The 55,886-nt window shown below is 64.5% G+C and carries 54 protein-coding genes (1 of these 54 running past the window's edge); 36 read left to right on the forward strand and 18 right to left on the reverse strand.

Going from position 1 to position 55,886, the window contains the following annotated elements:
* The first annotated feature begins 1,034 nt into the window (after positions 1-1,034).
* The 3 genes from ACYVRU_RS03560 (at position 1,035) to ACYVRU_RS03570 (ending at position 3,851) form a co-directional block, all read left to right on the forward strand.
* Positions 1,035-1,946, forward strand: coding sequence for a hypothetical protein (locus ACYVRU_RS03560; RefSeq protein ID WP_452039472.1), 912 nt, complete (start codon positions 1,035-1,037; stop codon positions 1,944-1,946).
* Positions 1,943-2,857 carry a GHKL domain-containing protein gene (locus ACYVRU_RS03565; protein WP_452039471.1) on the forward strand — a complete coding sequence of 305 codons (915 nt, stop codon included), beginning with the start codon at positions 1,943-1,945 and terminating at the stop codon, positions 2,855-2,857. The genes ACYVRU_RS03560 and ACYVRU_RS03565 overlap by 4 nt, the downstream gene beginning before the upstream one ends.
* Before the next feature lie 274 nt (positions 2,858-3,131).
* Complete coding sequence (locus ACYVRU_RS03570; protein ID WP_302808706.1) at positions 3,132-3,851, forward strand: LytR/AlgR family response regulator transcription factor; 720 nt, start codon at positions 3,132-3,134, stop codon at positions 3,849-3,851.
* A 6-nt stretch (positions 3,852-3,857) separates the two neighbouring features.
* Here the strand turns inward: ACYVRU_RS03570 and ACYVRU_RS03575 are convergent, their stop codons facing one another.
* From ACYVRU_RS03575 to thrH, 4 genes are all read right to left on the reverse strand, one after another.
* On the reverse strand, positions 3,858-4,211 hold the full coding sequence (locus ACYVRU_RS03575; protein WP_452039470.1) for a nitrous oxide-stimulated promoter family protein: 354 nt from the start codon (positions 4,209-4,211) through the stop codon (positions 3,858-3,860).
* A 26-nt stretch (positions 4,212-4,237) separates the two neighbouring features.
* On the reverse strand, positions 4,238-5,278 hold the full coding sequence (locus ACYVRU_RS03580; protein ID WP_452039469.1) for a class I SAM-dependent methyltransferase: 1,041 nt from the start codon (positions 5,276-5,278) through the stop codon (positions 4,238-4,240).
* On the reverse strand, positions 5,275-7,251 hold the full coding sequence (locus tag ACYVRU_RS03585) for an elongator complex protein 3 (RefSeq protein WP_452039468.1): 1,977 nt from the start codon (positions 7,249-7,251) through the stop codon (positions 5,275-5,277). The genes ACYVRU_RS03580 and ACYVRU_RS03585 overlap by 4 nt, the downstream gene beginning before the upstream one ends.
* Before the next feature lie 184 nt (positions 7,252-7,435).
* On the reverse strand, positions 7,436-8,035 hold the full coding sequence (thrH, locus tag ACYVRU_RS03590) for a bifunctional phosphoserine phosphatase/homoserine phosphotransferase ThrH (RefSeq protein ID WP_117285118.1): 600 nt from the start codon (positions 8,033-8,035) through the stop codon (positions 7,436-7,438).
* A gap of 224 nt (positions 8,036-8,259) precedes the next feature.
* On the opposite strand from thrH, the gene ACYVRU_RS03595 reads away from it, so the two are divergent.
* A complete protein-coding gene (locus tag ACYVRU_RS03595; RefSeq protein WP_302234352.1) occupies positions 8,260-8,946 on the forward strand; it encodes a beta/alpha barrel domain-containing protein in 687 nt (228 codons plus the stop codon).
* Positions 8,947-9,098: 152 nt separating this feature from the next.
* Here the strand turns inward: ACYVRU_RS03595 and ACYVRU_RS03600 are convergent, their stop codons facing one another.
* Both ACYVRU_RS03600 and ACYVRU_RS03605 read right to left on the reverse strand, forming a co-directional pair.
* Complete coding sequence (locus ACYVRU_RS03600) at positions 9,099-10,007, reverse strand: Ppx/GppA phosphatase family protein (protein WP_302223857.1); 909 nt, start codon at positions 10,005-10,007, stop codon at positions 9,099-9,101.
* 126 nt (positions 10,008-10,133) lie between these two features.
* The gene (locus ACYVRU_RS03605) at positions 10,134-10,922 is read right to left on the reverse strand and encodes a sortase domain-containing protein (protein WP_452039467.1); all 789 of its coding nucleotides are present in this window, start codon (positions 10,920-10,922) and stop codon (positions 10,134-10,136) included.
* A gap of 545 nt (positions 10,923-11,467) precedes the next feature.
* On the opposite strand from ACYVRU_RS03605, the gene ACYVRU_RS03610 reads away from it, so the two are divergent.
* Together ACYVRU_RS03610 and ACYVRU_RS03615 are read left to right on the forward strand one after the other, a co-directional pair.
* Positions 11,468-12,322, forward strand: a complete 855-nt coding sequence (locus tag ACYVRU_RS03610; RefSeq protein WP_157012606.1) for a hypothetical protein — start codon at positions 11,468-11,470, stop codon at positions 12,320-12,322.
* Between the two features lie 21 nt (positions 12,323-12,343).
* Positions 12,344-13,501: a CapA family protein gene (locus ACYVRU_RS03615; RefSeq protein WP_418133506.1), complete on the forward strand. Its 1,158-nt coding sequence runs from the start codon at positions 12,344-12,346 to the stop codon at positions 13,499-13,501.
* A 175-nt stretch (positions 13,502-13,676) separates the two neighbouring features.
* On the opposite strand, the gene ACYVRU_RS03620 is transcribed toward ACYVRU_RS03615, so the two are convergent.
* On the reverse strand, positions 13,677-14,840 hold the full coding sequence (locus tag ACYVRU_RS03620; RefSeq protein ID WP_452039466.1) for a beta-ketoacyl-ACP synthase 3: 1,164 nt from the start codon (positions 14,838-14,840) through the stop codon (positions 13,677-13,679).
* Positions 14,841-15,036: 196 nt separating this feature from the next.
* Between ACYVRU_RS03620 and ACYVRU_RS03625 the strand changes: the two genes are divergently transcribed.
* The 6 genes from ACYVRU_RS03625 to ACYVRU_RS03650 are packed head-to-tail and all read left to right on the forward strand — an operon-like array spanning position 15,037 to position 22,105.
* Complete coding sequence (locus ACYVRU_RS03625) at positions 15,037-16,002, forward strand: nitronate monooxygenase (protein ID WP_302012428.1); 966 nt, start codon at positions 15,037-15,039, stop codon at positions 16,000-16,002.
* 10 nt (positions 16,003-16,012) lie between these two features.
* Complete coding sequence (locus ACYVRU_RS03630; protein ID WP_302683160.1) at positions 16,013-16,975, forward strand: ACP S-malonyltransferase; 963 nt, start codon at positions 16,013-16,015, stop codon at positions 16,973-16,975.
* A complete protein-coding gene (fabG, locus tag ACYVRU_RS03635; RefSeq protein ID WP_417003593.1) occupies positions 16,972-17,736 on the forward strand; it encodes a 3-oxoacyl-[acyl-carrier-protein] reductase in 765 nt (254 codons plus the stop codon). Before ACYVRU_RS03630 ends, fabG begins: the two co-directional genes overlap by 4 nt.
* On the forward strand, positions 17,733-19,019 hold the full coding sequence (gene fabF / locus ACYVRU_RS03640; RefSeq protein WP_452039465.1) for a beta-ketoacyl-ACP synthase II: 1,287 nt from the start codon (positions 17,733-17,735) through the stop codon (positions 19,017-19,019). Before fabG ends, fabF begins: the two co-directional genes overlap by 4 nt.
* Before the next feature lie 9 nt (positions 19,020-19,028).
* Positions 19,029-19,490 carry a 3-hydroxyacyl-ACP dehydratase FabZ gene (gene fabZ / locus ACYVRU_RS03645; RefSeq protein WP_227070544.1) on the forward strand — a complete coding sequence of 154 codons (462 nt, stop codon included), beginning with the start codon at positions 19,029-19,031 and terminating at the stop codon, positions 19,488-19,490.
* 2 nt (positions 19,491-19,492) lie between these two features.
* Positions 19,493-22,105 carry an acetyl-CoA carboxylase carboxyltransferase subunit alpha gene (locus ACYVRU_RS03650; protein WP_302223850.1) on the forward strand — a complete coding sequence of 871 codons (2,613 nt, stop codon included), beginning with the start codon at positions 19,493-19,495 and terminating at the stop codon, positions 22,103-22,105.
* A gap of 337 nt (positions 22,106-22,442) precedes the next feature.
* Here the strand turns inward: ACYVRU_RS03650 and ACYVRU_RS03655 are convergent, their stop codons facing one another.
* The 3 genes from ACYVRU_RS03655 to ACYVRU_RS03665 form a co-directional block, all read right to left on the reverse strand.
* Entirely contained in the window at positions 22,443-23,432 is a 990-nt protein-coding gene (locus ACYVRU_RS03655) for a diaminopimelate dehydrogenase (protein WP_302223847.1), read from the reverse strand.
* Between the two features lie 70 nt (positions 23,433-23,502).
* A complete protein-coding gene (locus tag ACYVRU_RS03660; protein WP_452039464.1) occupies positions 23,503-25,698 on the reverse strand; it encodes a sensor histidine kinase in 2,196 nt (731 codons plus the stop codon).
* Positions 25,688-26,407: a response regulator transcription factor gene (locus tag ACYVRU_RS03665; RefSeq protein ID WP_041714355.1), complete on the reverse strand. Its 720-nt coding sequence runs from the start codon at positions 26,405-26,407 to the stop codon at positions 25,688-25,690. The genes ACYVRU_RS03660 and ACYVRU_RS03665 overlap by 11 nt, the downstream gene beginning before the upstream one ends.
* A gap of 163 nt (positions 26,408-26,570) precedes the next feature.
* Here ACYVRU_RS03665 and ACYVRU_RS03670 point away from each other — a divergent pair, with 163 nt between their 5' ends.
* From ACYVRU_RS03670 to ACYVRU_RS03690, 5 genes are all read left to right on the forward strand, one after another.
* Entirely contained in the window at positions 26,571-27,611 is a 1,041-nt protein-coding gene (locus ACYVRU_RS03670; protein WP_302223844.1) for a C39 family peptidase, read from the forward strand.
* Between the two features lie 394 nt (positions 27,612-28,005).
* A complete protein-coding gene (locus ACYVRU_RS03675; RefSeq protein WP_227070548.1) occupies positions 28,006-28,731 on the forward strand; it encodes an ABC transporter ATP-binding protein in 726 nt (241 codons plus the stop codon).
* Entirely contained in the window at positions 28,725-29,558 is an 834-nt protein-coding gene (locus ACYVRU_RS03680; RefSeq protein ID WP_452039463.1) for a hypothetical protein, read from the forward strand. The genes ACYVRU_RS03675 and ACYVRU_RS03680 overlap by 7 nt, the downstream gene beginning before the upstream one ends.
* A gap of 109 nt (positions 29,559-29,667) precedes the next feature.
* A complete protein-coding gene (locus ACYVRU_RS03685) occupies positions 29,668-30,387 on the forward strand; it encodes a DUF5067 domain-containing protein (RefSeq protein ID WP_302223840.1) in 720 nt (239 codons plus the stop codon).
* Positions 30,388-30,488: 101 nt separating this feature from the next.
* Positions 30,489-32,033 carry a serine/threonine protein kinase gene (locus ACYVRU_RS03690; RefSeq protein WP_461185732.1) on the forward strand — a complete coding sequence of 515 codons (1,545 nt, stop codon included), beginning with the start codon at positions 30,489-30,491 and terminating at the stop codon, positions 32,031-32,033.
* Positions 32,034-32,187: 154 nt separating this feature from the next.
* On the opposite strand, the gene ACYVRU_RS03695 is transcribed toward ACYVRU_RS03690, so the two are convergent.
* From ACYVRU_RS03695 to ACYVRU_RS03705, 3 genes are all read right to left on the reverse strand, one after another.
* Positions 32,188-33,075, reverse strand: a complete 888-nt coding sequence (locus tag ACYVRU_RS03695; RefSeq protein ID WP_227070551.1) for a TrmH family RNA methyltransferase — start codon at positions 33,073-33,075, stop codon at positions 32,188-32,190.
* 15 nt (positions 33,076-33,090) lie between these two features.
* Positions 33,091-34,173: an acyltransferase family protein gene (locus ACYVRU_RS03700; RefSeq protein ID WP_114539272.1), complete on the reverse strand. Its 1,083-nt coding sequence runs from the start codon at positions 34,171-34,173 to the stop codon at positions 33,091-33,093.
* A 283-nt stretch (positions 34,174-34,456) separates the two neighbouring features.
* Complete coding sequence (locus tag ACYVRU_RS03705; protein ID WP_114539271.1) at positions 34,457-35,278, reverse strand: helix-turn-helix transcriptional regulator; 822 nt, start codon at positions 35,276-35,278, stop codon at positions 34,457-34,459.
* 643 nt (positions 35,279-35,921) lie between these two features.
* Here ACYVRU_RS03705 and ACYVRU_RS03710 point away from each other — a divergent pair.
* The 12 genes from ACYVRU_RS03710 (at position 35,922) to nrfD (ACYVRU_RS03765) (ending at position 47,345) form a co-directional block, all read left to right on the forward strand.
* Positions 35,922-36,869 carry an undecaprenyl-diphosphate phosphatase gene (locus ACYVRU_RS03710; protein WP_288219813.1) on the forward strand — a complete coding sequence of 316 codons (948 nt, stop codon included), beginning with the start codon at positions 35,922-35,924 and terminating at the stop codon, positions 36,867-36,869.
* Between the two features lie 382 nt (positions 36,870-37,251).
* Positions 37,252-38,229, forward strand: coding sequence for an NrfD/PsrC family molybdoenzyme membrane anchor subunit (gene nrfD, locus ACYVRU_RS03715; protein WP_452039462.1), 978 nt, complete (start codon positions 37,252-37,254; stop codon positions 38,227-38,229).
* 21 nt (positions 38,230-38,250) lie between these two features.
* Complete coding sequence (locus ACYVRU_RS03720) at positions 38,251-38,712, forward strand: GntR family transcriptional regulator (protein ID WP_223900588.1); 462 nt, start codon at positions 38,251-38,253, stop codon at positions 38,710-38,712.
* Positions 38,713-38,795: 83 nt separating this feature from the next.
* The gene (locus ACYVRU_RS03725) at positions 38,796-39,728 is read left to right on the forward strand and encodes a slipin family protein (protein ID WP_452039461.1); all 933 of its coding nucleotides are present in this window, start codon (positions 38,796-38,798) and stop codon (positions 39,726-39,728) included.
* Positions 39,729-39,839: 111 nt separating this feature from the next.
* On the forward strand, positions 39,840-40,133 hold the full coding sequence (locus ACYVRU_RS03730; RefSeq protein ID WP_022739321.1) for a helix-turn-helix transcriptional regulator: 294 nt from the start codon (positions 39,840-39,842) through the stop codon (positions 40,131-40,133).
* The gene (locus ACYVRU_RS03735) at positions 40,130-41,419 is read left to right on the forward strand and encodes a HipA domain-containing protein (RefSeq protein WP_452039460.1); all 1,290 of its coding nucleotides are present in this window, start codon (positions 40,130-40,132) and stop codon (positions 41,417-41,419) included. Before ACYVRU_RS03730 ends, ACYVRU_RS03735 begins: the two co-directional genes overlap by 4 nt.
* A 63-nt stretch (positions 41,420-41,482) precedes the next feature.
* A complete protein-coding gene (locus tag ACYVRU_RS03740; RefSeq protein WP_452039459.1) occupies positions 41,483-41,926 on the forward strand; it encodes a DUF1810 domain-containing protein in 444 nt (147 codons plus the stop codon).
* A 69-nt stretch (positions 41,927-41,995) separates the two neighbouring features.
* On the forward strand, positions 41,996-42,316 hold the full coding sequence (locus tag ACYVRU_RS03745; RefSeq protein ID WP_452039458.1) for a nucleotidyltransferase family protein: 321 nt from the start codon (positions 41,996-41,998) through the stop codon (positions 42,314-42,316).
* Positions 42,303-42,794, forward strand: a complete 492-nt coding sequence (locus ACYVRU_RS03750; RefSeq protein ID WP_452039457.1) for a HepT-like ribonuclease domain-containing protein — start codon at positions 42,303-42,305, stop codon at positions 42,792-42,794. The genes ACYVRU_RS03745 and ACYVRU_RS03750 overlap by 14 nt, the downstream gene beginning before the upstream one ends.
* Positions 42,795-43,073: 279 nt before the next feature.
* Positions 43,074-45,503, forward strand: coding sequence for a molybdopterin-dependent oxidoreductase (locus tag ACYVRU_RS03755; RefSeq protein WP_461185733.1), 2,430 nt, complete (start codon positions 43,074-43,076; stop codon positions 45,501-45,503).
* A gap of 9 nt (positions 45,504-45,512) precedes the next feature.
* Positions 45,513-46,130, forward strand: a complete 618-nt coding sequence (locus tag ACYVRU_RS03760; protein WP_412669228.1) for a 4Fe-4S dicluster domain-containing protein — start codon at positions 45,513-45,515, stop codon at positions 46,128-46,130.
* A 12-nt stretch (positions 46,131-46,142) separates the two neighbouring features.
* Positions 46,143-47,345: an NrfD/PsrC family molybdoenzyme membrane anchor subunit gene (nrfD, locus tag ACYVRU_RS03765; RefSeq protein ID WP_461185734.1), complete on the forward strand. Its 1,203-nt coding sequence runs from the start codon at positions 46,143-46,145 to the stop codon at positions 47,343-47,345.
* A 222-nt stretch (positions 47,346-47,567) separates the two neighbouring features.
* Here nrfD (ACYVRU_RS03765) and ACYVRU_RS03770 read toward each other — a convergent pair whose 3' ends face one another.
* Both ACYVRU_RS03770 and ACYVRU_RS03775 read right to left on the reverse strand, forming a co-directional pair.
* Complete coding sequence (locus tag ACYVRU_RS03770) at positions 47,568-48,038, reverse strand: DUF2442 domain-containing protein (RefSeq protein ID WP_461185735.1); 471 nt, start codon at positions 48,036-48,038, stop codon at positions 47,568-47,570.
* 13 nt (positions 48,039-48,051) lie between these two features.
* Complete coding sequence (locus ACYVRU_RS03775) at positions 48,052-48,303, reverse strand: DUF4160 domain-containing protein (RefSeq protein WP_278982288.1); 252 nt, start codon at positions 48,301-48,303, stop codon at positions 48,052-48,054.
* A 480-nt stretch (positions 48,304-48,783) separates the two neighbouring features.
* On the opposite strand from ACYVRU_RS03775, the gene ACYVRU_RS03780 reads away from it, so the two are divergent.
* From ACYVRU_RS03780 to aroF, 3 genes are all read left to right on the forward strand, one after another.
* On the forward strand, positions 48,784-49,347 hold the full coding sequence (locus ACYVRU_RS03780; RefSeq protein WP_461185736.1) for an HdeD family acid-resistance protein: 564 nt from the start codon (positions 48,784-48,786) through the stop codon (positions 49,345-49,347).
* A gap of 278 nt (positions 49,348-49,625) precedes the next feature.
* Positions 49,626-49,907, forward strand: coding sequence for a chorismate mutase (locus ACYVRU_RS03785; RefSeq protein ID WP_022739332.1), 282 nt, complete (start codon positions 49,626-49,628; stop codon positions 49,905-49,907).
* Complete coding sequence (aroF, locus tag ACYVRU_RS03790) at positions 49,904-50,704, forward strand: 3-deoxy-7-phosphoheptulonate synthase (protein WP_302808746.1); 801 nt, start codon at positions 49,904-49,906, stop codon at positions 50,702-50,704. The genes ACYVRU_RS03785 and aroF overlap by 4 nt, the downstream gene beginning before the upstream one ends.
* 156 nt (positions 50,705-50,860) lie before the next feature.
* On the opposite strand, the gene ACYVRU_RS03795 is transcribed toward aroF, so the two are convergent.
* Positions 50,861-51,436: a DUF1269 domain-containing protein gene (locus ACYVRU_RS03795; protein ID WP_181869667.1), complete on the reverse strand. Its 576-nt coding sequence runs from the start codon at positions 51,434-51,436 to the stop codon at positions 50,861-50,863.
* A 699-nt stretch (positions 51,437-52,135) separates the two neighbouring features.
* Between ACYVRU_RS03795 and ACYVRU_RS03800 the strand changes: the two genes are divergently transcribed.
* The 4 genes from ACYVRU_RS03800 to ACYVRU_RS03815 are packed head-to-tail and all read left to right on the forward strand — an operon-like array spanning position 52,136 to position 55,346.
* Positions 52,136-52,744, forward strand: coding sequence for a hypothetical protein (locus ACYVRU_RS03800; protein WP_114539259.1), 609 nt, complete (start codon positions 52,136-52,138; stop codon positions 52,742-52,744).
* A gap of 33 nt (positions 52,745-52,777) precedes the next feature.
* Positions 52,778-53,617, forward strand: coding sequence for an energy-coupling factor ABC transporter ATP-binding protein (locus ACYVRU_RS03805; protein ID WP_461185737.1), 840 nt, complete (start codon positions 52,778-52,780; stop codon positions 53,615-53,617).
* Positions 53,614-54,579 carry an energy-coupling factor ABC transporter ATP-binding protein gene (locus tag ACYVRU_RS03810; RefSeq protein WP_461185738.1) on the forward strand — a complete coding sequence of 322 codons (966 nt, stop codon included), beginning with the start codon at positions 53,614-53,616 and terminating at the stop codon, positions 54,577-54,579. Before ACYVRU_RS03805 ends, ACYVRU_RS03810 begins: the two co-directional genes overlap by 4 nt.
* Positions 54,579-55,346 (forward strand): energy-coupling factor transporter transmembrane component T family protein, encoded by a 768-nt coding sequence (locus ACYVRU_RS03815; protein ID WP_461185739.1) that lies wholly within the window; start codon positions 54,579-54,581, stop codon positions 55,344-55,346. The genes ACYVRU_RS03810 and ACYVRU_RS03815 overlap by 1 nt, the downstream gene beginning before the upstream one ends.
* A 5-nt stretch (positions 55,347-55,351) precedes the next feature.
* Here the strand turns inward: ACYVRU_RS03815 and ACYVRU_RS03820 are convergent, their stop codons facing one another.
* Positions 55,352-55,675 (reverse strand): hypothetical protein, encoded by a 324-nt coding sequence (locus ACYVRU_RS03820; protein WP_114539255.1) that lies wholly within the window; start codon positions 55,673-55,675, stop codon positions 55,352-55,354.
* Positions 55,672-55,886, reverse strand: partial view of a phthiocerol/phthiodiolone dimycocerosyl transferase family protein gene (locus tag ACYVRU_RS03825; protein WP_461185740.1) — the 3' portion only. The gene runs 1,165 nt beyond the window's last position; 215 of the gene's 1,380 nt are visible here — the last part of the coding sequence; the start codon falls outside the window, past its right edge — the gene reads right to left on this strand; its stop codon occupies positions 55,672-55,674. The genes ACYVRU_RS03820 and ACYVRU_RS03825 overlap by 4 nt, the downstream gene beginning before the upstream one ends.

Raw genomic sequence — 55,886 nt, forward strand, 5'->3', positions numbered from 1 at the left:
ATCGCAACTAGAATCACTGGCGTATTGGCGAAATTAAATTGGCCGGGATTGGCGATTTATCTCCGACTTGGGTGTGGCTGATTTAACCTGACTCCAATACTATCCTGAGGCGCAGCTTGAGGCTCTCGATGGCCTCATCGCGTACATCGACAGCTACTATGGGTTTGAAAGCGAGATAATCGATCACAAGGCATGGCGTAGCGGCAATTCAGACACGTCGGAAGAGTTTTCTGCTTATCTTGAAAACTATCAAGAGCGCCGTAGGCACAACTGAAAGAAATGCTTTTTGGCATCGGCCTCTGTTATGGGACGGCTGCGGGAGCGAATCCGCCTCGATGGCCTTCGTATCTCTTGAATATGTCATTTACGTCATATATAGTGCATACGCATAACGTGCGAGGAGAAGGTTATGCTTGTATTTCAGCCCCATTGTTTTTTGAGCGATTCTTGCGAAGAACTCTGTGCTCTTTCCGCTTTGCGCCATAGAAGCATGGCGAAACGGACGATTGCAGCAGCGGAGACGGCTGCGAGGGGAAAGAGCTCGGACCGATATGCTTCGCATGTGATTCCCCTTGGGTTGGCTGCCGAGCAGGAGGCAAGGCTTGCTAAACGCCGAGAAATCATGGAGCGAGCGGATCGAAGGCGCGTGAGCCTCGCTGGAGGCATCCCATCTCCGCTTTCTATGCTATCGGAAGCGAGAGACGAGAGGGACGATGCCTTCGGTAGGGCCATTGAAGGACTTATAGAATCAGGCCTGCGATTGTAGTGGTTCCGATGCCGTCGCACCACGTGGGGTGGCAAGCCGCTCGCCGGCGGTCGATGTCATTGGTGACATCGAAACGACCGAAAATGACAAGCGCGCAAGAGTCCCGTTGAAGCGGCCGGGCTCTTGTGGAATTCTTCTCTGAGCGAAGCTGGGGCTGGAGTTCTTGCGCTCTCGCGTGCCCGAGCGTTGCCCGAGTTTTGCCTGAGCCTTACTGGGCATCAGCGGGCGCATCGCTGAACAAATCGAAGTGTTCGAAAGGGAGGGATTGGTGGATCCGATTGCGGTGTTGATCGACGTGATTGATCTGTGCATCGAGCCTTGGATCATAGCTTTGGCAGCAACGCAAATGCTGCCGATGCGAAGGCGTGGCCTTTTTCTGGCTCTCGAGCTTATCGGCACCCCTCTTTGGGCGTTTGTCTTCGGGACGGTGCTCTCATGGTTTTGGGTGGGCCTTTTGGTGTGCGGCATTCTTGAGTTTGTGCTGCCGCTCCTTTTTTGGAGGGGTTCCCCGTTTCGCAAGGTGAGCGCCCTGTTCGTGATTCAGCTGTGCTCGATAGTGGCGGGAGTCGTTGTCTGGACGTGCTGGGAGGCCATCTTCGGCATGCCGATCCCCGAGGACTCCGCAGTCGAGTTCGAGCTGTATCGAAGTGATCTGGGGAAATGGCTCATCTACGAGGTTCTCGACATAGGCCTCTCGGCAATACTGCTGATACCTGCGGTTGTCCTGTTTCGGCGTTGGGCATGGCGCACGGCCGACACGCGGGGTAGCGTCGTCTTCGCCGGATTGCTTGTGGCTCAGCTGCTTATGGCCAGCGTCCCCATGATCTGCATGGCCCGTTCGCTGGGGACGGGCGCCTATGCGGTCATTGCGTTGATTCTGCTGGTGTATCTGGTGGTCGGCATTGGGGCCATCGTCGCCTCGTGGCATTGGGAAGTTGCCGCCCGCGCCCAGCGCCGCAGCGAAGAGCTGGCTCGCCAGCGCGTTGCCTACCTCGAGGAGTACGAGAACGCTCAGGCCCAGGTGAGGGCTGTTGCCCATTTGCGGCACGATCTTCGAAACGAGATGGCGGCGGCCCGCGCGCTGCAGGAGAGGGGGCGCGCCGAAGAGGCTCGCCGGCTTCTTTGCGCTATGGCGGAACGAGTTTCGACGGAGGAGATGCCAGAGGGAGGTTCGTTGTGACGACGTCGATGGCTGAGGTTGTTCTGTGCTCCGCTCTGCTTTCGGCCATGGCCCTCTGGTACGGCGTGCGCATGGGTGCCGTACCGCTCTCGAGGCGCTTGGCTGCGATGGCGATTCCCCTGACCCAGGCATGCGCTCTTGTCGCGTTCGGCGCCTTTGCTATGCGCGATCCCTTTCTGGATCGATTTGTTCCCTACGTTGTTTTCGCCACGGTAGCGTGTCTGGTGGCCGATGGTCTCGCACTGCCGAGCCTTTCGCTGGGTGCGCGCAAGGAGTCGGCCCAGGATCAGGCCCGTGCGGCAGCTGAGCTGCTGGAAGCGACACGTCAGGGCGCGGCCGCTGCTCGGCGAGAGGTGCAAGAGGCAGACGACGTGCGTCGTGGCATGGTTCAGGTGCTGAATCGGGCGATCGAGCAGTGCGGTACGGACGAGGTCGTCGGTGCAGGAGAGCTTGCAGTCGGGTCGCCCTTTGCGCGCTATTGCCGCAACGACGTTGTCGATGCGCTTTTGGCTCTAAAGGCGCGTCGCGCAGGCGAGGAGGGAGTTGCCTTTGAGGTGCATGCCGACGTCCCCGCCAGAGTGTCCATCAGCGATGTAGACTTGTGCGCTTTGTTCTCGAATATGCTCGACAATGGCATCAACGGGGCCGTGAAGGCTGAGGGCAGGCGATTCGTGCGCCTGGACGCCTCGGTGCATGGCGCTATGCTTGTTGTACGGGTGGTCAACAGTTGCAGCCCCAAAAGCGGCGGCGCCCCTTCGGCGAAGCCGGGGCGACAGCGGCGGTGCGCCGTGGACTCCCATGGTTGGGGCCTCGATATCTTGGGGGCGCTGGCGGAGCGCTACGACGGGTCTTTCGAGAGTGCCGCCGAGGGAGACCAGTGGGTGGCGAGCTTGATAGTGCGCTGCCGGTAGATTAGCCGGCGGCTGGAAGGCGGGTAACCGGCGGCAGAAGGGCCGCTGAGTCTCGCGGCATAGGGCCGAACGGGCTTTGAATGACGCCAACCGCGAAGGTCAGGGCGTGTGCCGTTCCCCGAAGTGATTTGCATTTTGTGACAACATTCCGACTGAAAATGACATGGTGCGGAGGGAATGAATCCTCTTTTGAGATAATAACAGCTTGCGATGGCCGCCGCGCGCAGCGGGGCCGTTTGCGCATTCGGGAGCCGAAGACGAGAAAGGACGATGCGTGTACACTGTGGCCGTTGTCGATGACGACCTTCGCCAATGCAGGATCCTGGCGGACATGATCGCCGATGCGCCGTTCTCGTCCTTCGATATCCTCACCTTTCAGAGCGTGCCCGATCTCGAAAGCTTCCAGGCCCACCACGGGCCGGTGGACATCTGCCTCATGGATGTGCGCATGGACGACGACGCGGGACGATTCTCCGACGGCATCGAGGCGGTCTCGCGGCTGTTTCCCGAGGGCTGCGGTACCCAGGTAATTTACGTGACGGGCTACGTGGAATACGCCACGCCGGTCTACGAAACGCCGCACGTGTACTTCCTGCTGAAGCCCGTGCAGGCCGAGCAGCTTTACGCTGCGCTCGGCAAGGCGCTCGAGCGGCTCGCGTCGCAGACGGGCGCCTATTTGCCAGTGACCTGCGGCGGCGCGGTGAGGCGGCTTCCCGTGGGCAAGATCATCTACCTTGAGAGCAACCGTCGCAAGGTGATCGTGCATATGGTCGACGATACGGTGGAGACCTACGCAAAGCTGTCGGATTTCGAGGACCAGCTGCCGCCGAACTTCGTGCGCAGCCACATGAGCTTTCTCGTGAACATGAACTATCTCGAGTGGGTGGATGGCAAAACCGCCACGCTTTCCACGGGCATACAGCTGCCGGTGAGCCGCCAGCGCTCCGTGGCCACTCGCGAGGCCTTCCACCGCCATTTGCGCGGGTTTTTGTAGGGCCTTCTACTTCTTCAGCAGGTGACGGACGGCGGCCACGGGGTGATGGAGGATCATCCGCGGACCGGCGTAACGCATGATGGCGCGGATCTGCTCGCGCTGGGCGGGGGCGTAGCAGTGGTTGCCGCATTCCTCGCAGCTTGTTTTGTGGGCCATGGACCGACAGCGCTCGGTGCGCAGGACGCAGTAGTCGTCGATGGCCTTGCACGCGGGGCAGAGCGCCTCGCCGGCATGGCTGGTCTCGGTGCGTGCGGTCGCCTCGTGGTTGCCGGCGCAATAAATCGCCACCATGTTCGAGATGGTGCGCTTCTCGCGCTCGCGGCGGCGAGCGACTTTGGGGATGTCAGGTATTCTTGCCATGGTGCGCACTTTAGCAGAGGATGCGCCTAGCATTGGGAGCGCTGCAAAACTACATAGCGGTTGAGGTTGCCCTGCTTGCCGTCGGCGGAGAAGCGGGCGACCTCACGCAAGGGGAGGGAGGCGGTGGACGCGCAGCTGCTGGCAGAAGGTGCGCTGGGGTTGCGGATGGGGGCGAGGAGGGCATCGATTTCCTTCTCGGGCGTATGGTGGCAGAAGCGGTAGACGCCCTCTGCGTGCTGCCAACCGAGGAGAAAGTCGTTTTCTTGGAAGGTGGGCAAGCCGTGGGCGACGCGGCCCTCGGCAGTGGCCGCGGCGGCCTTGGCGGCCAAGCGCGCATCGTTCAGGAACTGCCAGAACGACACGATGGCGAAGCCGCCGGGCCTCAGGGAACTAAGGAGCCCTTCGAGAACCCGGGCCCGCAGGGCGCCTGTCGGCAGGTGGTGCATGAGTCCGAAGGCGACAGCGAGGTCGCAGGAGTTGCGCGGGAGACGATCGGCGAAGGTGCCGTCGAGGAGGGATTCCACGATGTCGAGGGCGCGGAGATCTACGGTGGTCTTTTCGGGGAGGTTCGTGCCCTGTCCTGAAGCATCCCCTCCTTTCGTTTTGGAAGCAGCAGAGGAGCTGCTAGGGCTGTGCGGAAAGGCGGCAGATAGGGCGCCGATTGCGGGAGATGCCAGATCGGGGCAGTTGTCGAGGGCGGTGATGCGCAGGGGGGCGTTCGTGTGTTCGGCGAGGAAGCGCTCGAAGCGGAGGTTGCCGCAGCCAAGGTCGAGGATGGTGAGGGGCGCCCCGGAATCGCCGGCACTGTCATCGGGGACGCGGGCGGCGTGGCTGGGGAAGGGGCCTTGCGCGGCATCGGGGGCCGTGATGAGCTCCCAAGCCTTCTCCCAACCATGCCAAGGGGCTTGTCTCGTGGCCGAGAACGAGGCGGCTTCGCGGGCGTAGAAGTCGCTCGTGAGGGCGTTCAGCTTGCGGATGACCTGGGGGGAGTAGGCGTCGGGCTGCGAGGCGCTCTGCGCGGTCGTTGCTCCGGATGCGGAAACACGCTGCTCGTCGGCGATGCTCATGGCAGCGGCCGTTTCTGGTAGAGCCCGGCGTCCTTAAAGCCGAGGTTGCGGTAGTAGACGCGGGTGCCCACGGCGCTGATGACGTTGATCGCGGTGTACCCGGCGGCCGCCGCTTGGGCGCAGGCCTCTTCCACGAGCGCCCGCCCGAGGCCCAGATGCTGGGTGCCCTCGCCGGTGCGGTGCAGGGCGGCCACCTTCCCGTACACATGCACTTCGCGGATCATGGCCTCCTGCGGTGCGGAGGGGGAAGCAAGCGAGGAACCCCTCGTCTCGCTTTGCTCGCTCTTGATGGGAGGGGGAGAGGACTCGTTGGCGGTGTCGCGGGGAAGTGCCGTCGGCAGCGACAGGCGGCAGAAGCCGGCGATCTTGTTCTCGGGGGTGATCCATTCAAGGAAGCGCTCTTCGGTGGTGGCGGTCTGGTAGGCGATGGTCTGAAGGGAGAGGTCGCCCACGGTGGCGCCTTCCACGGAGATCTCGCGGGAGCGGATCTCGGCGACGGGCTCGCCCGTGGCATCGACGGCGGCCTCCACCACTTGGCGCAGGTTGGTCTTCTTGTTGCCGACGAGGATGTCGGTGGCGGAGATGTCGCGGATCATGCGGGAGATGCGCGTCCAGGGCGGCGTGGCCAGCACGTCGGCAACAAGGACGCCCACGAGCTCCTCTTCGGTGTAGGGGCGCCAGCGGCCGGCCTCGTAGCAGTCGGTGAGTCGGGCGCTTTCCACAAGGCAGCAGGGATAGAGCTTCACCTCATCGGGCAGAAACGCCGGGTCGGTAACGAGACGACGGTAGTCGGCAATGTCGGAGGCGGGGTCGGCGCCGAGCAGGTTCACCATGAAGTGCACGTGGCTTTTGAAGCCGAACCGCCGCAAGAGGGCCATGGCGTCGGCGATGCGCGCGGACGTGATGGCGCGGCAGTTGGCGGCGAGAAGGTCGTCGGAGAGGCTCTGGATGCCGATCTGCACCTTGGTGCAGCCGAGCGCGCGCAGGGTTCGGCAGGCATCGGCGGTGACGAGATCGGGGCGCGTTTCCGCCACCAGCCCGACGACGCGCTTCGGTGCCGTTTCGTTGGCGCGATGCAGGGCGAAAAGATCGTCCCAGGAAAGTTCCTTCGGCGCTGCGTTTTCAGCGTCTTCCCGCAGGGGCAGACCTTGGTCTGCCCTCTGGGCCGCCGTCGAAATGCCGGGATGCGGGAATGCCTCGGCCTCATGGCCGCGTGGGCCCTCTGCCGCATAGGCCTCCCGCCACGCCTCGTTGTAGGTGAGCTCTCCGGCGTCGATGCGCTGTTGGAGGGGCGCAGCGGCGGCGGCCAGTGCGTCGCGGTCGCAGGGGAGGCCACGGTTCTCGTACCACCTCTGGCGCTCGGTCGCCTCGCGGGCGCGCTCCTCGTCGGGCAGGTTCAAAGCGCGGAAGAGCTCGCCTGTGAACCAGCGCTGGTAGGCGGCGGGGTAGTCGCTCCAGGTACCGCCCAGCACGATGAGCTCCACCTTGTCGGTGACATGTCCCATGGCGGTCAGCGTTCGCAGGCGCGCGGCCACTTGGAGGAAGGGGTCGAACCAGCATCGCTCGGCCCGCTGGCAGGCCGGCTCGTCGGAAAGATAGCTCTTCGGCATACGGATATCGTTCGGGCAGAACACGCAGGCGCCCGAGCACGGCCAGGGCTTCGTGAGCACGGTGATGGTGGCCACGCCCGAGGCGGTGCGCCGCGGTTTGGCCTGCAGAAGGCGCACGAGGGCTGCGTCGGTCGCCTCGCTCACGTTCCACGCCGCCCACCGCTCGGGCTCCTCGGCCTTCACGCGCAGGTAGAAGGGGAGGAGTCGCCGCTTGGCCACCTGGCGCGTGCCGTCGTGGGCGGCGCGGTTGTGCCGACGCACCAGCTTGTCGAGCCACGCGGCGTCGGCGCTGCTGTCGGCTCCTTCGCCACCGACGACGCCGCTGCGCACGGCTTCGATTATTTCCAGGAGTGCTTCTTCCATAAGAATGCAAAAGATACCAGGTTCGCCCAAGGAAGTCAGCGAGGTTCCGACAGGCACCTGCAATTCGCTTGAAGCGCGGCCGAGCGGCCTTCGGGCCGTGAGGGAAAGCGCTGAATGCGAAGGGCAGGTGCCTGTCGGAATCGCAGCGTCGACGGGTCCGTTCGTCCCGTTAGGGCGAACGGAACTATAAGGCGGCCTTGATGGCGGCGAGCAGCTCGTCGTAGGTTTCCAGGGCCGGCAGCTCCGGGTACTCGGCCTTGATGGCGTCGGTGGTGCGGAACAAAAAGCCGGCCTTCGAATCCAGGATCATGCCCAAATCGTTATGGGAGTCGCCGGCGGCGATGGTCTGCATGCCGCAGGAGTGCAGCGCGCGCACCGTGGTGAGCTTGGTCTCGGGGCAGCGCATGGCGAAGTCGGTGATGGTGCCGTCTTCGGCGACGACGAGCTCGTTGCAGAACAGCGTCGGCCAGCCGAGCTTCTCCATGAGGGGCTTGGCGAACTGCTCGAAGGTATCGGAGATGATGATGACCTGGGTGAGGCTGCGCAGCTCGTCCAGGAATGCGCGGGCGCCGGGCATGGGGTCGATCTTCGCGATAGTCGCCTGCACATCGGGCAGCCCCAGCCCGTGCTCGGCCAGAACGTCGAGGCGCCACTTCATGAGCTTGTCGTAATCGGGCTCGTCGCGGGTGGTGCGCTTAAGCTCGGGGATGCCGGCTTCCTCGGCGAAGGCGATCCAGATTTCGGGAACCAGCACGCCTTCCAAATCGAGGCATACGACGTTCATAGGGCACTCCTTCCGTGGGCGGCGCCGGGGCTTAAGGCCTGCGCGCCGCAGGGTATCGTCGGCAGAAGCGTACCCCACTGAAGGCGCCTTGCCGCCTCGGAAGCGGAAAGATGGCGCAGGGGGCGACTTCAGCGGTAGCGCGGGCGCCCCTCTTGCTATACTGGGCGTTCCAAAAAGAAGGCGTCGGTGCGGCGCCGAAGGCGGCAAGAGCGAGGAGCACGGCTGTGACCAAGGTCATCAAGAGAGAACATGCGGAGCGGGCGCGGGCCCACGAGAGCGTGCTTTCCGTGCCCGAGGTCATGCGTACGGCCCCCGGCATCGCCATTCAGGGACGCAAGATCCGCTCGCTCGTGTTCTCGACGGACCTGGCCGTCATCTGCCACTGCGACGCCGATGCGGTGCTCGCGGTGTACCCCTTCACCTGCCAGCCGGCCATCACCCAGGCGCTCGTGGCCGCGTCCCAGCGCCCGGTGTTCAACGGGGTCGGCGGCTCCATCACCCAGGGCGAGCGCTGCGTGGAGGCGGCCCTGCACTCCGAGATGTCCGGCGTGGCCGCCGTCGTGGTGAACACGTCCATTCCCGTGGAGTCCATCTCGGCGCTCGTGGAGAAGGTGGCCGTGCCCGTGTGCGTTACCGCCTGCGCTGCCGACGACGTGGTGCACCGCCAGATTGCGGCGGGGGCCTCCATCGTGAACGTGGCCGCCGGCGCCCGTACGCCACAGGTGGTGGAGGCTTTGCGCTGGGAATACCCCGACCTGCCGATCATCGCCACGGGCGGCCCGACCGACGACGCCATCCGCGCCACCATTGCGGCCGGCGCCGATGCCGTCAGCTGGACGCCGCCGGCCATTGCCGATCTGGAGCGCGAGGTGATGGAGAAGGCCCGTCGCTTGGCGGCCGAGCTGTTGTAGAGCCCTGCAAGTGCGATCCGTAGGGGGCGACCTTGGTCGCCCCCTACGCAGCTGGGGGCACCATTCCGGTTGAGAGGGCTGACCAAGGTCAGCCCCTACGGGATGTGGGGCAAGCGAGGTTGACCGGCTCCATGGGGTAAATCGGCGGGGCCCTAAAGCATGTGGGTGACGAGGTAGCCCTCGCGGATGCCGTATTTGCAGGGGATAACTTCGGCGGCGCCCAGCTCCTCTGCGAGCGTGCGCACGATGATCATGCCGGGAACGAGGCTGTGAACGCGGTCGGGGGCGGCTTTCACGGCGCGATGGGCGAAAACGGAGACGTCGCCCTGAAGGAGATCGGCGAGCCCTTCCATGTCCTTGCGGCTGATGCTCTTGGGCCGAGTGTCGTCGCCCCATACGGCGGCGACCATCTTCGCGAGGGCGCGCACCGATCCGCCGATGCCGTAGAGCCGCTCGCTTCGGTACCCCTCCAAATTCGGTAGCGCCTGGAGTTCTTTGCGGAACGCGTCGGCGATGGTGCGGCATTCGGCCGGGGTGGGAATGACGCAGCGCACGTAGTTCGCGTAGGCGAGCACGCAGCCGAAAGGTATCGAGATCCCCGCATGGTCGCCATCGGACGCAAGGGCCGTCAGCTCCGTCGAGCCGCCGCCGACATCGATGAGCGTGCCTGCTGCAAGGGGTGTGCCGATGGAGGCGCCGACGAACCCGAGGTGGGCCTCCTCGCGGGCGGAGAGCACGCGCACCCTATGGTTGATGGCTGTCTCGATGGCCGCAGTCGCCGCTTCGGAATTCGCGCAGTTGCGCAGCACGGCGGTGGCGAAGATATCGACGCGCGCGCAGTTGAGGTTGTCGGCCAGCTTCAGCAGGTCGCCCAGCACGGTTACGGCTCGTGCGATGCCCGCGCTGGAGAGGGCCCCGTCGGTCACGTAGGCGGCAAGGCCGGCCATCTTCTTCTCGTCGACCAACGTGCGGAAGGGCTTGGCGGCATCTTCCCGCTTGGTCTCGTAAACGACTAGGCGAACCGAATTGGAGCCGAGGTCGATAACGCCGAGGCGTGCCATGAGGGTCCTTTCTCGAGGGTGCATTCCGCAGTGATTCCCTAGGGTAGCGCAACCTGCCGGCAAAGAGCCGCCCGATCGGTATGACCGGGCGGCTCGGAAGAGGGGAGGAGCGGGTCGCTGTCGCCTCTAGACGGCGATGACCACGCGGTAATGGGCGTTGTCCCCGCAGCATGTCTGCAGAATGATCGACTCGCCGTAGTCGGTCACGCGGGACTGGATGTCCTCCCAGTAGGTGCTATCGGGAACGATGAACTCGTCGACGACGGAGTAGGTGCGCGTGTTCCCATCGGAGTCGCACACGGTGACGGGATCCCCGTTCTTCAGGGTCATGACGCAGGTGAAGTCGCCGGGGTTGTGACCGATGAAGTAGCCCCAGCTGCCATCGGTGGTGCTATCGGAGCCCATCCACAGTCCCGCACCGGAGGCGGGAGCCGAGGCGCTTTCGTAGGAGGGGACGTAGGTGACGATGTCCCCGTTCACGTCGATGGAGTCCGCTACCATTTCATCGCCTTCGGGGGAGATGGTCTCGAGGGGCTCGGTCACGTCGACGGCCTCCACGTCGATGGAATCGTCGGAGCCTTCGGGTGTCTCGCCGGCAGCGCTCGCGGCGGTCTTGGCTGTGGCATCGTGGCTCGCGCTGTGCTTGGCGGACAGGGAGGCGCGGCTGGAAACCGCGTCCATGGCCAGCTCGTCGTGGATGTCGTCGAACTCGGAGGCCATGGCCACCGCCTCTTCCTGATCCTCGTAGACGATGATGGAGGCCACCTGCTTGACGATGGACGTGTCCTGGGCCGCCTCGGGCATGGGCAGGGTCGCCGGATCATGATCGGGCTCCATGGCGTAGGCGATGCCGCCGACCAGGGCGAGCGCGGCGGCGCCGGAAACAACGGCGGCTATGAGTTTCGATGCCTTCATGACGCTTCTTCCTTTCACGAGGCCTATCGACGGAGTCGCGGACGGGCTTCTTCTTTGCGAGGCGAACCCTCTCGTGCGGTAAGGGCCAAGAATGGAACTTGACAGTGCCTATCTTAGGGTGTCCAGGTCACAAATAGGCTCTGAACTGGGCATTGTTGGAATCGCGTATGCGTAAGAGAACTTGTTCGGAAGAAAGAAGCCGCCTTGAAATACGCCCGTTTCCATCCCGTCGCCATTGTTGACGGCATGCAAGCGGAAACGGCGCGGGTTGCGCAGAAGTTGTGGGGGCCGCTGCCGTTTGGCTCCCGTAGGGGGCGATGTTGGTCGCCCCTTGCTGCACGTGCTGAGGTTTTCGCCGCTGCCGATTGTTGAGGTCTGAGGGCTTTTCGCGAAGAGGGGAGGTCGCAAGGCGATATTTTGCCTATAATGAGCCCACCTGTATTTCGATGGACACAACCGCACGCAAGCTGCTTTGGCGGCCGGCGTGCTGCCACCAAACGAACACGCGAAACGCACGACGGAAACGAACACGAGGTTGATCATCCATGGGAATGAACCAAGACCCCCGAGGGGATGCCTACGGCCGCAGCCCCGAGCGACCCGATGCGCCGGCTCCGGCCGGCCGGGCTCCCCAGGGCTCGCGGGGCAAGATCACCACGCGCCCCTCGCGAGAGAGCATTTTGCAGTCCTACGCGACCCAAGACGAGATGCGCGCCCGTGACGCGCGCCTGCGCTCCCAGCAGGCGTCCCGCGCCTATACGGCCAGCGCCGCCCAGCGCGATGCCGATCGCGCGGCCCGGCGCGAGGCCCTTGCGGCCCAGCAGCGCGAGCAGGAGGCTCGTCGCGCCGCCCAGCAGCGTCCCGCACCCGCAACCCCGGCCCAGCGCGCCGGCCAGCGCCGAACGCGCGTGGTGCCGCCTTTGTCCTCCCAGGAAAGCTACGACCTCACCCGCTCCTCCATGGAAAGCTACGAGCGCGCCCGCGCCTCTCGCGATGCCCTGTCGGAAGCTCGGCGGGGCCGCGCGCTCAACCGCGAGGTCATCGACGGCCGGGGCAGTATCGACTCGCGCACCTTCAACGAGAGCCACCAGATTTCCGCCTACTCCCGCGACGACCGCGACCGCCACGACCCGATGATCGATGTCATGGACAACCGCACCTGGCATTCCCGGGCTGGGCAGGGCTTCGTCGCGCCCGCCGAGGGGGCTCCCGGCGCTCCGGCGCCCGCGCGTCGTCCGCGCGGCTCGAGCGCCTCCGACGTCGGATTCGCCGGCGTCATGAGCGGCCGGGCCAACTACGGCGGCACCCAGGGCGGCTCCGGGGTGCCGATGTTCGTCAAGATCGCCGTTCCCCTGATCGTCGTTCTTCTTGTTGTGATCGTTTGCCTCTTAGTGTTCTAAGGGTTCTAGAAAAGGCATTACATGTACGCGAAACCGACCTGTCCGACTCCGCTGAAGATCCTTCTCGTTGTTGTTATTGTTGTCGAACTTGCGGCTATTGGGCTCTTGCTCGCTGGCCGTGCCGGTGCCTCCGAGGGTCGGGACTCGGCCGTCGAAGCTTCGGCGTCGACGACTCCGGCGCCAACTGACACGCCGGCAGCTCCGGCTGCCTCTGACGGCGGAGAGACGGCCGGCGGGGACAAGGCGTCTTCCGAGCCCGTGACGCTGACCGTCACCTTCGCCGGCGACTGCACGCTCGGTACCGACATCAACTACGAGAACGAGCGGTCCTTCAACAGCCGCTGGCAGGCCGAGGAGGGCGATGCCACCTACTTCTTGCGCAACGTCGCCGACCTGTTCGGCTCCGACGACCTTACCGTGGTGAACATGGAGGGTGCGCTGACCGAGGGCGGCGAGCGGGCCGACAAGAAGTTCGCCTTCCGCGGCAAGCCGGAGTACGCCAAAATCCTCTCGAGCGCCTCGGTAGAGGCGGCGACGCTGGCCAACAACCACTCCCAGGACTACGGCCAGACGGGCTACGACGACACCATTGCCGCGCTGGACGCCGAGGGGGTGCAAAGCTTCGGCTACGACCGCATCGCGTATCTGGATGTGAAGGGCGTGAAGGTGGCGCTCATCGGGTCGTACTTCCCCGAGGACAGCGCCGAGAACACCAAGGAGATGACCGACAACATCGCCGCGGCCCGGGCCGAGGGCGCCCAGCTCGTGATCGTGTACGTGCACTGGGGCCAGGAGCACGAGTACGACATCACCGAGGGCCAGCAGACCGCCGGGCGCGCCGCCATCGATGCGGGGGCCGATCTGGTGGTGGGCTCGCACCCGCACGTGGTGCAGGGCTGGGAGGTGTATCAGGGCCGCTACATTGTCTACAGCCTCGGCAACTTCTGCTTCGGCGGCAACACCAACCCCGACGACAAGGACTGCCTCATCTTCCAGCAAACGTTCACGGTGACGGGTGACGAGGTGGCCAAGAACGACGACGTGGACTTCATCGCCGCCTCGGTTTCCACGGAGACCGACCGCAACACCTACCAGCCGGTACTGGCCGAAGGGGATGAGAAGGCCCGCATCGACGCGAAGGTGCAAGAAGCCGCCGACCGCATTGCGGCTGCCTCCTAAAGTATCGATTAACCTGTCCGGCCGCGAGAAGGCGGAGGGGCGCCGTGCTCAAACAGCTTTCTATGGCAGGGCTCGTCGGGAGCTGCCGACATTTCGTTATGCCATAGAAAGAACTGCGCGCGGCACCCCTCCGCCTTCTCGCGGCCTACTGAGCCTTAGTTGCTGGGGTTGCGGGCTAGATGCGGATGACGCAGGAGCCGGCGGTGAGGCCGCCGCCGAAGGCGGTCATGCAGGCGATGTCTCCCGGCTGCAGCTTGCCTTCGCAGAGCGCCTCGTTCAGGGCGATGAGGGCGCTCGCGCCGCTGACGTTGCCGACGTGGTCGATGATCACATGGAAGCGCTCCATGGGAAGGCCCATCTTCTTGGCGGCGTAGCGGATGATGCGCTCGTTGGCCTGGTGCGGTGTGAACAAGGTGACATCGTCGGTGGTCAGCCCGGCGCGGGTAAGCGCCTCCTCGGTGCAGCGCATCATGGCGGAGGTGGCGAACTTGAACACCGCCTGGCCGGCCATGCGCATATAGGGGTCGCTTTCCGCATCGGAGGCGGCAAGACGCGGGGTGGCGGTGGCAGAAGCACCGGCGGCGGTCGTGCCGTCGGCGGCGAAGGGCACCTTGCGGGAGGCGAAGGCGCTGTCGCACCAGAGGGTGCGGTCGACGTCGTCGGTGTTTTCCATGTACGAGGAGAGGATGCCGGGCGCATCGGCTCCGGCGGCTCCGGCAGCGCCATCGGCGCCGGCAGCACCGGTCTCCGCCTCGTCGCGCCATTCCAGCACCACGGCCCCGGCACCGTCGCCGAACAGGATGCACGTGGCGCGCTCTTCCCAGTCGACGAGCTTGCTCAGGCGCTCGGCGGCCACCACGAGTACGCGGCGCACGTCGTTGCAGCGCAGAGGCGTCCCGGTGCGGGCAGCTTCCTGGCGCGCGAAGGCGGCGCCGGCCATGATGAGGTCAGCGGTGGAAAGCCCGTAGACGCAGCCGGAGCAGGCGCAGGACATGTCGTAGCACACGGCGTTTGTGGCACCGATGCGCTCGCGGATGCGGGCGGCCTCGGAGGGGAAGTGGGTGTCGGCGGTGAGCGTCGGGCAGATTATCATGTCCAGGCTGGCAGCTTCGATCGCTCCCGCCTCGCGCTGCCAACCGCCTTCCTCAAGCCCCAGCGCTCGCAGCGCGGCTTGGGCGCCCAGATCGGTGCAGGTCTCCTCGATGGCGACATGGCGGGTGTGAATGCCCGTACGCGGGACGATCCACTCGTCGGTGGTGTCTACGATTTCCGAGAGCTCGTCGTTGGTGACGATGCGCGCGGGCAGCGCTCTGCCCGATCCGATGATGACGCTGCCCAAAGCCGTTCCTTTCCGTAAATGATGCCTCAACCTGCTCTATGATGCCCCATATCGCCAAGTTTTCTGCTCAACGATGAGATGTTTGGTGAAGATTTTAAACGCGCGGTCAGTTTTTGGGGCGAATTCCTTAAGATTTCTCAGATAGTTTATCTCAAGGCGCGTGTTGCCGCAGCGAAAGAGAGGACGAGCTGCTTTCATGAAGACCCGTATCACAGAGCTTTTGGGCATCGAATATCCCGTGGTGCAAGGGGCTATGGCCCGCATCGCCGACGGAGGGCTGGCCGGCGCCGTAAGTGAAGCCGGCGGTTTGGGCATCATCGCCTGCGGAGGAGCCCGGCCCGAATGGATCCGCGAGCAGGTGGCCCGCGCCCGCTCCCTTACGAGCAAGCCCATCGGCATCAATGTCATGCTCATGGATCCGCGCGCGAGCGAGGTGGCCGAGCTCGTGTGCGAGCTGGGCGTGGAAGTGGTGACCACCGGTGCCGGCAGCCCCGCCAACTATATGAAGATGTGGAAAGAGGCCGGCGTGAAGGTGGTGCCCGTGGTGGCCTCCTCGGCGCTGGCCGCCCGCATGGAGCGCCTCGGCGCCGACGCCGTGGTGGCCGAGGGCACGGAAGCCGGCGGACATATCGGCGAGCTGACCACTATGGCGCTCGTGCCGTCGGTTGCCGCGGCGGTTTCGATCCCCGTCATCGCCGCCGGCGGCATCGTGGATGGCCGGGGGATGCTCGCCGCCTTCGCGCTGGGCGCCGAGGGCGTGCAGTGCGGCACGCGCTTCCTCACCGTGGAGGAATGCGGCGTGCACGAGGCGTGGAAGGAGAAGGTGCTGAAAGCCAAGGACTCCGACACCATCGTCACCGGGCGCGGCACCGGGCATCCGGTGCGCGGCCTGAAGAACAAGTTCGCCCGCGAGTGCCGCAAGATCGAGATGGCCGCCACCTCCGGGGAAGAGCTGGAGGGCATGTACGCCGGCTCGCTCGCCCGGGCCGTGGCGGGAGACGTGGAAAACGGCTCGGTCATGGCCGGGCAGGTGGCGGCGCTGGTGACCGAGCGCGGCACGGCGGCCGAGGTTATTGCCAACATGGTGCGCGAGGCTGAGGCCCTGGCCGGGCGCTCCTTGGGCGAGCTGGCCGAGCTGAACAGCCGCCGGGCGCGCGTGTAAGGAGGCCGCCATGCTTGATGAGACCCCCTTGGCGCCTTTGGGCCCGGCTGGCCTGGTGTTCATGGCCTCGGGCCAGGGCTCCCAGAAGCCCGGCATGGGCGCCGATCTGTTGGACATCCCCGAGGTGGCGAACGTGTTCGCTTGCGCCTCGGACGTGCTCGGCCGCGACGTGGCAGCGCTGGTGCGCGACGCGTCGCCCGAAGAGCTGAACGACACGCGCAACGCCCAGATCGCCATCGCGGCGCTGTCGGTCGGCATGGGGCGGTCGCTTGAGGCGCGCGGCATCGAGCCGGACGCGCTGCTCGGGTTCTCTCTCGGGCAGGTTTCCGCCATGGTGCTCGGCGGCATGCTCGCCGAGGAGGACGCCTTCGCGCTCATCGCCGAGAGGTCGCTCCTCATGGGGGAGGCGGCCGACGCGAATCCCGGCGTTATGAGCGCGCTTCTGAAGATCACGCTGCCCGAGGCCGAGGCACTGTGCGCTCAGTGCGCCGAGGACGAGGTGCTCGTGCCCGCGAACCTGAACGGCGGCGGCCAGATCGTCATCGCCGGCACGCCGGCGGCGGTGACCCGCGCCGAGGAGGCGTGGGCCGCGAGCAAGGGCCGCTTCTCGCGTCTGGCCACGTCCGGTGCCTTCCACAGCCCGCTCATGGCGCCGGCGCAGGCGCCCTTCGCCGACTACCTGGCGAAGGTGGAGTTCCGCGAGCCGGTGGTGCCGGTCATCGGCAACGTGCACGCCGCGCCGCTTGACGTCGCCGGCGCTCGCGAGGAGCTGGTGGCGCACTTGGTGTCGCCCGTGCAGTTCGAGGCCAGCGTGGCAAAGCTTCAGGCGGTCGGCGCGAAGATGTTCGCGGAAGTGGGCTTCGGCGGCGTGCTCGCCAATCTCGTGAAGCGCATCGACCGCAGCGCGCCCCGAGCTGCCATTCAAGATCGCCCCTCCTTCGACGCCTTCGTCGAGGAATTTGGAAAGGAATAAATGTGACCGAATCAGAGAATCGCCGTTGCGCCGTGGTGACCGGCTCCACCCGCGGCATCGGACGCGCCGTGGCCCGCGAGCTGGCGGCTGCCGGCATGAACGTGGTGGTGAACAGCTCTTCTGAGCGCAGCCTGCCCGCCGCCGAGGCGGTAGCCGCCGAGATCGCCGAAGAGTTCGGCGTGGAAACCTTGGCCGTGGCCGCCAACGTGGCCATAGAAGAGGAGGCCAACGCGCTTATCGCCGCTGCGGCCGAGGCCAACGGGCGGGTGGACGTGCTCGTGAACAACGCCGGCATCACCCGCGACGGCCTGGCCGCCCGCATGTCCGACGACGACTTCGACGCCGTCATCGACATCAACCTGAAGGGCACCTTCCATTGCTGCCGCGCCGCCGCGAAGCTGATGATGAAGCAGCGTTGGGGTCGCATCGTGAACATGTCCAGCGTGGTGGGCGTGTACGGCAACGCGGGCCAGGTGAACTACGCCGCCTCCAAGGCCGGCGTCATCGGGCTCACGAAGTCGCTCGCCCGGGAGCTTGCGCGCCGCAACATCACGGCCAACGCCGTGGCGCCGGGATTCATTGCCACCGATATGACCGATGCGCTCTCCGATGCCCAGCGCGAGGCTATCGTGAGCCGCATCGGCAGCGGGCGCTTGGGCGAGCCGGACGACATCGCGCATTTGGTGCGCTTCCTCGCCTCGGACGAGGCGTCCTATATTACCGGTCAGGTCATCTGCGTGGACGGAGGAATGTCTTTATGAGCGAGAACGAGAGCATCCAGACCCGGCGGCCCGACGGCACCCATCGCGTCGTCATCACCGGCGTGGGCGCGGTGACGCCGGCCGGTGTGGGCGCCGAGGCGCTGTGGGAGACGCTCATGGAGCGCGGCTGCTGCATCGCGCCCATCGAGCGCTTCGATACGAGCGAGTACGAGGTGCACATCGCCGGCGAGGTGCGCGACTTCGATGGCACCGAGCACGGCCTGACCAAGAAGGAGGCGCGCCGCTTCGAGCGCTTCGTGCAGTACGCCATCGTGGCGGCCGACGAGGCGCTGGCCCAGTCCGGCTTGGAAGTGACCGACGAGAACCGCGATCGCATCGCCGTGGTGTTCGGCACCGGCATCGGCGGCATCGACGAGCTGCAGAAGAGCTTCGCCACCTTGGAGGAGAAGGGCCCCAAGCGCGTGAACCCCCTGTTCATTCCCACGATGATCGGGAACATCGCCGCGGGCAACCTGGCCATCCGCTACGGCATGCGCGGCGAGTGCCTGAACGTGGTGACCGCCTGCGCCACCGGCGCCCATTGCATCGGCACGGCGCTGCGCGACATCCGCCACGGCTACATCGACGCGGCGCTCGTGGGCGGCACGGAGGAGTCCGTGAGCCCCATCTGCATCGCCGGCTTCACGAATTTGTCGGCCCTTACCCGCGCCGAGGATCCCAAAGAGGCCTCGCTGCCCTTCGACGCCCGCCGCGGCGGGTTCGTGGCCGGCGAGGGGGCCGGCGCGCTCGTCATCGAGTCTTTGGAAAGCGCTCTGGCCCGCGGCGCCGCGCCCATCGCCGAGATCACCGGCTTCGGCAGCACGGGCGACGCCTACCACATGACCGCGCCCGACCCGGAGGCCACCGCCATCACCGCTGCCATGGCCGCCGCTCTGGCCGAGGGCGGCTTCACCCCGGCCGATTTGGGGCACCTGAACGCCCACGGCACGGGCACGCCGGCCAACGACGCCACGGAGTCGAAGGCGCTCGCGAACCTGATGGGCGGTGTGGAAGCGGCCGCTTCGGTGCCGGTCACCTCCGTGAAGGGCACCACGGGCCACATGCTCGGCGCCGCCGGCGCGGTGGAGGCCATCGTGTGCGCCCTGTCCGTGGCGCGCGACGCGGTGCCCCCCACGGCCGGCTTCGCCGAGGCCGCCGAGGACTGCCCCGTGGCGGTGGTCACCGAGGCTATGACCGACTACCCGCAGAAGGTGGCCCTGTCGACCTCGCTGGGCTTTGGCGGCCACAACGCCGCTCTGGCCTTCTCGCCCTATAACGGTTAGGAGGAGCCGATGACTGAGGAGAACGCGATGGCGCCGCTGCCCTGGGGGCGTGAGGTCATCGAGGGGATTCTGCCCCATCGCGATCCGTTCGTGTGGGTGAGCCGCATTATGGCCATCGAGCCCGGCGCTTCCATCGAAGGCGAGCTGGACGTACCGGCTGATCTGGATATCTTCCGCGGGCACTTCCCCGACCATCCGGTGCTGCCCGGCGTCATCATCATGGAGGCGCTCGCCCAGTGCGCCTCCATCGCCGTGCTTCAGGCGCCCGAGCTGCGCGGGTGCATCGGCTTTCTCACCGGCATAGACGCGGCGAAGTTCCGCCGCCAGGTGGCCCCCGGTGACACCGTGACGCTGCGCGCGACCATCGTGAAGTCGTCGCGCCGCCTCGTGGTGGCCGAGGTGGAGGCCTCGGTGGACGGCGAGATTTGCGCCACGGCCACCCAGAAGTACGTGCTCGCACCCAAGGAGTAGACATGGCCAAAGCGGCTTCCAAGTACATCAGCTTCGACACGGCGGGGAACTTCGTCTCCGAGCTTGAAGACGGCTCTGCGGTCCCTGAGGCGCCCGAGGACGGCTCGCTGAAGTCGGCGGTCTCCTACGCCCTGGACGCCATCGTGGAGGCGGCCGGCACCTTGCCGGATACGGCGGCGGCCCTGGTGGGAGCCCGCCCCGGCGCGGCCCATCGCGACCCGGAGGAGAAGGTGGCCGACGTCTCCGAGCACGTTCGGTCCACCATCGGCGACGACTTCGCCGTCGATGCGGCGCGAACCGCCGAGAAGCCCCGGGCCCTCGTCATCGCCTCGGCCAAGAACGCCCGGGCCTTCGTGGTGCCCATGGAGCAGGCGGGCCTCGATGTGGTCTTCGCCACGGTGGACAACCGCTCGCTGGACGGCTTCGCCCGGCGCATGCTGCCCACCTACAACCTGGGCAGCACCACGGCCGACGTGGACGCCGACACGCTTTCCGCCAACATCTACACGGTGCTCTCGGCGGCCAAGGCCTGCGGTGCGACGCTTATCTTCCTCGACAGCGCTAAGGCGTCGCTCGCGGAGGACGCCTATTTCCTGCGTCACGCCGCCAAGCGCGGCCTGCGCGTGTTCGCCCCGGCCACCGAGGGCACTCTGCGCACCGGCTGGGTGGAGCTTCTGCCCGCCGGCGTCGCGCCCGCGCTCGGTGCGGCGTCGCCCTCCGAGGCGCCCTGGGAAAACGAGCCGGCTCGGGTGGCGGACGACGACGAGGGCCCCACCCATTGGCGCCGCTGCCACAAGTGCAAGCTCTTCTTCGACAAGGAGGAGATCATCGAGCTCGGCGGCTATTGCCCGGCTTGCGGCACCCTGCAGCGCCTGCGCTCCGACGAGCGCCTGGCCGCCACGGTGGACGCCGGCTCGTTCGAGGAGTGGAACGCGGTCATGCCCGACTCCAACCCGCTGGACTTCCCGGGCTACCCGGAGAAGATCGCCGATCAGCGCGAGAAGAGTGGCCTTGAGGAAGCGGTGCGCACGGGACGCGCGACCATCGCGGGGCTGCCTTTGGCCGTAGGGGTCATGGAGTCCGGCTTCTTCATGGGCTCCATGGGACACGTGGTGGGCGAGAAGGTGGCCGCGATGATCGATCGCGCCATCGCCGAGCGGCTGCCCGTCGTCGTGTTCTGCGCCTCCGGCGGCGCCCGCATGCAGGAGGGCCTCATCTCGCTCATGCAGATGGCGAAAGTGTCCTGCGCCGTGGAGCGCCTGAGTGCGGCCCGTCTGCCCTTCATCACCGTGCTCACCGACCCCACGACCGGCGGCGTGACGGCGTCGTTCGCCATGCAGGGCGATATCGTTTTGGCCGAGCCCGGCGCGCTCATCGGGTTCGCCGGCCAGCGGGTCATCCGCGACACCATCAAGCAGGAGCTGCCCGAGGGCTTCCAGACGGCGGAGTTCGCGCTCGAGCACGGGCTTATCGACGCCATCGTGGAGCGCTCCCAGATGCGCAGCGTGCTGGCCCAGCTTCTGGCCCTGCACGCCCCGGCCGACGACCCGGGGCGCATCGTCACCTACCACAGCGTCATGGACGCGCTGTCGGTGGGCGCGGACGCCTACGGCTCGGTGGACGTGGCGCCCGAGGCCCGAGCCGTTGGCGAGCGCATCCGCGACGAGGAGGCCGCGGGGCTGTGGCGCAGCCTGGCCGAGTCGGTGCCGGTGGTGGGCGAGCTCATCGGGCGCCCGGAAACCCCCGAGGAAGCCGAGGAGGCGTCCCGCCGCGAGCTGGAGCGCCATGCCCGGCGCGAGGCCCGCAAGTCCGGGGTGAGTTTGGAGGCTCCGGCCGGCAGCGCATGGGAGAGCGTGCAGATCGCCCGCAACGTGCACCGTCCCACGGCGCGCCGTTATATCGATGGCATCGTCGAGGGCTTCATCGAGCTGCACGGCGACCGCGCCTTCGCCGACGACGGGGCCATCCTCGCCGGCATCGGCTGGATTTCCGGCCATCCGGTGACGATCATCGCCCAGGAGAAGGGCGTGAACTTGGCCGACCGCGTGGCCCGCAACTTCGGCTGCCCCCAGCCCGAGGGCTATCGCAAGTCGCTGCGCCTCATGCGCGAGGCGGAGAAGTTCGGGCGCCCGATTCTCTGCCTGGTGGACACCCAGGGTGCCTTCTGCGGCACCGAGGCCGAGGAGCGCGGCCAGGGCAACGCCATCGCCGACAATCTGGTGGCCATGGCGGGCCTTACCGTTCCGGTGGTGAGCGTGCTTCTGGGCGAGGGCGGAAGCGGGGGCGCCTTGGCGCTGGCCGTGGGCAACCGCGTGGCCATGCAGGAGCATGCGGTGTACTCGGTGCTCTCGCCGGAGGGCTTCGCCTCCATCCTGTGGAAGGATCGCACCCGCGCGCCCGAGGCCGCCGAGGCCATGCGGATGGACGCCGCCTCGGTGCTGGAATGCGGCATCATCGATGCGGTCATTTCGGAAGGGGAGGGCCCGGCCCACGAGAATCCGGAGGAGGCCGTCGCTGCTGTGCGCGATTACGTCCGCATCGCCTACAAGGAGCTGGCCGATCTTTCTCCCGACGAGCTGGTCCGCCAACGCCAAGAGCGCTTCGCGAAGTTCTAGCCACCTCTGCCGCGTCTTGCTCAGTCTGGGACAATCTCTGTGCCGTTCTGGGTGCAAAATTCCGAGTTGTTAGACATGGTCGGGGGCGGTTTGGGGAACCAGGGTGGAAAGACAGACCGAGAAGGGGCCGGAAGGCAGGAAAAGGACTCGTATTGAGTCCTTTTCTTTTGTCTTGCAGGGCGTAGAAGTCTAACAACTCGAAAATATGCCCCCAAATTGAGGGGCAAGTTGTCTCGAGCGATGAAAATGCCTCGAGCGATGAAAAAGCGGACCACCCGGTGGGCGGTCCGCTTGTTAATGAGCGCGCGTGTTCGCTGGCGCTGTTGGGCGCGCGGCCTTACAGCATCTTCGCGCGGAGCTCCTCGGGGGTCATGGGCGAGAGCAGCGCAGGCGCGATGTCGAAGATGGTGCGGCAGCCCGTCTCGCCCGCGCAGGCCATGCGCCAGCAGGCGCGGGCGCAGGCGACGAGCACGCTGCCGGTGAACTCCGGGTTGGAATCGAGCTTCAGCGAGTACTCGATCACGTGGGTGTTCTCGCCGGCGGCACCCGTGGTGCCAGTGCGGATGACCGAGCCGCCGTGGGGAATGCCGGCGTGATCGCGGTCGAGCTCTTCCTGAGAAATGAAGGTGACCGTGGTGTCGTAGTCGGCGAAGTAGTTCGGCATCGTGACGATGGCCTCTTCGATGGCAGCCGTATCGGCACCCTCCTCGGCCACGACGAAGCACTCGCGGGTGTGCTTCTGACGCGTGGTCAGCTCCGGGTTGGCACCGGAGCGCACGGCCTCCAGCGCCTCGGGCACGGGCACCGTGTACTGGCGGGCGTCCACCACGCCGGGGATGCGGCGGATGGCGTCGGAGTGCCCCTGGGAGACGCCGCGGCCCCAGAAGGTGTAGTCGGCGCCGTTGGGCATGATGGCGTTGGCGTAAACGCGCGAGACCGAGAACATGCCCGGATCCCAGCCCACCGAGATGACGGCCACGTGCTCCGTCTCGCGGGCCACCGCATCGACGGCGGCGAAGTGCGCCGGGATGTTGGCATGGGTGTCGAAGGAGTCGACCACGTTGTAGAGCGCAGCGGCTGCCGGGGTCTGCTCGGGCAGGTCGGTGGCGGAGCCGCCGGCGAGCATGAGCACGTCGATGTCGTCGGTATGGGCGGCCAGCTCCGTGGCGGGCCAGACGGCGACGTTCTCGCCGAGCGGATGCACGGTGGCCGGGTCGCGGCGGGTGAACACGCCCACCAGTTCCATATCGTCGTTGGCGGCGACGGCCAGTTCAATGCCGCGGCCGAGATTGCCATAGCCGAGAATGCCGATGCGGATGGGGTTCAATGGTGCCTCCTTGGGTGTTCGCTGAGTAGGAAAACGGCGCTTCGGGCTGACGCTCGCTTTGGTTTTGAAGCTAGCGGGACAGGCCGCGCCGCCGGGGTGTCGCATCATTATCGCGTACCGTCTTACGCGCGGGAACCTGTCCATGGCGAGCGTTACGAGGATTTAACGGAGAGGTACCTTGGCGCGGCGCGTGCGTCCGTTCGCCGACGGGGTGCTGCGGATTCGGACGGGTGGAGGCCCCGCGGCGCGTCGTCGCGGAAGGCGGCGTGGAAATTGCCCGCACGCTCGCCGGCCGCGCGGTGCGGGGCGGCACGGGCGCAACCGGCCGCTGGAGGCCCTCGGGCGCACCCGGGATGCGCGGCGCGGCGGCTGCTCCTTCAATCTCCTCCCCCTGGGTGGGAATGCGCAGGGTGAACACGGTGACGCCGCGCTCGCTTGCCGCCTCGATGTCGCCGTGGTGCGCCACGACGATTTCCCGGGCAATGGCGAGCCCCAGCCCCGCACCGCCCTTCTTCGACGAGCGCGCCCCGTCTTCGCGGTAGAACTTCTCGAAGATGGTCTCCAGATGGGCGTCGGATATCTCGCGTCCGCGGTTGGCTACGGTGATGGTGGTCGTGCGGGCGTCCTGGCGCGCGGCGATGGCGATGACGGAGTTCGCGTCGGCGTAGGCCACGGCGTTGCGCAGCACGTTGCCCAGCGCCCGGGCGAGCTTGTCCGGGTCGATGAAGAACTGGCCGGCGCCGGCGGCGTCCACGGTGATGCGGATGTTGCGGGCGGCGGCCTCGGGGAAGAACGCCTCGGCCACCTGCTGGCAGAACAGGCGCACTCCCACAGTCTCCCGCTCGATGGGAATGGCTGACAGGTTGTAGCGGGTGATCTCGAAGAACTCGTTGATGAGGCTTTCGAGGCGCTCGGCCTTCGAATAGGCGATGTCGGCGTACTTGCGCAGGGTTTCACGGGGCAGATCGGTTGTCTCGTGCAGCAGGTCTAGGTAACCGAGCACCGAGGTGAGCGGCGTGCGGATGTCGTGGGCCAAGTAAGCCACCAGCTCGTTCTTGCGCTGCTCGGCGGCGTGGGCGGCGCGCTCGTCGGCCAGCGACTGCGAGCGGATAACCGCCAGCTCGTTGCGGGCGATGGACAGATCGGCCGGCAGCTCGATGGGGGCGTCCTTGTCGGCGAGCAAGCGGCCCACGGCCCCGGACAGCTCGTCGAAGTAGCGCAGCGACCGGTTCAGGGCCCGCAGGATGATGACGAGCCAGCCGGCCACGAAGACGAGTAGAGCCAGCGGGAGCTTGAACGACTTGACGAACGTGTAGGTGGCGACGTCGCGCATGCGGTAGACGCCGTCCTCGCCGTACTGGACTTGCCAGACGGGGTGGTCGTCGGAGACGCCCAGCGCCCGCGCCTCTTCGGCGGAGGTCAGGTCAAGCCAGGCGCTGTAGGCCTGCTCCTGGGATTGGCGAAAGGCGCTTTGCAGAAGGTCGTTTAACGTTGGCTGATCGTAGCCCAGGACGGCGGCGCTGACGAGAATCCGCGTGGCCACGTCCACCGTGGTCTCCGGCGGCATGAACGTTTGGGCCTCGGGCAGGGAAAGCCCCAGCTCCTGCAGGGATGCTGATACGCGCAGCGCCGCCATGGCATGGGCGGCGCTCGCCTCGTCGGTGAAAATGCCCTCGGCCGTCAGAATGGTCTGATAGGGAAGGAGGGGAACGGCCCAGAGGGTCTTGTCGTCCGGGGCGCCGTCGGTCTCGGCATCGAGGGGCGCCACGTCATCGATGAAGGCGCTCGTGTCGCCGATGGCCGCGGCGTTGGTGCCCGAGGCGACGGCCACATCCGCCCCGAGCTTCTCAGCCCGTTCCTTGGCGTAGGCCGCGGCCGCCTCGGCGTTCTCGGGCGAGTCGGCCATCATGCTTGCATACTCCGCCAGGGCGTCTTCCATCTCGTTCACTTCGCCTTGAACCTCGGCGATAGTGCCCGCATCGTTGGAGTAGCCGCTCTCGACGGCCTCGTTGACCCAGAGGTCGAAGAGGTTGGCATCGTCGAGCAGTCCCTGGTCGGTGAGGATCTGCTGGAACTGCTCGGAGGAATTCAGGGTGCGCCAGGACGAGGTTGAGTCGGCTACCCAGTTCGCGATCGAAGGCACCATGAAGGTCTCGATGGCCAGGCAGGCCAGGGCGAAGGCCCCGCTGAACAGCAGCAGGTTGCGAATGAGGCCGCCGAGCACGCGCCGGCGCAGGACGCGGGCCTGCTCGCTTTTAAGCGCCATGGCCGGTGTCGCCGGGCGCACCGCGCAGCTTGTAGCCGACGCCCCAGGCGGTTTCGATGAACGTCGTGGAAGCGTCGATATCGGCGAGCTTCTTGCGCAGGCGGCGGATGTGCACCATGACCGTGTTGGCCGCCGCGTCGTCGAAGCGCTCGTGCCAGGCCCCTTCGAACAGATCGGCCGCCGAGACCGGTGAGCCGACCGACTGGGCCAGAATCGCCAGAATGGCGAACTCCTTGGGGGTGAGGTGCAAAGGCTCGCCGTGGAGCGTGGCCAGATGCGTGCGCAAGTCCACCTCGATGGCGCCGGCGGAAAGCAGGGTCGAGGAAGCCTGGGGCGCTGCTTGGCGTCGGCGTAGGCGCGCTTTCACGCGGGCCACCAATTCGCGGGGCCGGAAGGGCTTGGTGACGTAGTCCTCGGCGCCCAGGGTGAAGCCGACGACTTGGTCGGCCTCCTCGTCTTTCGCCGAGAGGAAGATGACGGGAATGTCCCGCATCTGGCGCATGCGAACGCAGAGTTCGAAGCCGTCGATGCCCGGCATCATGATATCCACGATGGCCAGGTCGAACGGCGTGCGGGCGAGCATGTCCAAGGCCGCCTGTCCGCTGTAGCAGGCCAGCGCGTCCATGCCCTCGGCCACGAGCAGGTTGACAACCAGATCGGCGATGGCCTGCTCGTCGTCCACCACCAGTATGTGCGCGCGTTTTTCCATAAGGGCTATTGTACGCGATTCGCCCCGGGTTTTGCCAACAGGCGTGCCATCCCGTGACAGCTTCAGGAAAAGTTAAGGTGCCCTGCCGGAAATGTCAGATTTCGCTATGGGACGCGTAAGCCGGCTCGTCGGTAAGGTGGAGGTGCAACGTAAGGAGAGATTTATGGACACTGCTGCCTACCGTTTCGACGAGGGAAACTTGTACGAAGGGGACGCGCCCTTAAGCTGCGCCGGAAGGGCGGGCGCTTCGGGCTCTTCGGGTGCTTCGAGGGTTGTCCCCAATCCCTACGGGCGGGACGCTTGGGCGCGGCCGCAGGGCGCGGGGAGTCGGTCGGCTCGTAGCGCGGGTTCGAAAACCGCCCAGGGTGCATCGCCGCAGCGGCGGCCGTCTCGCGGGTCGGCGCGGGCGTTCGCGGCTTCGGCTGCCGTGCCGGGCGTGGTGAGGGCCATGCTGGGCGGTCTGGCCCGCACGGGCCGCGCCGCGCGTGGCCGTCGCATTGGGCGACGGCGCTGGCATCTGTGGTCGGTGCTGGGCGTGGCGGCGCTCTCCGTTTTCGTGTTGGTCGCCATCTTCCAGATGGCGAACCTGTACGCCGAAGGGCTGGGGCTTGCGGGACCGGGCATCGCCTCGCCCACGGCCGACGTCGCTCCGGACGCTGCGGGCACCGAGGAGGCGACCGACCCCGTCAGCACCCCGTGCGACGAGTGGCGCGGCGGCGAGCTGCCCTTTCTTTACCAGACCGACCCCCAGTACCGCAACGCTCCCTATGCCGGCGCCACCGTGGGAGAGGCCGGATGCGGGCCGACGAGCCTGGCCATGGTCTACATCGCACTGACGGGGAAGACCGACAAGGATCCCGCCGCCATGGCCGCCTTCAGCGAGGCCGAAGGCTACGTGGAAGGGGGCCTGACCGCTTGGCGCCTCATGACCGACGGCGCGGCTGAGCTGGGACTTTCTTCTCATGAGGTGCCGGCGGACGCGGGGCGTCTTGCGGCGGAGCTCGCTGAGGGGCATCCCGTCATCTGCAGCGTGCGCCCCGGCGACTTCACGGACACGGGACACTTTCTCGTGGTGGCCGGCGTGGCCGACAACGGCGAGCTGGTCATCCACGACCCCAACAGCCCCGCCAACAGCGCCCGCACCTGGGACGTTCAGCGCGTGCTCGCCCAATGTGCCAACCTCTGGGCCTTCGAGCGGGTTTAACGGGGGCGGGACGGCGCGCTTCCAGGGTTTTCGCTTTTGGAGCAAAGCGCCCCCCTCTTTTTGGCAAGAATTTCGAGTTGTTAGACTTAGACGAGCGAATGAGAGGGCGATCTCGCCATTTTGATGGCGGTTTTGCCTGAATTGCTGATTTGGAGCAGCTGGTTTTCTGCGCGCGAACTCTAACAACTCGAAATTCTTTCCCAAAACAAGAGGGTGCATTGTCGATGCCTTCGGAAAAGCGCTGCATGACTGATTCGTCCATGCGCCCATGCGGTGGGAAGGTCCATGCGCCCATGCGGCGGGAGCGATTCGCTCATTCGATGGGGTTCCCGCTTGGCCGTTGGCGTCCGTGCTAGGATGGAGCCAGTGATTCCGAACGATGAGGAGGCTTCCCGTGGATGCCTTTGTCCCCGAAGTCGCGCCGCCGCCCTTGCTCGAGTGCCGCGACCTCACTAAGCGCTATGGCGCCACGGTGGCGCTCGACCGCTTTACTGTCAGCTTGGCCGCCGGCCGCATCGTAGGGCTGCTCGGCCCGAACGGCTCGGGCAAGACCACGCTGCTGAAGATGATCGCCGGCGTGGCCCATCCGACGGCGGGCGACATTCGCGTGGCGGGCTATGAGGTAGGCCCGGAATCGAAGGCGCTCGTCTCCTACCTGCCCGAGCGGCCCTACTTCTCCCGTTCCATGCGCGTGCGCGAGATGATCGCCTTCTTCGCCGACTTCTACGAGGACTTCGACGCCGCCTTGGCCCGGGACATGCTTGCTCGGCTCGGCGTTTCCGAGGGCGCCCCGTGCGCGGCGCTTTCCAAGGGCACCGTTGAGAAGGTGCAGCTCACGCTCGTCATGGCCCGTCACGCGGCGCTGTATCTTTTGGACGAGCCCATCGGCGGCGTGGATCCGGCGGCCCGCGATTACATCCTGCAAACGGTTATTCGCGCCTATCGGCCGCAGTCGTCCATCATCCTTTCCACCCACCTCGTGCGCGACGTGGAGGCGTTTCTGGACGACTTCATCCTGCTGCGCTATGGCCAGATGCTTCTGCACGCGCCCGTGGCCTATGTGACCCAGGGGAAGGGCACGACGCTGGACGCGTTCTTCCGAGAGGAGTTCCGATGCTAGGAAAGCTCTTCGCCCAGGAAATGCGGGCGCTTGTGAAGCCTGCGGCCATCATGCTGGCCATTATGGTCGTCGCTGGCGTGGTGGGCATCGGCTGCATCGAGGCCACCGACGCCGTGAGCCGCGCGGCGGGATTCGCCTCCCGTTATGTCAACGAGGCGTCGGCCGCTTCCAACCTGACCGTGGTGCTCGTGATGGCGGCGCTGTTCTGCGCCTTTCTCGTGTGGGCCAGCCTCGTGGCGGTCTACGTGTTCATCGCCATGCGCTTCTATCGCACGATGTTCACCGACGAGGGCTATCTCACGCTCACGCTGCCGGTGCGCACGGGCGCGCTGGTGACGGCGAAATTCTGCGCCGCCTTCCTGCTGGCGGCGGTGTTTACGCTTGCGGCCTGCGCGCTCGCCTCATTGGCCGTGCTCGCGATCTCCGACGGCGATGGGGACATGGTGTCGGTGGTGCTGTCGCTTTTGGGCGGTTGGTCGGCGCTGACGGGCAGCGGTGGTGTGGCCTCGTCGGTCATAGGCGTGGCGAACGCGCTCGTGTCCGCCGCCTACACCGTGGGGCTGGCGTTCCTCTCGTTGACGCTGGGCGCATGGTGGGCGCGGCGGCATAAGGTGGCTGCGGCCGTGGCGCTGTATGTGGGAATTGGCTGGGTGATCTCTCTTCTGTTCTCTATTGTCGGCGTTCTGGCCATGGTGGGGGACACGGGCACGGCGTCGTTTATGCTCGGCGTGGTGTCCATCATGCAGACGGTGGTGAACCTTGCCGTGGCCGGTGGCGGTGTCGCCCTGTCCGCCTACCTCGTGCGCGCCAAGGTCGATCTGAGCTAGGGAAAAATTGCCGTTGCCTTAGCTGGCAGCTAATGAAACGGTTAACGAGAACGGATACCCTTCTTCCTTGTCCGTTAGGAATAGCGCGTTTAGAAGAAGGGAATCATCTATGGAAACGCAACCTCGCTCGGCCATGGCCGTGGCTTCTCTCGTATTGGGAATCGTGGCACTGGTCACTTCGATTCTGCCGATCATCAACAACCTCTCCTTCCTTTTGGCCATCCTCGGCATCGTCTTCGCCATCGTCGGGTTGGTGGGCATTTCGAAAGGGAAAAAGAGCGGTAAGGGCTTAGGCGTCGCCGGCCTCGTGCTGTCTGTGATCGCCTTCATCCTTGTGCTCGTGATGCAGAGCGCCTTCAGCGCCGCCCTCGACCAGGCCATGGAGGAGAGCGGGCTTGATACGGCGACGGCGCAAGGCGTAGCGGCCGGAGATTCCGGATCTGCGGCCGAGCCCCAGGCGGTCGAGCAGAGCGAGGCGACGCAGGCCGCTTACGGCGTCACCATCGACGACTGCCGCGTGACCGAGGACTATCGGGGAAATCCAGCTGCCGTGGTGACCTACACCTTCACGAACAACTCCGACGAGGCGACCAGCCCCGCAGTGGCGGTTCACGCCAAAGCTTTCCAGAACGGAACCGAGCTCGAGCTGGCTGTGGTCGCCGATGCCGAGGAGTCCGGCAAGTCGATGAACGAGGTGAAGCCTGGCTCCTCCATCACTTACGAGTCGGCTTACGAGCTCGCCGACATGAGCGATCTTACCGTCGAGGTGGAAGAGCTTTTCAGCTTCAGCGACGAGCTCATCGCCGAGCAGACGTTCTCGCTGAGCTAGCGTGCCCGATGGCGCATGTCTCGGGCGCCCGTCTTCGAAGGCGGGCGCTCGGGGCGCTACAATAGGGGCTTCGTGATATGGGTCGAAGGAGAAAGAAGCGCGTGGAGGAACCGCTGACAGAGGACATGCTGGCCGAGCTCTTGGATGCGCCGGATCCGCGGGCGTTCATCAAGCGGCGCGAGGTGCCAACGAGCTGTACTGCAAGAATCGGCGAGATGCCATTGTCATCTTCGCCATCAGCCATGGCTATACGCTGCAGAAGACTGAGGAGGAGCTTTACCGGTTCGGCGAGGCGACCATTAGCTAACTTTGGTACCATGGCATTTATGGAAAACGACCCTCTTGCCGCATACCTTGACGCCCTTGCCCGCGACGTGTGCTATCGCGTCGATGAGGTATTGAAGACGGCGCCCCACGAGACGACCGAGGTGGTGTACTTTGTGGGGGCCAACGCGGCGGAGCTCGGACCGTTCGTTCGCAAGCGCATCGCGGTTGATGCGGCCATGGGGGATGCCTACGGCCACTTGTTCCAAGCGCAGCGCGCCGGGCGTCGCTTCCGACATTTGCCGCGCATCTACGATGTTCATACCACTGGCAACGAGCTGGTGGTGGTCATGGAATACATCCAGGGACGCACGCTGCGGGACGAGGTGTACGAACGCGACGGATCGGTCGCCCTGGCGGCGCAGTGGTTTCCACTCCTTTGCGACGGGGTGATGGAATTGCACGAGCAGTTCTCGCCGCCTTTGATCCATCGCGATTTGAAGCCAACGAACATCGTGGTGAGCGATGCGGGTCTCACGATCATCGACTTCGGCATTGCCCGAGCCTTTCGCGAGGGGGCTGCGGGGGATACGGCTCATTTCGGCACGCGCTGCTACGCGCCGCCCGAGCAGTTCGGCTACGGGCAGACCGACGAGCGCAGCGACGTGTATGCGCTGGGAATGCTGCTCTACTACCTGCTGGCCGAGCGCGATCCGTCGCCGTCGGTGGCTGCGGCGGGGTTCGCGGGGCCGGAAGTGCCTTTCGCGCTGCGCCCCGTGCTCCAGCGCGCCTGCGCCTTTGATCCGGCGGCCCGCTTCCAGACGGTGCGCGACCTGAAGGCGGCGTTCCTCGCGGCGCTCGCCCCAGCCGGGGCTTCTCCTGCAGACCGGGGTGTCGTTGTAACCCAGGTCGCCGGCGCGGGTCGGGTTTCCCCTGCGGATTGGGCCGCGACGGCGGTGAGTGCCGCAGCTCCGATCGATGACAGACCGCATGGCGTAGTCGTTTCTCGGGTAAGGCGTGCTTTCTCGACGCTCTCCTCCGGTGAGACGGCAGGGCTCGTGGTCGATGTCGCCCTCTTGGTGGTGTGGCTGCTGTTCATGGCAGTTCTCATCGCAATGCCGTTCACGCCCGACGAACGTTACGCCACCTGGCCGTTCTGGCTGCTCGCCTTTCAGTATTGGACGTTCGGTATTCCGTTCTTCACGGGCTTTCTTTTCATTTTGACCGACGTCCGCGTTTTACGTCGGGCGGCTCCGAGGCTTCGCCTTCTGCAGGGAGCTCGTTTGCGAATCTTGGGCATCGCGCTGGTTGTCGTGGGCGTGATAGCCGTGGGCGTGACGATGGCGATCGCGAACGCCATGGGACTTCCGACCGGCTCGTAGGGGGCCGAGCTTCCGCTCCATCCGTAGGGGGCTACCTCAGTCGCCCCTCACAAGAGGGATAACCTTGCCTGATGAGGGCTGACCAAGGTCAGCCCCTACGGGATGAGGCTGCGCGACGCTAGTCTTCCCAGCTACGGGATGTGGCTGCGCGACGCTAGCCTTCCCGGCGGGTTTCCCAGAAGGCGACGGCGCTGGCGGCGGCGACGTTCAGGGAATCGACCCCGTGGTGCATGGGGATGCGCACGGTCCAGTCGCAGGCGGCGATGGTGGAGGCGGCCAGGCCGTCGCCTTCCGTGCCCAGTACGAGGGCCAGCTTGTCGGTCGCCTTCAGGCGCGTATCGGCGATGGAAAGCGCGTCGTCGGCCAGGGCCAGGGCGGCTGTGACAAAGCCGGCGTCGCGCAGGCGCGCCACGCCCTCGCACGCCCAATCGCGCGCGCTGCCGATGCGGGCCCAGGGCACTTGGAACACCGTACCCATGGAAACGCGCGACGCGCGGCGAAACAGCGGGTCATGGCAGGCCGGCGTGAGCAGCACCGCATCGATGCCGAGGGCGGCGGCGCTGCGGAAGATGGCCCCGATGTTGGTGTAGTTCGTGACGTCCTCCAGCACGGCGACGCGGTGGGCGCCAGTAAGCAGGGCGGCCAGGTCGGGCTCGGGCGGCCGGTGAAAGGCGGCCAAGGGCCCGCGGGTCACCTCGTAGCCGGTGATGGAGCGCATCTCCTCCGAGGAGACCACGGCCACGGGGGCGGCCGGATTGGCCGTGTGCACCTTTTCCAAGAGCACTTCGGAGGCGGCGAGCCAGCGCGCATCGGTGAGCACGGCGAAGGGGACGCACCCGGCGTTAAGGGCGCGGTCGATGACGTTCACGGACTCAGCGACGAACAGGCCCGACGCCAAGCGCTCCGGCGCGCCCTCCGGGTCGATGGCGCGGGCCAGGCCCACGAGCTGCTTGGGGTCGCGCAGCTGCCCGTCGGTCATAGACGAGAACGGCGCCAGATACGGGTCGCCCCCCGCCAGGAAAGATGTTTGCGACTTGTTCATGGGCCCTAGTATACGTTAGTGCGGCGTCTTCCGGAGCATGGTGGCCGGCGCGGGCGGCAGATAGCGGGCCGGATACACGATGATGCCGGCCTTCCCAAGGCGCGAAAGGACGGCCATGATCAGCACCGGCATGCCGTAGCAGACGAGCGCCGCCCCCACGGCCGCCATCCACGGTGCTGCTGTGACGGAGATGCCGGCCGCCTTCCAAAGATGGAAGTACAGGGCGAGGCAGATGCCGTGGAAGAGCCAGATGGCCATGGTGTAGCGGGTCACGAAGTCGTAGAAGCGGTTCTGCCGCCCGCTGCGGAACACGGTGGAGAACAGGGAGGTCGCCCACAGCACGCCGAGCGCGTCCAGAACGGCGTGGGACGTCTCGCCGGTCCAGCCGGCGTAGAAGGCGATCACGCTGGTGGCCACCCACAGGGCGCCGAGGGCCCAGGCCTTCTCGGATCCGCGCACGAGGGGCAGGCCCCGGTAGAGCGCCATGGCCATGCCGCCGGCGACCCAGATCCAGTTCTCGGCCACGGAGGTGACGGCGTAGGGGAGGCGCGTGGCCATCTCGGCGGTGGCGGGCAGCGAAGCGAGCGCCACGATGGCCGCTTTCGCTGCGACGGCGGCGAACAGGAGGCCGCTGGCGTTGCGGCGGCTCTTCACGGTGGGGGTGATGGCGTAAATGATGAGGCAGGTATAGAAGTAGCCGACGGGAATGACGGGCTCGATGAAGAGCGCGCGGAGGAGATCGGCGACCGACAGAGGCGGCTTCGCGCCGACGGCCGAGTTCGTGAGCAGCACGAGCACGGTGAACGCCGCGAAGGGGATGCCCATGAGCGCCAGCTCGCGGCGGAGGTTCTGGCCCCAGGCGCGAGGGGTGCGCGTCGTGCGGTAGCGCTGGTAGAGAAAGCCCAGGCAGAAGTAGAAAATCGGCAGCTGGAAGGGAACGAGGTACTCGAGAATCCACCGACTGGCGGTCGAGGGGGTGAAAAGGCCCTGGGCGCTGCAGGTGGTGATGAGGGTGCCGAAGGCGATGAGGAGGGACGCGGTGGCTTCCACGTTGTGCGTCCAGACGTCCTTGGGGCCGCCGGAGCCGTGGCCGTGCATCTCGCCTTCGGGGACGTCGGGCGTCTTTCGAGAGCGGCTTCCCGCAAATGTTGCCGAGTCTTTCGGGCGGCCGTCAGGGGAGGCGGTCGTTGCGCTTTCGAGTTGCGGCGATGCAGGGCACGCTATGTCGGCGAAGTTGCTCATGGGTTCACGGTAGCACGCGGGCACCACGACGAAGGCGGCGCGCGGGCGCCTGTTTCCCCAATGATGACCTCTCGCGGACGCGCCTGCGAGTGCCGGCGCCGCCTACCAGATGTGCGGGCGCGCTAGCGAACGGCGCTGGCTATGGCCGTCCTCCCTCCTGCCTGCCGTGGCGCAGGGCCGCCCTGCTGCGGAGGGTCGTGGGGCTGCCAGCGGGACGGTCGGGATCTCCGCGCTCTTGCTCGCTGCCAGGGTTTTGCGCGGGGAGGCCCGTCGCCGGGTTGTCGGAGCCGCCCCCGGGCAAGCAGGTATTTTGGCCGCAGAGGGCGCATCCGGGGCGCGCGGCGCCTCGGCCGTCGGGCGGTGTCGTTTGGTTGCTGCGGCAGCAGGGAGTGTCGCGGCGGCCCCCGTCGCTCCGGTCGTCGTTGCGCTCGTCGGCCAGGATGACACGCTCGAAATCGCGCCGATTGCTGACATAGGCCTTCCGGAAGATATTCGTGGCATGGAATTGCACCGTGCGCACGGCCAGGTGCCGCTCGGCGGCGATGGTCGCATAGCTTTGATGCTGCAGGATGAGCTTGGCAATGGGCATCTCCTTGGGCGTGAGGCCCAGACTGTCCAGCTCTCCCTGGATCTGCTCGGCACGGGTGACGCGGCGCATTTGCTGCGTGCGCAGGCTTCTCTCCCGCAAGGCCAGCATCATGCCGAGTGCCGCCAGGGCGCAGGCCGCTGCCAAGGATCCGAACACGAGGGTCGACTGGTCGAGGTTCGCCGGCGCTGGCGCTCCGGCGGCGAACGAAACGGCAGCGCCGATGAGCACGAGAGCTAGCCCGAAGGAAGCCACGGCGCCTGCGAACAGGAGCGCGCCCGTCCGGTCGGTGCGCTCGCCGGTGTTTTCGCGGTTGAGCGGGGAGGGATGGAGGATGGGCGGGATCAGACCGCCGGGGTGGGCAGCTTTCAGCATGATAGTATCCTTTTGTCGGAAGGGGGAGACCCTTCGGTTGGTGGGCGCATCCGTGATGAGGCAAGGACGTCCGTGCGCCGCGGGTTGTGCCGCAGTGCGCCTGAGCGCCAGGAAGAGGGCGAGGCCTGTTGAGTTGAAAGCTGCGTTTGCCGGGCCGGAAAAACATTTCGCTTCCGGTCTCTCGCGGGTGTCCCATGATACCCCAATGGAACTGACATCGTTGGTAAAAGTGCGATCTTCGATAGTTTTATTACCACGATGCTTGGTGTTCGTTGGCGCATCGTTGCTTTCGAAAAGAGGATTTGAGCAGGGAAAACGAACCTGCTTGCTATGTTGTATCTGACATGAAATCGGCTACGTGCACAAGCCATGGTGGAATGGGCGGCACGCGCGACACGACGGGTTGTGTCGCGCGCTGCGAACGCTGGGCTGGCCGGCGCCTCGGTAGACCAAAGTGACAAACGTGGACTTTCTCCGTAGGAATCCTGACGATTCGCAGTGCCGTGATAGCATTTCCGAGGCTCGAAAGAGGGAGTGCCCCTTGTGCGCTTTTCCTCGTGTTGGCGGCGCGCTCTGGCCTGGGTTGCCGCTCGCCGCTTGGGCCGACAGACAAGCAAATCGTACGGAGGCAGTTTCTGTGGACATGTTCATCGAAGTTCTGAAGGCGTTCTTCATCGGCGTCGTGGAGGGCATCACCGAATGGCTGCCCATCTCTTCCACGGGCCACATGATTCTCGTGGACGAGTTCGTGAAGCTGAACGTGTCGGCGGAGTTCCTGGAGCTGTTCTTGGTGGTCATCCAACTGGGCGCCATCATGGCCGTGCTCATCCTGTACTTTCATAAGCTGAACCCGTTCTCACCGAAGAAGACGTCGGCCGAGAAACGCGGCACGTGGCGGCTGTGGGGCATGGTGGCCATCGGCTGCATTCCGGCGGCGGCCATCGGGCTTACGCTGGACGACTTCTTCAACGAGTACTTCTACAATGCGTGGACGGTGGCCATCGCCCTTATCGTCTACGGCGTCGTGTTCATCCTGCTGGAGCGGCGCAACCGTCGACGCGAGGCAGCCTACCTGGCCAGTCGCGCCCCCCGGCGTCCCCGCGGCGCCCATGCGCGTCCCGTGCCCGAGGTGGGTCCGGGCGACGATGGCGACGACGCCGAGATGGCCCTGTTCCGCGTGCGCACCGTGGACGAGATCGACTGGAAGACGTCGCTGAAGATCGGCTGCTTCCAAATGCTTGCCATCATCCCCGGCACGTCGCGCTCGGGCTCCACCATCATCGGCGGCATGCTCTGCGGCTGCTCGCGCACGGCGGCGGCGGAGTTCACGTTCTTTCTGGCCATTCCCGTTATGTTCGGCTGGGGCGTGCTGAAGCTCATCAAGTATCTGATGGCCGTGGGCCTGGTCATGACGGCCACCGAGATCGCCGTGCTTGTGATGGGCATCGTGACGGCATTCGTCGTGTCGGTGATCTCCATCAAGTTCCTCATGGGCTACATCAAGAAGAACGACTTCACGGCGTTCGGCGTCTACCGCATCATCGTGGGTTTGGTGGTGCTCGCCTACTTCGGCGTGAAAGTGCTGCTGTAGCCGACGCAAAAGCGGCGCGATTTCAACGTGAATTAACCGTGCGAATCGGGAACGAAGGCCTTCTCGGAAAAGCTTGCCGTCGGATTCGGGCTGTTTTTTCGAGTTGTTAGACTTTGGGTACGCGCGATGGTTCGCTCAAAAACTGCGACAGAACAAAATGTGTAAGAAAAGTAATAAAATACGATATATGAGAAGATAAGATGGAAGCAGGCAATCACCTGCGAGCGTGTTGGATGTCTAACAACTCGAAATTCTTGGTGCTGCTCTCCCTGAATCTTTCCTGACGGACGCATCGCTTCTTCGATTGTCTTATGATAATCTTAACGCTGGAATGCGGGGTCGGTGGGTTCCGTAGGCATTGTCTAGGGCAAGAGGAGGAGTTGTGTTCAGCGAACTGGTGGTTGCTTACCTCTTTCTGGGAGGGACAGGGGCGGGCGCGCTCTTGATTGCTGCAGTGCTGATGCTCCTCGCTGACGAGAGAGACGTGAGTCGCGGAGTGGTTGTGCGCTTCAGAGACAACGGAAGCGCTGCCTATCGTCGACTGTTCGTGCCGATACTCGTGGCCTCGCTGGTAGTCTTAGTGCTGGGGGCCCTGTGCCTTGCGGCTGATGTGGGGCGCCTCGATCGCATCCTTTTGCTGGCGGTTTCATCCCCTTCGAATTATCTGGTCGTAGGATTCTGGGCGCTTTTGCTTTGTGGAACGCTGGCGGCAGCCATGCTTCTTGTGTGGCTCGGAGTGCCGTCGGTGCCTCTGCCTCTGTTCAGAGCGCTCGCTGTCTTGCTTGCGGCGGTGTCTTTCGTCGCGGTGATCTATACGGGACTGTTGCTGTCGGGTATGCCGTCGGTGCCGTTGTGGTTCGGCCCGTGGTTGCCGGGGCTGTTCGCGATCTCGGCTCTCTCGTGCGGAGTGGCGCTTGTGGGCATGGTGGCAGCATTTTCGGGAATGGCGACGGTTTTCGGCCGAACGATGCGGCAAGTCGTTCGCGCCGATATGATTCTCCTTGCCCTGGAGGCGGTCGTCGTGACGCTGTGGCTCGGCGCAGCGTGGTTGGAGCACGGCGGCTCGACTTCCTCGGGGGCAACGCCTACCGATGCGGCCGCATTGGCGTCGGTGGCCTCTTTGCTGAACGGTGCGTGCTCTCTGCCGTTCTGGGGCGGCCTTGTGCTCGTTGGCCTTGTTGCTCCTTTTGCGATAGAGGCTGTCCTCGCGCGTTGCAATGCGAGTAAGGACGTCGCCGAGGCGTCTCTCGCCTCGCGCGCGTTGCTCGCCAGCGCCGGTTGCGTTCTTGTTGGCGGCGCCTGTTTGCGCGCGGTCGTAGTGGCGGCCGGGATGCTGCCCGTTGTTTCCGTCCCCTTCTAGTCCTTGAGAGAAAGGTCGCCCATGTTTCCCTTCGAAGTTGATCCGACAAGCGACTTGCCCCTGTGGGTGCAGCTGCGCAACCGCATCGCCTACCTCATCAACGACGGCACCCTGGCGCCCGGCGACAAGCTGCCCACGGTGCGCGGCCTGGCCTCGGAGATCTCCATCAACTACAACACGGTGAACAAGGCCTACCTGAGCCTCGTGTCCGACGGGTACCTGGAATCGACGCGGGGTCGCGGCGTGTTCGTGACCGATTTGGGTGCGAAGATGGGTGCGGAAGGGGAGGGTGAGGCCGATGCGGTGCTAGACGAGTGCATCGCGTCGTGCCGCGAGCTGGGCATGGGGCTGGACGACATCGAGCGCGCCATGAGCCGAAAGATCAAGCGCCTGAAGTACGACGAGGCCCGCGAGCGCGGCGAGGTGTCCGCCCGCATCATCGATTTCGAGAAGCCCGCCGTGCGGGCCGAGAAGGGGGCGTGACAGCTCGCGTCTCCCGCCCCTGTTTGCGTCTCTGACTGCGCCGAATGACGCCGTCCCGCAAGTTCCGACCTGAAGGAGTTCCCATGTTCGGCAAAGAGAAGTCTTCCGACGAGCGCCGCTTCCGCGTGGCGCCGGATGTGTCTACGGAAGTGGTGGGGGAGCGCGCCTCTTCGGCGGGCGTGCTGCTGTTCTCCGCCGTGCTGTTCGTCGTGGTGCTGACCTGCGCGTTGGGCGTTGGCGCGCTTGCGACCGGCCGCGTGACCCTAGGGCTTATCATCGTGGCCGCGCTGGCGGCGCTGCTCGCCATCGGTTGCTGCCATATCGCTCAGCAGTGGGAGCGCGTGGTGGTGCTTCGCCTCGGGCGCTTTAACCGCGTGTCGGGGCCGGGGCTGTTCTGGACTATTCCCGTCATCGAGTCGAATACCATGCGGGTGGACACGCGCACCCGGGTGACCACCTTCTACGCCGAGGAGACGCTGACGGCCGATCTCGTGCCCATGAACGTGGACGCCGTGCTGTTCTGGCACGTGTGGGACGCCGCCGCGGCCTGCACCGAGGTGGGCGACTTCACCCGCGCCGTGGAGATGGCGGCCCAAACGGCCCTGCGCGACGCCATCGGCCGGGCAAGCGCCGCCGAGGTGGCCATCCGCCGCGAGCAACTCGATCGGGAGCTTAAGCGGGTGCTGGAGGAGAAGGTGGCGCCCTGGGGCGTGACCGTGCTTTCGGTGGAGGTGCGCGACATTCTGCTGCCGAAGGAGCTGCAGGAGGCCATGAGTCTGGAGGCCCAGGCCGAGCAACGCAAGAAGGCCCGCATCATCCTCATGGAGGCGGAGCACGACATCTACGAGATCTTGGACGAAATGGAAGGGCTCATCGGCGACCACGAGGCGGTCTCGCGCCTGCGCACCATGCACCTGCTGAACGAGTCGCTGCGCGAGGGCAAGGGCACCGTCGTCATCCCTAGCGCCTTCGCCGAGGGCTTCAACGAGGGCCTGGGCGACCTGCTCAAGGGCTAACTGTCAAAAATATTTGACAATCACTTCGTTTTCCAATCTATCAAGAATATTTGACATTTTCCCAATATCGGCTAATATCAAGAAAAATTGATATCCGATGGGAGATGTACGATGAAGTGGACCAATGTGTACGGCCTTGACCAGCTCGGGTCGTTTCTCCAGAAAACCCGCAAGGAAAAGGGGTACACCCAAGATGAGTTCGCCGAGATCATCGGTGCCTCCCACGCCACCCTTTCGGCTCTTGAAAATGGCAAGGGCGTCAGCTCCCAGACCCTCATGCGCGCCATCAGCGATTTGGGCTTGAAGCTGGTGGTGCTCCCCAAGGGCGCTCAAGCCGAAGTGCATGATGCCCCTGCGTCGGTGGTGTCGCTTCTGCGCTCGCGCCAAGAAGGGGGTCAACAGTGAATTCCGAGACCCTTGAGGTTCGCCTCGGCGGCGAGAAGATTGGGCAACTGGCTCGCACGAAGAATGGCGCTCGTTTCGCGTTCTCGGAAGAGACGGTTTCGGAGCGCCCCTTTTCGCCTCTGCTCTCAACGGCGCTCTGCGTGCAAGAGGAACCCTTCGGTGTCCGGCGGACGTTTTCCTGGTTCTCGGGGCTTTTGCCCGAAGACGCGAGGCTCGCTGAGCTGCAGCGGTTCTACGGCGTTGCCGAGGGCGACTATTTCGGATTGCTCGCCCAGATTGGCTGGGAGTGCGCCGGTGCCGTTGAGGTAATGCCCTCGGAAGATTGGGCGTTGGCGCGTGCGAGCCAGGAGTTGCCGCGCGAGAAGCGATTGACCCCCGAGGAACTGTCGGCGCGCCTGGCGGCATTGCCGTCGCACCCTTACGATGACGCATCTTCTCTGCGGGTGTCGCTTGGCGGCTTTCAGGAGAAGCTGTGCGTGATTGCGAGATCAGAAGACTGGGCTGCGGCCGAGCCGGGCCATAGGGCTTTGAATTCTGTGGCGCTTCCTTTGGACGGGGCTCCTTCAACACATATATTGAAGCCGCAGCCCCAGGGCCGGCTTGCGGGATTAGTCGAAGCGGAAGCATGGGGAATGGAGGTCGCGCGACATGTGACGGAGACGGCTGGCTCGGCCATTCTCGATTTGCCCGATGCGCCGCCTACGCTGGCTGTGGAGCGCTTCGACCGAGTTGAAACCGAACGGGGGCTTGTGCGGCTGCACCAGGAAGACTGCGCGCAGGCTCTCGGCATAGAGCCGGGACGCAAGTACGCGGCAACAGCGACGCCCACGAAAAGCGATCCGACCTATAAGGGCATTGCCGAGCTGCTGTCCCGCTATGCCGCCGACTCGCTGGAAGAGCGCAAGCGGCTGCTGCGGCATCTCTTCGTGAGCACCGTTCTGGGAAATACCGACGCTCACGCCAAGAACTACGCGCTGCTCCACGGGGGCGACGAGGTGTGCCTCGCGCCGCTCTATGACGTCGTGCCAGCCCTTGAGATTACGCCGAACGTGCTGTTCATGGGCTTGCGCATCGATGGCCGCATTCGCATCGATAGGATCGAGCGAGAGAATATTGTAGCTGAGGCCCGCTCGTGGGGCCTGCCTGCTCGCGTCGTAGGCGAAGTGCTTGGAAAGGCGGCGGAAGATGTTCGCCTCGGCATCGCGATTGCCTCCGAGCTGTATCCCGAAGCCGGCGCCCGCCACGCCGCGCCCGCTTTGGAGCGGTTGAAGGCGATGGGATTCTAATCTTCGCGAACACTTGGAACGATTTTGGAAAAACGACGGTCGGCGCGGGAGAAAGGTTAAGCTGTGGCAGAAAACGAGAAGCAGGGCATTGGGCGGTTTTTGGAGGCTCAGGCGGACGGCGTTTACGAGCAGGCGCTGGCGGAATTGCGCGACGGCTGCAAGCAGGGGCATTGGATCTGGTTCGTATTCCCGCAGGTGCGCGGTCTGGGGTTCAGCTGGGCGGCCGACTACTTCGGGATCGGCAGCTGGGAAGAGGCTGAGGCCTACATGGCCGATGAGGTGCTGTCGGCGCGCTTGCGCGAGGCGGCCCAGGCGCTTCTCGACCTGCCGGGTGACGATCCCGTGGCCGTGCTTGGTCCTATCGATGCCCTGAAGGTGCGCTCGTCCATGACCCTCTTCGAGCTGGTCAGCGATACCCCGGAGTTTCCCGCCGTTCTGGAGCGCTACTACCACGGCCAACGCGACGACCTCACCCTGGAAATCGTCCGGGAGTATCGCGACAAGTAAGATGCCCGCGAAACTTTGAAGCATAGGGTATACTGCAAATTATCTAGTCGGTATGCGAGGAGGTGAGCTATGCCGCCTTACACCATTGAGCAAATCAGGAACGAGGTATCTCGCGCAAGCGAGGAGTACAACGCGACGGCTCCTTTGGGGGAGAAGATTGCAAGCGTGTCTCTGTTCGGCAGCTATGCGGACGGGCGGGCGACTCGCAGATCTGATATAGATCTGCTCGTGCGGTTCACTTCGGCTGTCGTGAGTTTGTTTACCCTGGCCCGGGTGCTGTCTTGCATGGAGGAGCGCTTGGGCGTCTCGGTGGACGTGGTGCAAGACCCCGTCCCAGATGATTCGCTTCTGGTTGTCAACAAGGTGGTGCCGCTCTATGAAGGACTCTGATCTCAGGATACTCAAGAAGATCGTCTCTGAAATAGAGTATCTGGAGAAGCTGCTCGACGAGATAGATCTAGATGCCTTTTTGGCTGATGAGACAATTGAGCGAGCTTCTTCGATGACTACCATCAATGTGGGTGAGCTAGCGAAGCGCTTAAGTGAGGAGTTTTACACCGAGCATCCTGGAACCGAGCTGCGTTTCGCTGCGAAAACTCGGGACGTATACGCGCATGGCTATTTCACTCTTTCGTTCGAGACGGTTTATAAGACTGCGGTTGAGGACTATCCTCGTCTGAAACTTGCAGTTAGTGAAATGATCGAAGCAGAGGAAGCAGCTCGCGACGCCCTTTACGAGAAGGAGCTAATGGAGGTTATAGAGGGCGGCCGCGCGGATATGGCTGCAGGGCGTTATGTTGTGGGGATCGAAAATGCGAGAGAACGCTTGCGTCAATTGGAGGATGAATCGAGCAGCGGTTCCGAGTAACTATCCTCGAAATAGATAAACTGCTCTGAAAATTGTCCTATGATAATCCTTGCATTGTCATAGGACAATTTGCTATAGTGCTTCCCGTGGAATTTGGCCAATTCTCAAGGATTACCAGAAGAGGGGATAGCGACCTGCGCAGTTGAGGAGACGCAGGCGCAAAGAGTCCAAGACCCACTGGCGCGGCGACATTGTCGCAATCCATTCGCGGCGCATGCATTCGCCGCAGGTGCGCGTGGCGTCCCACGGCTCGATCCCTGGGAATTCAAAGGAGGAGAGATGTCCGAAGCAACCCATCCCACGGGCGGACTCACTCGACGCGGTTTCTTGAAGACCACCGGCGCCGCAGCCGCGGGCCTCGCCTGCGCGGGCGCTGTGGGCGTGGCCATTGGCGGCGGCGCGCTGGCGCCCGCGAAGGCCACGGCCCAGGGGGAGGAGCGAACGGCGCACCTGTGCCATCAGTTCCATTGCCTGACCGGGTGCAACTTGAAGTGCACTATTCGCGACGAACGTATCACGCTGATCGAGCCGAGCGATATCGTAGCGGACAAGAAACATTCGACCATCTGCCTGCGTGGCATTGGCGAGCTGTCCCATATTTACGCGCAGGATCGGCTGAAGGTGCCGCTGAAGCGCGTTGGTGAGCGCGGCGCCGGCGAGTTCGAGCAGATCAGCTGGGACGAGGCCATTAAGACGATTGCCGACAACCTCAAGGAAGCCCAGCAGAAATACGGCGAAGGCTCGGTGTTCATCCGCAAGTCCACCGAGGCGGGCATCGAGTTCGACTTCATCACGCAGTTGCTGCATGCTGATTCGGGTGGCAACTGGGGCCTTGATCGCGGGCAGGCAAACGGCCTGGGGCCGGCTTTCGGCCCTTGGAGCTATCTATCGAACCGCTCCCACTGGGAGTTCAAGGACGCGGCCACCATCATCGAACTGAGCCACAACCCGCTGGAGAGCGCCATGGTTTGGTCGCGCCCCCTCATGGATGCCAAAGAGGCTGGAACCTATATCGTCACCATCGATCCGCGCTTTACGGGCACGGCGGCGAAGTCCGACGAGTGGCTGCCGGTGCGACCCGGCACGGATGCGGCCCTTATCCAGGGCATGCTTAAGGCCGTCGTGGACAACGAGTGGTACGACGAGGCCTTCGTGCTCGCTCACACCTCCTGCCCCTACCTGGTCGATCGCGACACAGGCAAAAGCTACCGCAGCGCCGAGGTCATGGCGCCCAATCCCGCCGTGGTGAGCGCCGAGCCGGTGGGCGCTCCTATGGTGTGGGATACGGTGACCGGCGCTCCCGTTCTCTACGACAGCGCCAATGCGATTCCGGCGCTCGAAGGCGAGTGGACGGTGGACGGCAAGCACTTGGTCACTGAGTTCACGCTCATAAAGGAATGGCTCGACACCCTCACCCTCGAATGGGCCGCCGAGACCTCGGGCATCGATCAGCAGACAATCGTGAATCTGGCCGACCGCTATGCCAACAACGGACCTGCCATCATCGACATCGGCCTGGGCGGCGCCGACAAGTACACCAACGCCGATGTGCTGGGGCATTCCACGGCCATGTTGGTGGCCCTGACCGGCCAGTACGGCAAGAAGGGCGCCGGCTATGGTTCCTATTGCGGCCTGGGCGCCAACGATCCGTCGGCGACGTTCAATTACTGGGTCCTTCCCGAGGAGTACCACTACGGAGACAGCCCCGTCTCTATGTACGACATGCCCTATCAGGAGAACAGCATCCATGCGGCCCTGACCTTCGGCGATGCCTTCACCTTGGAGGCGGGCGCGGCCAATGACATGTTGGAATGGGTGAAGAGCCTCGACTTCTTCGCTATCGTCGATATCTACCACTCCTCGGCGGTAGACTATGCTGACATCGTGCTGCCGGCCTGCACTAAATTCGAGTGCGAGGAAAACGTGAAGCAGCTGCGCGACAGCATGGGCCATGTGATGCTGGCCAACGGCATGGTGGATCCGATGTTCGAATCGAAGAGCGATCTGCAAATCGAGCGCCTGCTGGCCGCCCAGTGGGGTCTGGAAGACCTGCTTCCCGAATCCTACGAGGAACTTGCGCGTTTCATGCTCGACGGGGCTGCCGAGCTTGATCCCCGGATGGAGGGCATCACCTATGATGCGCTGTTGGAGCACGGCGGCGTGATGGCCCTGCCCGAGACGGGCGACGACTATATGCCCGACGGTCTGGCTGAAGGGTTCCTCACACCCTCCACGCGCATCGAGCTGTACTACGAGTATCTGGTCGACCAAGGCCACGAGCTGCCGGTGTACGAGGACGCGAACGAGGCCTACGAGAGCAATCCGAAGAAGGCCCAGTTCCCGCTCTATTTCACTCAGGGCAAGAGTCGCTATCGCATCCACGCCTACTATTCTGCCAATGAATGGTTCCAGGAAGATTTCGGCCCCAGCCTGAACATCGCTCCGGAAGATGCGGAGGCCCGCGGCATTGTGACGGGCGACGATGTCCGCGTATTCAACGACCGCGGCTCGTTTGTGGCCACGGCACTCGTCAACCGCTCGCTGCAGCCGGGCGTCCTGTTCATGGCCGAGACCACCTACACGCGTTACTACAAGGAAGGGTTCCTGCAGAACGTGACCAACTCCGCGCGTCTGGAGCGCGGGTACTCGATGTTCTTCGGTCCGCAGATCCCCTATAACGACGTGCTGGTGGAAGTAGAGAAGGCGTAGGTGAGAATTATGACGAGATACGGAATGGCCATCAACAAGACCCGTTGCATTGGCTGCCAGACCTGCGTCTTCGCATGCAAGATGCAGAACGGCGTTCCGAAGGACCTCCGATGGAACCGCGTTGTAACCGAAGGCGGAGGCGTAGTGGACGACGCCCAGGGGGAGTATCCCAATCTGACCCGGTCCTATCTGCCTTTGGCGTGCCAGCATTGCGAGAACCCGGCGTGCCAGCGCGTGTGCCCCACGGGCGCTACCTACAAGGACGAGCTCGGTCGCGTGGAGATCGACTACGATAAGTGCATCGGTTGTCGCATGTGCATGGCCGCCTGCCCCTACAACGCGCGCTCCTTCAACTGGGACGAGCCGGTTCATGTGCCGGATTTCGCCTACGGCGATGCTAACGTCGAAGGGCGCGTGCGAGGCGTGGCCGAGAAGTGCACCCTCTGCAAGGAGCGCACCGACCAAGGTGAGGAACCACGCTGCGTGCAGTGCTGCCCCATGGACGCCCGCATTTTCGGCGATTTGGACGATCCCGATTCCGAGGTGTCGAAGGTGATCCGCGCTCGAGGCGGTCGCGTCCTTTTGGAGGAACAGGGCACCCGTCCGCAAGTCTACTACTTTGAATAGGAGAGTGGCATCATGGAACTTCTGACCAAGAACAAGCCGCTCACGGCGGTGCTCGCGGTGCTGGCGGTGGTGGGCATCGGGGCCTATATCTACCAGCTGGTCGGCGGCCTGGCGGTGACGGGCATGTCCAACGGCGTGTCGTGGGGCCTGTACATCACTATGTTCATGTTCTTCGTGGGGCTTTCTGCCGGCGGTCTTATCGTGGCCTCCTCGGCGAGCGTGTTCCACATCAAGCGCTTCAAGGCTGTGGCCATGCCGGCAATCATCCTGTCGACGGTGTGCATCTGTCTGGCGGGCATGTTCGTTCTCATCGACCTGGGCGGCATCCAGCGCGTCTGGCGCATTGTGACCGGCCCGAACCCCGCGTCGCCCCTGGTGTGGGACATCTGCGTCATCACGCTGTATCTGGTGATCAACGTGCTGTATTTGGTGAACATGCACCGCGGCAACGATCATGCGGTGTCCATCATCTCGCGTTTCGCTCTGCCTTGCGCCATTCTGGTGCACTCGGTGACCGCCTGGATCTTCGGCCTGCAGATCGCCAAAGAGGGCTGGTACTCGGCCATCATGGCACCCATCTTCGTGGCCTCGGCCATGGACTCGGGCCTGGCGCTGCTGCTGTGTGTGCTGGCGGCGCTGAAGAAGGCGCGCCTGTTCGACACCTCTCGCGAGCTTATGGCATCGCTGGCTGGGCTTCTGGCCACCTGCATCGCCATAGACGCGTTCTTCATCTTCTGCGAGGTGCTGACCATGGCCTATCCGGGGGCGGCCGGTGCCGAGACGCTGGCGCTCATGACGAGCGGGCCTACGGCGCCGTTCTTCTGGTTCGAGATCGTCGGCGGCCTGGTTGTCCCGTTCCTCGTGCTGGTGTTCGCGAAGAACCGCGAGCGCACGGGGCTCGTGGTGGGGGCGAGCGTGCTCGTCATCGCCGGCGTGCTGTGCAAGCGCCTGTGGCTTTTGTTCACTTCATTCATCGTGCCGAACGTGGAGGGCGCGCCGGGCATCATGTCCGACGGCGGCTGGGCGCTTCTCGGCTCCTACGCGCCCACGCTGCCCGAAGTGCTGATCGTGCTGGGCGTCGTGTCGGTGGGCGCGCTGGGGTTCATGGCCCTGGGCTCGAAACTGCTCGTGCCTGCGACCGAGACCGAGCGTGTCTCCGCTCGTGCCGCCGCACTGGCCGACGCCGACAGCGACTTCGAGCCGCTGACTGCGTAAAAGGTACGGTTTCCGGCCGGTGCTGCGATCCTGCTCTCGCTGCACCGGCCGCGGCGTATCTAAAAGAGCGATTTCGGACGCCTTCGAAACACTGGCTACGACCTGCGGAATTGCTTGCATAATACCAGGTCGCAGCCAGTGCCGCTTTTCCGAGATTTAGACCCAGCGGCTGCCCGAATTGTGCGATTTAGATACCGTGCGTCAACCCTCGCAGAGATGCCGTTAAAGTGCGGCGCTCTTAAGATCGACAACGGCCAGGGTTTTCCCGCTGGGGGCGAGGGCTTTGAGGATGGTGTCAATCTGGGGACTGGTCGTCGCGTTTTCCATGCGGGCGATAACGGGTTGGCGAACGCCCGATGCTTCCTCTATGGCGCTCTGGCTCAATCCGGCGCTCTGCCGCGCTGCGACTACGGCTTGCAAGAGAGTGACCTTTTCCTCGGATGCGACATCGATGGCGGTGCCGTGCTCGTAGATTTCGTTGGCTGATAAGTCGATATCGTCGTTCCAGGATATTCCGTAACCTCCGGCGTCAACGCGCACGCGCGTGAAAAACTCCTCGTTGTGCAACGGGGCGAAAGGAGCCGCATGCTCGATGAGGGGTTTCATGTCGTAAATTCGGTTCTCCTGTCCCGGGAAGAATCCGAGAAGACGGTAGTTCTTAAGGGGGTAAATCGAGATCAGCTTGTGGAACATAAAGGCCCTTTCTCTAAAGAGGAGGCAGTTTCCGAAATACCTGCGTATCCCAGATGTCAAGCAGTTCTTCCTGATGGATTTGCATCCACTCGGCAACTAGGCGGTGCTCCTTGGTTGGGAGGAAGCCGTCAAGAATTTGCAGTGTCCTGATGTCGATAGCTGCTCCGAACTCCCCGTACTCACAATGAATATGAGGCGGATTGTGTTCGGACTCCAGGAAGTACATGCGAATGACAATTCCTGCAAACGTCGCTATTATGGGCATTTCTCCTCCTCGATAATAACTTAGAAATAATAAGAAGGCAATATCTCTTTTGTTGTTTACTTAGAGAGTATAGCATAAATTACAAACAAATGTTTTCAAAATTGTAAAATGGTGCAAAACTTGTTCTCGCTGTTAGACGGATCGATATTGTGTTCGCTTGGAAGCTTGGTACCAAGTGCTTGGTGGTGAAACTTGAGGAAGGGCGACTTTCTAGGAGCAGGCTCGACGCTGTTGTTAACGGCATGGCAACAGCATTGTTTCGCAACGGTGCTCTTGTTGACGGAATGGTTGCAAGCCTAATCCCTGTTCAACCGATTGTTTTCAAGGAACCGCCGACGGGCTTGGTTTTGTGCGCTCGCTTTAACATGGCGTCCATAGGAGATAGTTCCGATGCCGGGCGCGCCGCGGGGAGGGGCCGGCGTCCGTCGGCATCGGGTCGAGGCGAGAACGCCGTACGGGTCGGGCGATAGGAGCAGCGTCATGGAGAAGTTTCTGAACTTGGTGCGATCGAATAACATGGTGCAGGCGGTGCTTTGCATCGCGTTCGGTCTGTTTCTGATGATCTATCCGTCCATCACCGTACAGGGCATCATCTTGCTGTTTGGCGTGGCGCTCGCGGTTATGGGCGCGGCCGGGCTCATGTCGTACTTTCGACAGCGCAGCGTGCGCTACCGCGATTCGGGCACCCTCATGGCGGCCGTGTTCTATATCATCATCGCGCTCATTGCGTTTATCTTCCCGAAAGTGATCGCCGGGTTCTTCTCGGTGGCGCTGGGGGTGGTTCTCATCCTCTTGGCCATTGTGAACGTGGTGCGGGCCTTCAGCTTGCGCTCCTTTGGCAGCAGCATTTGGATTGCCGTGCTAGCGGCGGCGGTGCTGGTGGGTATCGGTGGCGTGCTCATCGTGGTGAACCCGTGGGGCGCCTCCATGACCTTCGTGCTCGTGCTGGGCGCGATGTTCGTCATCAACGGCGCGGTGGACCTGTTCATCGAGTGGTACACCCGCGATTCCGAAAAGAAGGCCGCCGGAGTTTCTCGCCGCTAGTTGTTTCCGCTGCAGGGCTTTTTTTGGCCACGTGCTTTTGCGAAGAGGCGGATGAGCGTGAGCGCGAACACGAGCGCGAGCATGAGCACGAGCGCAAGCGCAAGCGCTCCTTCGCTTTTGCCGATGTCTGCCCATTAAGGGCTTCTATATCCGTTTTCTCTTGCGATCTTCGGCGCGGGCGGGGGTCTTTGCTATCATGATGCCCACGCGAGGGCGGCGTTGCTTTTGAGCGATGAGGCCATGCTCGTTCAAGTTTTTGGTACATGAAAGGAAAAGCGATGTCTGAAGAGAACAGCAATCTTGCCGAGATTCAGAAGCATCGTGAGCAGATCGACGAGATCGACCGCGAGATCGTCGCGCTTCTGAACAAGCGCGCCGGCCACTCGCTGGTCATCCGTGGTCTGAAACCCGGTGCGCATCTGGGTCTGTACGACGCGCGCCGCGAGGAGGAGATCTTCGCGCGGGTGGATAGCTACAACGAAGGACCGCTCTACAACGAGAACCTCCGGGAGATTTACGCTACCATCTTGAAGATCATGAAGGAGACGCCGTCCGTATGAGCGAAGTGAAGATTGCCCCCATCCCCGATCTCGGCCAGCGCACGGACGAGATCACCATTTATGCCGGGCCCTGCTCGGTGGAGTCCGCCGAGCAGTTCGACGAGGTGGCCGAGTGCATCGCCGATCTGGGCCTCACCTGGATCCGCGGCGGCGCCTTCAAGCCCCGCACCAACCCGCACTCGTTCCAGGGCCTCGGCGAGGAGGCGCTCAAGATCATGAAGAGCGCCGGCGACCGCTACAACCTGAAGACGCTGACCGAGGTGATGGATTCGGCCCACTGCCAGCTGGTGGCCGACTACGTGGACGGCCTGCAGGTGGGCGCCCGCAACTTCCAGAACTTCAGCCTGCTAAAGAAGATCGGCGAGGTGACGGCCGACACCCACCAGATGGTGCTGTACAAGCGCGGCTTCGCCGGCACTATCGCCGAGTGGCTCGCCGCCACCGACTACATCACTGATCACGGCAACACCAACGTGGTGCTCTGCGAGCGCGGCATCCGCACCTTCGAGACGGCCACGCGCTTCACGCTGGACATCGCGGCGGTGCCGGTCATCCACAAGCAGTCGCTGTACCCGGTGTGCATCGACGTGTCGCATCCGGCCGGACAGCGCGACCTGGTGCCGTCGCTGGCAAAGGCGGCCATCGCCGCCGGGGCCGACTCGCTCATGATCGAGGTGCACCCCAACCCGCCCGTGGCGCTTTCCGACGGCCCCCAGCAGCTGACCCCGGCCCAGTTCCGCGAGCTCATTGCCGAGCTGCGCGAGCTGGCCGCCTGCCTGGGCAAGAAGATCGTGTAGCTGCGTGCTTTCGTTGCTGCAGGCTTAAGTGAGAACGGCCGCCCTTCTGAACGGAGGGCGGCCGCTTTTGTTGTTGGGTATTTTGCGAGCAGTGCGAGAGCTGCGCCGGCGTGATATGTGGGAAAGCCGCGTGCCGGAAGAGCTCGGCCGTCGCTTCTAGTTGTCGTTGCGGGCCTCGCGGCGGGCCTTGCGGGCTTCCTTGCGCGCCTCGCGCAGCTGCTTGCGGGTCTCGGCGGCCAACGTGTCGCTTAGAGCTTCGGCGCGCTCCACTTCCGCATTCACCTCGTCGGCGTCCCAGCGATAGATAACGCAGGTCTCGTCGAACTGGGCGTCCAGGGCGTCCTCGTCGTCCTCCTTGGCGAGCATCACCAGCGCCGTCGCGCCCGGGGCGAGCTCGCTTGCGCAATATTCCATGAGAGAGTCGTCGTCGTCGACGTCCTTGTCGTCCATTGCCATGCCGGCCACGAGCCCGATGCCAGCGCCCAGAAGCACGCCCACTGGGCCGCCGAGCAGGCCGACGACCGCGCCAATGACCCCGCCGAAAGCCGTGTTGTCGGTCTCGTCGTAGCCGTCCTGGAAGCCGTCGGGCACCATGATGGCCCCGTCGACGTTCTTCACCACGGCCATTTCCAAAATGGTGAAGTCGGCCGTCGCCTCGTTATCCTTCAGGCGATTGAACTCCTCATAGGCCTTTCCCTCGTCTTCGAAGGTGACCAAAACCACGTTATCCATGAGCGCTCCTTTGTCTCGCTGCGAGTAGCACGCAGCACTGCGGGTCTTTCGGCTGCTTGCGACCAAGCGACGTCGATGCGACAATGCGCGAGGGCGCCGCGTGTCTTCGAGTATAGGGGGAGCGTGCTGGCCGAAAGCTCCGCCGTCCCCGTCTGTCACGAGAGCGTTGCGGGACGGATGCATCCTTCCGATCCATTTTGGGCTGAATCGGCGGCTCGTTGACAGGTTGCCGAATTGAGGGGTTGCGCGATCAGGATTCTGTGGTAGAGTACGCAACCAGCAATTGAATATACCTTAAACCGATGAGGCGAAAGTCAAGCCATCCGGGCACTCACAGAGAGCGGGCGCAGCTGAGATTCCCGCAGAACGCCAGAGGGTAAATGGATCGCCGAGGGAAAGGGGAAAGGCCCGACGTCGTTTGTTCCGACGAGGCCGAGTATCTGGACCGTGAGCCTGCGTTAAAGGCAGAACGGGTGATGGCCCGTTCATGAGGGGGTTCGCATCGCGCGAATCAATTAAAGGTGGCACCGCAGATCAAGGGATCTGTCCTTTAAGCGAAGGACAGATCCTTTTTTGTTGGGGTCGGCCGGGAACCTCTCGAAAGGCGTCGGCGAAGGAGCAATTGCTACGAATTGGAAGGCCCGTAAGAAGCGGGCACGAGGGGCGGTGGGGAAACCGCCCGAGAAAGGACTGATCGACATGGCAGAACTCCGTATGACCGCCGACGCTGAAACCGCAACCCCCGCCGCCGGCGCCAAGCGCACCGTGGCTGCGGCTGAGAAGAAGGGACTGGCCATCCAGGATCTCATCTTGGTGGCCGTGCTTCTGGCCGCCGGTGCCGTGCTGAAGCTCACGGTGGGCAGCCTGCTCGCCTCCTTCGGCATGAAGCCGAACTTCATTATCGCCGCCTACTGCCTGGCCATTATCATCATCCGGCCGAACGTGGCCCAGTCGCTCGTCATCGGGCTCATCGCAGGCCTTGTGTGCCAGATTCCGATGCTGAACGCCACGCCGCTGCTCAACATTCCCTCGGAGCTTTTGGGTGCGCTCGCCTGCGGGCTGCTCATCCACGTGCCCATGAAGATCGGCAAGCTGGACGTGAACCCGCTCGTGAACACGTTCATCTCCACCTGCGTGTCCGGCTTCACCTTCGCGGCGCTGTCCGTCTACATCAACGTCGTGTCCGTGGGCGGCGACTTCGCCGTGGCCATGGCGGCCTACGTGGCCATCGTGCTGGGCACCGCCACCTTCAACTGCATCTTCGTCGAGGTGCTGGCGACGCCTCTGAAGAAGGTGCTGAAGCGTTAAACTGCTGGTCCGGCGCGAGCAAGAAAGGTCATCATGATCGAGTTCAACGAGTTCAGTTTTCGGTACCGGGAAGGGACAGAGCCCGTGGTGCGCGACATCACGCTTTCCATTCCCGACGGCTGCTTCGTCGGCATCACCGGGGCGGCGGGCAGCGGGAAGTCCACCCTCACCTACGCCATCAACGGCATCATTCCGCATTGCTATCCGGGCGACTTCTACGGCTCGGTCACGGTGGAAGGGTGCGATACCGTGGACACCTCGCTGACCGACCTGTCGCGACTGGTGGGCAGCGTGTGCCAGGACATCGACTCCCAGATGGTGTCCACCGTGGTGGAAGACGAGATCCTCTACGGCCTGGAGAACTTCGCCGTGCCGCGCGAGGAGATTCCCGCGCGGGTGGACGAGGCGCTCGCCTCCATGGGCATCGCGGATCTGCGCGACCGCACCATCGACAGCCTCTCCGGCGGCCAGAAGCAGAAGGTGGCCGTGGCATCGGTCATCGTGCTGCATCCGAAGGTGCTCGTGCTGGACGAGCCCACCGCCGAGCTGGATCCGGCCTCGTCGGTGACGGTGTTCGATTTGCTTTCCCGCTACGCCCGGGAGCATGGCACCACAGTCATCGTGGTGGAGCAGAAGATCGCTCTTCTGTCCGACTACGCCGACATGCTCGTCATCGTGGACGAGGGCCGCATCCGCTTCGCCGATACGCCGGATGCGGTGCTGGCCCATTCCGAGGAGCTGCTGGCGTTGGGCGTAAACGTGCCGCGGGCGACGACGCTCATGAACGCGCTTTCCGCCCAGGGGCTGTATACCGGTCCCACGGTGCGCAACGTGGCCGGCGCCGCGGCGGCGCTGAAGGAGGTGCTCGCATGATCGAGTTCAAGAACGTGTCGGCGTCCTACGACGGCGAGCTGGCCGTGCTGAACGACGTGAGCTTCACGGTGAACAACGGCGACTTCGTGGCCTTCGTCGGCACCAACGGAGCGGGGAAATCCACCACGATGCGACTTGCGAACGGGCTTTTGAAGCCCACCTCCGGCGAGGTGCTCATCGACGGCGTGCCTACGACCTCCCTGAAGACGAGCGAACTGGCCCGGCGCATCGGCTTTCTCTTCCAGAACCCCGATCGGCAAATTTGCTGCAACACCGTGCGCGAGGAGCTCATGTTCGGCTTCAAGGCCCTCGGCGAGGAAGGATCGGAGGCGGAGGCGCGGGTGGACGCCATGATCGAGCGCTTCGGCTTCGACGCGGATGCCGAGCCCTACCTGCTGAACCGCGGCACGCGGCAGCTGCTCGCGCTGGCCTCCATCATCGTGCTGGCGCCGCCCACCATCATCCTGGACGAGCCGACCACCGGTCTCGACTTTCGCGAGTGCGTGAAGGTGATGGACGTGGTGCGCGAGCTGAACGAGGGCGGCACCACGGTCATCATGGTCTGCCACGATATGGAAGTGGTGGGGGACTTCGCCCATCGCGTCATCGCCATGACGGCCGGGCGGGTGGTGGCCGACGGCCCCACCTTCGAGGTGCTGCGCGACGGGCGCGTGCTGAAGGAGGCGCACATCCTGCCGCCTCAGGTGACGGAGGTGTCGCTTATCCTCGGGCGCGAGGCGCCCTGTCCCGCGGCCGTGGCCGAGGCGAACACCGTGGCCCAAATGGTGGCGGCGGTGGCCCAGGCCAAGCAGATGGAAGATGAGGCCGTGGCCGAGGCGGCGGCGCTGGTCGACGACGTGGCCGTCGCGCTTGCCGCCGGGGTGGAGGCGACGCGCGACGCCATCGTAGAAGCAGAGGCCGCCCTCGGAGATGCCGGCGCCGATGAGGAAGGAGGCCGCTAATGGCCAAGTTTCTGGAATACGTGCCAGGGGAGAGCTTCCTGCACCGCATGAACCCTTGCGTGAAGCTCATCGGCGCGGTGCTCATCGCCATCGCCTGCTTCGTGACGAGCAATCTGGTGTTTCTGCTGATCCTTCTGGCTGCCGCGCTCGTCATGGCCGCTTCGTGCGGGCTGGGTCGCGAGACGGCCGGCCTCTGCAAGGCGGTGTTCGCGTTCTCGCTTATTCTGGCCGTGGTCATCCTGCTCACGACGCCCCACGGCATGCCGCTCGTGCCGCTGCCCTGGGGGTACATCGGCACCGGCAGCCTGCTGGCGGCGCTCACGGTCGTCGTGCGCCTCATGGCGGCAGCGATACCTTTATTCCTCGTGTTCTACGTCACGAAGATGAACGACCTGACGAACGCGGCCGTCAAGCAGCTGCACGTGCCCTACAAGTACGCGTTCACCTTCACGAGCACGGTGCACTTCATTCCCGTGTTCATGAACGACATGGCCGGCATCATGGAGGCCCAGACGGCCCGCGGCGTGGAATTCGACGGCTCTTTTGCGAAGAAGGTGCGGCTCATGATTCCTCTGTGCGTGCCGCTTCTGGTGAGCTCGGTGCGCAAGACGAACTCTGCCGCCATCGCTGCCGAGGTGCGCGGCTTCAACCTGCGCACGCGCACGAGCGGCTACAAGGACTACCCGCTGCACCGCGAGGATTTCGTGGCCCTGGCCGTGTGCGCGCTCGTGCCGGCCGTCGCCATCGCGCTGGCCGTGGTGGGATAGGGGTTTTATCCCAGCGAGAAAAACTTCGCGAGCTTGGTGCCGAGGGGGCCCTGGGTGAGGAGAAGCTTGGCCAGGGTGAACAGGGCAGCGCCGACGAGAAGCGCGATGAGAAGGCCGGGGATGCCGAAGGCGGCGCAGACCACGGCGGCCACCGCGAGCAGCACCGCGCCCAGCGCGATAAGCGCCCGGTGCACGGTGCGCTGGAAGCGCTGCCAGACGGCCACGGGGAAATCCGACGGTACCGCCTCGCCCTCAAGCTCCGTGCCGCACAGAGGGCACCGGTCCAGGTCACCCTTGTAATCGAGATGGCAGCGGTCGCAGTACCTCATGAGCGCCCTCCCTTCCGGGAATCGCCACTGCCGATCCCCTGTTCGCGGCGGGGATGATCGATGGCGCGGGATTGCCGCGTGGCGGCGATGGAGGCCAGGCGCTCCTCCAGAGCCGACTCGCGCAGGGACGCATCCACCTGGGCGGCGTCCTTGTTGATGTTAGCCCGCCCGGAGAGCCCCTCGGCGGCCAGCACGTCGGCCAGATGGCGGG

It is taken from the genome of Adlercreutzia sp. CNCM I-6216, assembly GCF_977113345.1.

Coding starts and splice junctions, on each gene's coding strand:
- ACYVRU_RS03575 (WP_452039470.1), bottom strand. CDS start 4,211: ATGGCAAGAATACCTGACATCCCCAAAGTCGCTCGCCGCCGCGAGCGC.
- ACYVRU_RS03580 (WP_452039469.1), bottom strand. CDS start 5,278: ATGAGCATCGCCGACGAGCAGCGTGTTTCCGCATCCGGAGCAACGACC.
- ACYVRU_RS03585 (WP_452039468.1), bottom strand. CDS start 7,251: ATGGAAGAAGCACTCCTGGAAATAATCGAAGCCGTGCGCAGCGGCGTC.
- thrH (WP_117285118.1), bottom strand. CDS start 8,035: ATGAACGTCGTATGCCTCGATTTGGAAGGCGTGCTGGTTCCCGAAATC.
- ACYVRU_RS03600 (WP_302223857.1), bottom strand. CDS start 10,007: ATGGCACGCCTCGGCGTTATCGACCTCGGCTCCAATTCGGTTCGCCTA.
- ACYVRU_RS03605 (WP_452039467.1), bottom strand. CDS start 10,922: ATGAAGGCATCGAAACTCATAGCCGCCGTTGTTTCCGGCGCCGCCGCG.
- ACYVRU_RS03610 (WP_157012606.1), top strand. CDS start 11,468: ATGGGAATGAACCAAGACCCCCGAGGGGATGCCTACGGCCGCAGCCCC.
- ACYVRU_RS03615 (WP_418133506.1), top strand. CDS start 12,344: ATGTACGCGAAACCGACCTGTCCGACTCCGCTGAAGATCCTTCTCGTT.
- ACYVRU_RS03625 (WP_302012428.1), top strand. CDS start 15,037: ATGAAGACCCGTATCACAGAGCTTTTGGGCATCGAATATCCCGTGGTG.
- ACYVRU_RS03630 (WP_302683160.1), top strand. CDS start 16,013: ATGCTTGATGAGACCCCCTTGGCGCCTTTGGGCCCGGCTGGCCTGGTG.
- fabF (WP_452039465.1), top strand. CDS start 17,733: ATGAGCGAGAACGAGAGCATCCAGACCCGGCGGCCCGACGGCACCCAT.
- fabZ (WP_227070544.1), top strand. CDS start 19,029: ATGACTGAGGAGAACGCGATGGCGCCGCTGCCCTGGGGGCGTGAGGTC.
- ACYVRU_RS03650 (WP_302223850.1), top strand. CDS start 19,493: ATGGCCAAAGCGGCTTCCAAGTACATCAGCTTCGACACGGCGGGGAAC.
- ACYVRU_RS03660 (WP_452039464.1), bottom strand. CDS start 25,698: ATGGCGCTTAAAAGCGAGCAGGCCCGCGTCCTGCGCCGGCGCGTGCTC.
- ACYVRU_RS03665 (WP_041714355.1), bottom strand. CDS start 26,407: ATGGAAAAACGCGCGCACATACTGGTGGTGGACGACGAGCAGGCCATC.
- ACYVRU_RS03670 (WP_302223844.1), top strand. CDS start 26,571: ATGGACACTGCTGCCTACCGTTTCGACGAGGGAAACTTGTACGAAGGG.
- ACYVRU_RS03680 (WP_452039463.1), top strand. CDS start 28,725: ATGCTAGGAAAGCTCTTCGCCCAGGAAATGCGGGCGCTTGTGAAGCCT.
- ACYVRU_RS03685 (WP_302223840.1), top strand. CDS start 29,668: ATGGAAACGCAACCTCGCTCGGCCATGGCCGTGGCTTCTCTCGTATTG.
- ACYVRU_RS03695 (WP_227070551.1), bottom strand. CDS start 33,075: ATGAACAAGTCGCAAACATCTTTCCTGGCGGGGGGCGACCCGTATCTG.
- ACYVRU_RS03700 (WP_114539272.1), bottom strand. CDS start 34,173: ATGCACGGCCACGGCTCCGGCGGCCCCAAGGACGTCTGGACGCACAAC.
- ACYVRU_RS03705 (WP_114539271.1), bottom strand. CDS start 35,278: ATGCTGAAAGCTGCCCACCCCGGCGGTCTGATCCCGCCCATCCTCCAT.
- ACYVRU_RS03710 (WP_288219813.1), top strand. CDS start 35,922: ATGTTCATCGAAGTTCTGAAGGCGTTCTTCATCGGCGTCGTGGAGGGC.
- ACYVRU_RS03720 (WP_223900588.1), top strand. CDS start 38,251: ATGTTTCCCTTCGAAGTTGATCCGACAAGCGACTTGCCCCTGTGGGTG.
- ACYVRU_RS03725 (WP_452039461.1), top strand. CDS start 38,796: ATGTTCGGCAAAGAGAAGTCTTCCGACGAGCGCCGCTTCCGCGTGGCG.
- ACYVRU_RS03730 (WP_022739321.1), top strand. CDS start 39,840: ATGAAGTGGACCAATGTGTACGGCCTTGACCAGCTCGGGTCGTTTCTC.
- ACYVRU_RS03745 (WP_452039458.1), top strand. CDS start 41,996: ATGCCGCCTTACACCATTGAGCAAATCAGGAACGAGGTATCTCGCGCA.
- ACYVRU_RS03750 (WP_452039457.1), top strand. CDS start 42,303: ATGAAGGACTCTGATCTCAGGATACTCAAGAAGATCGTCTCTGAAATA.
- ACYVRU_RS03755 (WP_461185733.1), top strand. CDS start 43,074: ATGTCCGAAGCAACCCATCCCACGGGCGGACTCACTCGACGCGGTTTC.
- ACYVRU_RS03760 (WP_412669228.1), top strand. CDS start 45,513: ATGACGAGATACGGAATGGCCATCAACAAGACCCGTTGCATTGGCTGC.
- nrfD (WP_461185734.1), top strand. CDS start 46,143: ATGGAACTTCTGACCAAGAACAAGCCGCTCACGGCGGTGCTCGCGGTG.
- ACYVRU_RS03770 (WP_461185735.1), bottom strand. CDS start 48,038: ATGTTCCACAAGCTGATCTCGATTTACCCCCTTAAGAACTACCGTCTT.
- ACYVRU_RS03775 (WP_278982288.1), bottom strand. CDS start 48,303: ATGCCCATAATAGCGACGTTTGCAGGAATTGTCATTCGCATGTACTTC.
- ACYVRU_RS03780 (WP_461185736.1), top strand. CDS start 48,784: ATGGAGAAGTTTCTGAACTTGGTGCGATCGAATAACATGGTGCAGGCG.
- ACYVRU_RS03785 (WP_022739332.1), top strand. CDS start 49,626: ATGTCTGAAGAGAACAGCAATCTTGCCGAGATTCAGAAGCATCGTGAG.
- aroF (WP_302808746.1), top strand. CDS start 49,904: ATGAGCGAAGTGAAGATTGCCCCCATCCCCGATCTCGGCCAGCGCACG.
- ACYVRU_RS03795 (WP_181869667.1), bottom strand. CDS start 51,436: ATGGATAACGTGGTTTTGGTCACCTTCGAAGACGAGGGAAAGGCCTAT.
- ACYVRU_RS03800 (WP_114539259.1), top strand. CDS start 52,136: ATGGCAGAACTCCGTATGACCGCCGACGCTGAAACCGCAACCCCCGCC.
- ACYVRU_RS03805 (WP_461185737.1), top strand. CDS start 52,778: ATGATCGAGTTCAACGAGTTCAGTTTTCGGTACCGGGAAGGGACAGAG.
- ACYVRU_RS03810 (WP_461185738.1), top strand. CDS start 53,614: ATGATCGAGTTCAAGAACGTGTCGGCGTCCTACGACGGCGAGCTGGCC.
- ACYVRU_RS03815 (WP_461185739.1), top strand. CDS start 54,579: ATGGCCAAGTTTCTGGAATACGTGCCAGGGGAGAGCTTCCTGCACCGC.
- ACYVRU_RS03820 (WP_114539255.1), bottom strand. CDS start 55,675: ATGAGGTACTGCGACCGCTGCCATCTCGATTACAAGGGTGACCTGGAC.